This is a genomic window from Bacillus sp. H1a, from assembly GCF_000633475.1.
Lineage (GTDB): Bacteria > Bacillota > Bacilli > Bacillales > Bacillaceae_G > Bacillus_A > Bacillus_A paramycoides.
Window position 1 is genome coordinate 115,343 of the sequence record NZ_AYMH01000042.1, and the last position, 57,671, is coordinate 173,013.

Annotated in this window: 56 protein-coding genes and 1 pseudogene (2 of these 57 running past the window's edge); 34 read left to right on the top strand and 23 right to left on the bottom strand. The window is 35.6% G+C overall.

Annotation, left to right across the window (positions count from 1 at the left end):
- From U860_RS0119440 to U860_RS0119450, 3 genes are all read left to right on the top strand, one after another.
- Nucleotides 1-515, top strand: partial view of an amino acid ABC transporter permease gene (locus U860_RS0119440; RefSeq protein WP_025149806.1) — the 3' portion only. The gene continues 130 nt to the left of window position 1, outside the view; only the last 515 of its 645 coding nucleotides appear in the window; the start codon falls outside the window, past its left edge; the stop codon is at nt 513-515.
- Between the two features lie 202 nt (nt 516-717).
- Entirely contained in the window at nt 718-2,142 is a 1,425-nt protein-coding gene (locus tag U860_RS0119445) for an amino acid permease (RefSeq protein WP_025149807.1), read from the top strand.
- On the top strand, nt 2,120-2,497 hold the full coding sequence (locus U860_RS0119450) for an OsmC family protein (RefSeq protein ID WP_025149808.1): 378 nt from the start codon (nt 2,120-2,122) through the stop codon (nt 2,495-2,497). The genes U860_RS0119445 and U860_RS0119450 overlap by 23 nt, the downstream gene beginning before the upstream one ends.
- A 217-nt stretch (nt 2,498-2,714) precedes the next feature.
- Here U860_RS0119450 and U860_RS0119455 read toward each other — a convergent pair whose 3' ends face one another.
- Nucleotides 2,715-3,689, bottom strand: coding sequence for a YafY family protein (locus U860_RS0119455; RefSeq protein WP_205206345.1), 975 nt, complete (start codon nt 3,687-3,689; stop codon nt 2,715-2,717).
- A gap of 75 nt (nt 3,690-3,764) precedes the next feature.
- Here U860_RS0119455 and U860_RS0119460 point away from each other — a divergent pair, with 75 nt between their 5' ends.
- Nucleotides 3,765-4,289 (top strand): dihydrofolate reductase family protein, encoded by a 525-nt coding sequence (locus U860_RS0119460; protein ID WP_025149810.1) that lies wholly within the window; start codon nt 3,765-3,767, stop codon nt 4,287-4,289.
- A 41-nt stretch (nt 4,290-4,330) separates the two neighbouring features.
- Here U860_RS0119460 and U860_RS31795 read toward each other — a convergent pair whose 3' ends face one another.
- Nucleotides 4,331-5,701, bottom strand: coding sequence for an ATP-binding protein (locus tag U860_RS31795; RefSeq protein ID WP_033795460.1), 1,371 nt, complete (start codon nt 5,699-5,701; stop codon nt 4,331-4,333).
- 11 nt (nt 5,702-5,712) lie between these two features.
- Entirely contained in the window at nt 5,713-6,390 is a 678-nt protein-coding gene (locus U860_RS0119470; RefSeq protein WP_025149811.1) for a response regulator transcription factor, read from the bottom strand.
- Nucleotides 6,391-6,564: 174 nt separating this feature from the next.
- Here U860_RS0119470 and U860_RS0119475 point away from each other — a divergent pair, with 174 nt between their 5' ends.
- The 4 genes and pseudogenes from U860_RS0119475 to U860_RS31805 all read left to right on the top strand — a co-directional run bounded on the left by U860_RS0119475 (nt 6,565) and on the right by U860_RS31805 (nt 9,089).
- Complete coding sequence (locus U860_RS0119475) at nt 6,565-7,812, top strand: hypothetical protein (protein ID WP_025149812.1); 1,248 nt, start codon at nt 6,565-6,567, stop codon at nt 7,810-7,812.
- Nucleotides 7,813-7,959: 147 nt separating this feature from the next.
- Nucleotides 7,960-8,265, top strand: a pseudogene (locus U860_RS31800) (sodium-independent anion transporter); the annotation flags it as partial.
- 65 nt (nt 8,266-8,330) lie between these two features.
- Complete coding sequence (locus U860_RS0119485) at nt 8,331-8,753, top strand: universal stress protein (RefSeq protein ID WP_025149813.1); 423 nt, start codon at nt 8,331-8,333, stop codon at nt 8,751-8,753.
- Between the two features lie 219 nt (nt 8,754-8,972).
- Nucleotides 8,973-9,089, top strand: a complete 117-nt coding sequence (locus tag U860_RS31805) for a DUF4027 family protein (protein ID WP_033795461.1) — start codon at nt 8,973-8,975, stop codon at nt 9,087-9,089.
- 103 nt (nt 9,090-9,192) lie between these two features.
- On the opposite strand, the gene opp4A is transcribed toward U860_RS31805, so the two are convergent.
- From opp4A to glpT, 6 genes are all read right to left on the bottom strand, one after another.
- Nucleotides 9,193-10,974: an oligopeptide ABC transporter substrate-binding protein gene (gene opp4A, locus U860_RS0119495; RefSeq protein ID WP_025149814.1), complete on the bottom strand. Its 1,782-nt coding sequence runs from the start codon at nt 10,972-10,974 to the stop codon at nt 9,193-9,195.
- Between the two features lie 14 nt (nt 10,975-10,988).
- Complete coding sequence (locus tag U860_RS0119500; RefSeq protein ID WP_025149815.1) at nt 10,989-11,894, bottom strand: ABC transporter permease; 906 nt, start codon at nt 11,892-11,894, stop codon at nt 10,989-10,991.
- A gap of 18 nt (nt 11,895-11,912) precedes the next feature.
- Nucleotides 11,913-12,881 (bottom strand): oligopeptide ABC transporter permease, encoded by a 969-nt coding sequence (gene opp4B / locus U860_RS0119505; RefSeq protein WP_025149816.1) that lies wholly within the window; start codon nt 12,879-12,881, stop codon nt 11,913-11,915.
- Nucleotides 12,882-12,895: 14 nt separating this feature from the next.
- Nucleotides 12,896-13,822, bottom strand: a complete 927-nt coding sequence (locus tag U860_RS0119510; RefSeq protein ID WP_025149817.1) for an ATP-binding cassette domain-containing protein — start codon at nt 13,820-13,822, stop codon at nt 12,896-12,898.
- On the bottom strand, nt 13,809-14,828 hold the full coding sequence (locus U860_RS0119515) for an ABC transporter ATP-binding protein (RefSeq protein ID WP_025149818.1): 1,020 nt from the start codon (nt 14,826-14,828) through the stop codon (nt 13,809-13,811). The genes U860_RS0119510 and U860_RS0119515 overlap by 14 nt, the downstream gene beginning before the upstream one ends.
- Nucleotides 14,829-15,101: 273 nt before the next feature.
- The gene (gene glpT, locus U860_RS0119520) at nt 15,102-16,451 is read right to left on the bottom strand and encodes a glycerol-3-phosphate transporter (protein WP_025149819.1); all 1,350 of its coding nucleotides are present in this window, start codon (nt 16,449-16,451) and stop codon (nt 15,102-15,104) included.
- Between the two features lie 267 nt (nt 16,452-16,718).
- Between glpT and U860_RS0119525 the strand changes: the two genes are divergently transcribed.
- The 10 genes from U860_RS0119525 (at nt 16,719) to inhA2 (ending at nt 28,113) form a co-directional block, all read left to right on the top strand.
- Entirely contained in the window at nt 16,719-17,177 is a 459-nt protein-coding gene (locus U860_RS0119525; protein ID WP_025149820.1) for a MarR family transcriptional regulator, read from the top strand.
- A 19-nt stretch (nt 17,178-17,196) separates the two neighbouring features.
- Nucleotides 17,197-18,810 (top strand): MDR family MFS transporter, encoded by a 1,614-nt coding sequence (locus tag U860_RS0119530; protein ID WP_025149821.1) that lies wholly within the window; start codon nt 17,197-17,199, stop codon nt 18,808-18,810.
- 137 nt (nt 18,811-18,947) lie between these two features.
- On the top strand, nt 18,948-19,919 hold the full coding sequence (rbsR, locus tag U860_RS0119535; RefSeq protein ID WP_025149822.1) for a ribose operon transcriptional repressor RbsR: 972 nt from the start codon (nt 18,948-18,950) through the stop codon (nt 19,917-19,919).
- A gap of 13 nt (nt 19,920-19,932) precedes the next feature.
- Nucleotides 19,933-20,829 (top strand): ribokinase, encoded by an 897-nt coding sequence (rbsK, locus tag U860_RS0119540; protein ID WP_025149823.1) that lies wholly within the window; start codon nt 19,933-19,935, stop codon nt 20,827-20,829.
- A complete protein-coding gene (gene rbsD, locus U860_RS0119545) occupies nt 20,826-21,221 on the top strand; it encodes a D-ribose pyranase (protein ID WP_025149824.1) in 396 nt (131 codons plus the stop codon). Before rbsK ends, rbsD begins: the two co-directional genes overlap by 4 nt.
- Before the next feature lie 18 nt (nt 21,222-21,239).
- Nucleotides 21,240-22,724: a ribose ABC transporter ATP-binding protein RbsA gene (rbsA, locus tag U860_RS0119550; protein ID WP_025149825.1), complete on the top strand. Its 1,485-nt coding sequence runs from the start codon at nt 21,240-21,242 to the stop codon at nt 22,722-22,724.
- Nucleotides 22,725-22,727: 3 nt separating this feature from the next.
- Entirely contained in the window at nt 22,728-23,663 is a 936-nt protein-coding gene (rbsC, locus tag U860_RS0119555) for a ribose ABC transporter permease (RefSeq protein ID WP_001074641.1), read from the top strand.
- Nucleotides 23,664-23,677: 14 nt separating this feature from the next.
- The gene (gene rbsB, locus U860_RS0119560) at nt 23,678-24,601 is read left to right on the top strand and encodes a ribose ABC transporter substrate-binding protein RbsB (protein ID WP_025149826.1); all 924 of its coding nucleotides are present in this window, start codon (nt 23,678-23,680) and stop codon (nt 24,599-24,601) included.
- 38 nt (nt 24,602-24,639) lie between these two features.
- A complete protein-coding gene (gene fsa, locus U860_RS0119565; protein ID WP_025149827.1) occupies nt 24,640-25,287 on the top strand; it encodes a fructose-6-phosphate aldolase in 648 nt (215 codons plus the stop codon).
- Nucleotides 25,288-25,713: 426 nt separating this feature from the next.
- Nucleotides 25,714-28,113, top strand: a complete 2,400-nt coding sequence (gene inhA2 / locus U860_RS0119570) for a M6 family metalloprotease immune inhibitor InhA2 (RefSeq protein ID WP_025149828.1) — start codon at nt 25,714-25,716, stop codon at nt 28,111-28,113.
- Nucleotides 28,114-28,363: 250 nt separating this feature from the next.
- On the opposite strand, the gene U860_RS0119575 is transcribed toward inhA2, so the two are convergent.
- Nucleotides 28,364-29,518 carry an MFS transporter gene (locus tag U860_RS0119575; RefSeq protein ID WP_025149829.1) on the bottom strand — a complete coding sequence of 385 codons (1,155 nt, stop codon included), beginning with the start codon at nt 29,516-29,518 and terminating at the stop codon, nt 28,364-28,366.
- A 225-nt stretch (nt 29,519-29,743) separates the two neighbouring features.
- On the opposite strand from U860_RS0119575, the gene bdhA reads away from it, so the two are divergent.
- The 6 genes from bdhA (at nt 29,744) to U860_RS0119605 (ending at nt 36,041) form a co-directional block, all read left to right on the top strand.
- Nucleotides 29,744-30,796, top strand: a complete 1,053-nt coding sequence (bdhA, locus tag U860_RS0119580; RefSeq protein WP_025149830.1) for a (R,R)-butanediol dehydrogenase — start codon at nt 29,744-29,746, stop codon at nt 30,794-30,796.
- Nucleotides 30,797-30,915: 119 nt separating this feature from the next.
- The gene (locus tag U860_RS0119585) at nt 30,916-31,260 is read left to right on the top strand and encodes a potassium channel family protein (RefSeq protein ID WP_025149831.1); all 345 of its coding nucleotides are present in this window, start codon (nt 30,916-30,918) and stop codon (nt 31,258-31,260) included.
- Between the two features lie 264 nt (nt 31,261-31,524).
- Complete coding sequence (cerA, locus tag U860_RS0119590; protein WP_025149832.1) at nt 31,525-32,376, top strand: phospholipase CerA; 852 nt, start codon at nt 31,525-31,527, stop codon at nt 32,374-32,376.
- Nucleotides 32,377-32,453: 77 nt separating this feature from the next.
- The gene (sph, locus tag U860_RS0119595; protein WP_025149833.1) at nt 32,454-33,455 is read left to right on the top strand and encodes a sphingomyelin phosphodiesterase; all 1,002 of its coding nucleotides are present in this window, start codon (nt 32,454-32,456) and stop codon (nt 33,453-33,455) included.
- 106 nt (nt 33,456-33,561) lie between these two features.
- Nucleotides 33,562-34,734: an amino acid deaminase/aldolase gene (locus tag U860_RS0119600; RefSeq protein ID WP_025149834.1), complete on the top strand. Its 1,173-nt coding sequence runs from the start codon at nt 33,562-33,564 to the stop codon at nt 34,732-34,734.
- A complete protein-coding gene (locus U860_RS0119605; protein WP_025149835.1) occupies nt 34,722-36,041 on the top strand; it encodes a D-arabinono-1,4-lactone oxidase in 1,320 nt (439 codons plus the stop codon). The genes U860_RS0119600 and U860_RS0119605 overlap by 13 nt, the downstream gene beginning before the upstream one ends.
- On the opposite strand, the gene U860_RS0119610 is transcribed toward U860_RS0119605, so the two are convergent.
- Complete coding sequence (locus tag U860_RS0119610; protein ID WP_025149836.1) at nt 36,042-37,193, bottom strand: VanZ family protein; 1,152 nt, start codon at nt 37,191-37,193, stop codon at nt 36,042-36,044.
- A gap of 161 nt (nt 37,194-37,354) precedes the next feature.
- Between U860_RS0119610 and U860_RS33795 the strand changes: the two genes are divergently transcribed.
- The gene (locus U860_RS33795) at nt 37,355-37,558 is read left to right on the top strand and encodes a hypothetical protein (RefSeq protein WP_002174894.1); all 204 of its coding nucleotides are present in this window, start codon (nt 37,355-37,357) and stop codon (nt 37,556-37,558) included.
- 39 nt (nt 37,559-37,597) lie between these two features.
- Here the strand turns inward: U860_RS33795 and U860_RS0119615 are convergent, their stop codons facing one another.
- From U860_RS0119615 to U860_RS0119625, 3 genes are all read right to left on the bottom strand, one after another.
- Entirely contained in the window at nt 37,598-37,885 is a 288-nt protein-coding gene (locus U860_RS0119615) for a hypothetical protein (RefSeq protein WP_002174895.1), read from the bottom strand.
- A gap of 214 nt (nt 37,886-38,099) precedes the next feature.
- Complete coding sequence (locus tag U860_RS0119620) at nt 38,100-38,912, bottom strand: undecaprenyl-diphosphate phosphatase (protein WP_025149837.1); 813 nt, start codon at nt 38,910-38,912, stop codon at nt 38,100-38,102.
- A gap of 130 nt (nt 38,913-39,042) precedes the next feature.
- Entirely contained in the window at nt 39,043-39,987 is a 945-nt protein-coding gene (locus tag U860_RS0119625) for a methyl-accepting chemotaxis protein (RefSeq protein WP_025149838.1), read from the bottom strand.
- Between the two features lie 220 nt (nt 39,988-40,207).
- On the opposite strand from U860_RS0119625, the gene U860_RS0119630 reads away from it, so the two are divergent.
- The 4 genes from U860_RS0119630 to U860_RS0119645 all read left to right on the top strand — a co-directional run bounded on the left by U860_RS0119630 (nt 40,208) and on the right by U860_RS0119645 (nt 43,006).
- Nucleotides 40,208-41,458: a 3D domain-containing protein gene (locus U860_RS0119630; RefSeq protein ID WP_025149839.1), complete on the top strand. Its 1,251-nt coding sequence runs from the start codon at nt 40,208-40,210 to the stop codon at nt 41,456-41,458.
- 112 nt (nt 41,459-41,570) lie between these two features.
- Entirely contained in the window at nt 41,571-41,789 is a 219-nt protein-coding gene (locus U860_RS0119635) for a helix-turn-helix transcriptional regulator (RefSeq protein WP_002167109.1), read from the top strand.
- Complete coding sequence (locus tag U860_RS0119640) at nt 41,782-42,258, top strand: hypothetical protein (protein ID WP_025149840.1); 477 nt, start codon at nt 41,782-41,784, stop codon at nt 42,256-42,258. The genes U860_RS0119635 and U860_RS0119640 overlap by 8 nt, the downstream gene beginning before the upstream one ends.
- 115 nt (nt 42,259-42,373) lie before the next feature.
- Nucleotides 42,374-43,006, top strand: coding sequence for a class A sortase (locus U860_RS0119645; protein WP_025149841.1), 633 nt, complete (start codon nt 42,374-42,376; stop codon nt 43,004-43,006).
- Nucleotides 43,007-43,037: 31 nt separating this feature from the next.
- Here U860_RS0119645 and U860_RS0119650 read toward each other — a convergent pair whose 3' ends face one another.
- Nucleotides 43,038-44,423, bottom strand: coding sequence for a peptide MFS transporter (locus tag U860_RS0119650; RefSeq protein ID WP_025149842.1), 1,386 nt, complete (start codon nt 44,421-44,423; stop codon nt 43,038-43,040).
- A gap of 229 nt (nt 44,424-44,652) precedes the next feature.
- Between U860_RS0119650 and brnQ the strand changes: the two genes are divergently transcribed.
- Together brnQ and U860_RS0119660 are read left to right on the top strand one after the other, a co-directional pair.
- Nucleotides 44,653-45,987, top strand: coding sequence for a branched-chain amino acid transport system II carrier protein (gene brnQ / locus U860_RS0119655; protein WP_029953038.1), 1,335 nt, complete (start codon nt 44,653-44,655; stop codon nt 45,985-45,987).
- A gap of 192 nt (nt 45,988-46,179) precedes the next feature.
- On the top strand, nt 46,180-47,895 hold the full coding sequence (locus U860_RS0119660) for a DUF2339 domain-containing protein (RefSeq protein WP_029953039.1): 1,716 nt from the start codon (nt 46,180-46,182) through the stop codon (nt 47,893-47,895).
- 41 nt (nt 47,896-47,936) lie between these two features.
- Here the strand turns inward: U860_RS0119660 and U860_RS0119665 are convergent, their stop codons facing one another.
- Both U860_RS0119665 and U860_RS0119670 read right to left on the bottom strand, forming a co-directional pair.
- Nucleotides 47,937-49,484, bottom strand: a complete 1,548-nt coding sequence (locus U860_RS0119665; RefSeq protein ID WP_025149843.1) for a DNA-binding protein — start codon at nt 49,482-49,484, stop codon at nt 47,937-47,939.
- Between the two features lie 181 nt (nt 49,485-49,665).
- Nucleotides 49,666-51,057, bottom strand: a complete 1,392-nt coding sequence (locus U860_RS0119670; protein WP_002174905.1) for an amino acid permease — start codon at nt 51,055-51,057, stop codon at nt 49,666-49,668.
- Nucleotides 51,058-51,337: 280 nt separating this feature from the next.
- Between U860_RS0119670 and U860_RS0119675 the strand changes: the two genes are divergently transcribed.
- The 3 genes from U860_RS0119675 to U860_RS0119685 all read left to right on the top strand — a co-directional run bounded on the left by U860_RS0119675 (nt 51,338) and on the right by U860_RS0119685 (nt 53,550).
- On the top strand, nt 51,338-52,630 hold the full coding sequence (locus tag U860_RS0119675) for an NCS2 family permease (protein ID WP_025149844.1): 1,293 nt from the start codon (nt 51,338-51,340) through the stop codon (nt 52,628-52,630).
- 286 nt (nt 52,631-52,916) lie between these two features.
- On the top strand, nt 52,917-53,117 hold the full coding sequence (locus U860_RS0119680; protein ID WP_025149845.1) for a helix-turn-helix transcriptional regulator: 201 nt from the start codon (nt 52,917-52,919) through the stop codon (nt 53,115-53,117).
- 4 nt (nt 53,118-53,121) lie between these two features.
- Nucleotides 53,122-53,550: a hypothetical protein gene (locus U860_RS0119685; RefSeq protein ID WP_025149846.1), complete on the top strand. Its 429-nt coding sequence runs from the start codon at nt 53,122-53,124 to the stop codon at nt 53,548-53,550.
- Nucleotides 53,551-53,589: 39 nt separating this feature from the next.
- On the opposite strand, the gene U860_RS0119690 is transcribed toward U860_RS0119685, so the two are convergent.
- The 6 genes from U860_RS0119690 to qoxB all read right to left on the bottom strand — a co-directional run.
- Nucleotides 53,590-54,027 (bottom strand): GNAT family N-acetyltransferase, encoded by a 438-nt coding sequence (locus tag U860_RS0119690; RefSeq protein ID WP_025149847.1) that lies wholly within the window; start codon nt 54,025-54,027, stop codon nt 53,590-53,592.
- Between the two features lie 14 nt (nt 54,028-54,041).
- Nucleotides 54,042-54,299, bottom strand: a complete 258-nt coding sequence (locus U860_RS0119695) for a DUF4022 family protein (RefSeq protein WP_071717603.1) — start codon at nt 54,297-54,299, stop codon at nt 54,042-54,044.
- A 52-nt stretch (nt 54,300-54,351) separates the two neighbouring features.
- Entirely contained in the window at nt 54,352-56,181 is a 1,830-nt protein-coding gene (locus tag U860_RS0119700) for a monovalent cation:proton antiporter family protein (RefSeq protein WP_025149849.1), read from the bottom strand.
- Nucleotides 56,182-56,401: 220 nt separating this feature from the next.
- Nucleotides 56,402-56,713, bottom strand: a complete 312-nt coding sequence (qoxD, locus tag U860_RS0119705) for a cytochrome aa3 quinol oxidase subunit IV (protein WP_002174911.1) — start codon at nt 56,711-56,713, stop codon at nt 56,402-56,404.
- Nucleotides 56,714-57,316 (bottom strand): cytochrome aa3 quinol oxidase subunit III, encoded by a 603-nt coding sequence (qoxC, locus tag U860_RS0119710; RefSeq protein ID WP_025149850.1) that lies wholly within the window; start codon nt 57,314-57,316, stop codon nt 56,714-56,716. It abuts the gene before it with no gap.
- A gap of 13 nt (nt 57,317-57,329) precedes the next feature.
- On the bottom strand, nt 57,330-57,671 hold the end of the coding sequence (gene qoxB / locus U860_RS0119715; RefSeq protein ID WP_025149851.1) for a cytochrome aa3 quinol oxidase subunit I. 1,593 nt of this gene lie beyond the right edge of the window; only the last 342 of its 1,935 coding nucleotides appear in the window; the start codon falls outside the window, past its right edge; the stop codon is at nt 57,330-57,332.

Here is a 57,671-nt window from a genome sequence, read left to right on the forward strand (position 1 = left end):
GCTATACAAAAATACCTGTCGTCTCACAAATACTAGGCTTTATCGTTGAAGTCATTCGAAATTTACCCCTTCTTCTAATTATATTTTTTACGTATTTTGCACTTCCAGAGGCAGGTTTGAAATTAGAAATTATAACAGCCGCAATTGTTGCTTTAACGATATTTGAAGCGGCGATGATATCTGAAATTGTTCGAAGTGGTCTATTATCTATTGAAAAAGGACAAATTGAAGCGGCGCGCTCGTCAGGATTAACATATGTCCAAACGGTTTGGAACATTATTTTACCGCAAGCGTTGAGAAGAATGGTACCGCCGCTTGTCAGCCAATTTATTTCATTATTAAAGGATACGTCACTAGCAGTTGTTATATCATTGCCGGAGCTTATGCATAATGCTCAAATTATTAGCGGACAGAACGTAAATTATATGATTCCAACATTTATATTAGCAGCTTGTATGTATTTCATCGTAAATTACAGTTTATCAATTTTATCGAGAAGATTAGAACTTCGTTAACTCTTACAATAATACGTAAGAGTTTTTCCTTATAAATCCTTAATTACCTTAAAATAGAATCTGAATCTCTTAATAATTAAATTTTTATAATATTTTATCAGAAAAGTTTTAATTTTATATAGAAATTGTAACCGCTTTCGTGTATATTTTTATTATCAGAAAATTTTAAAAAGAGATAGAGGGTTTATAGGGGAGGATTACAATGCAGCAAACAACGAATGATAAATTACATCGTACGATGAAGAGTAGACATTTATTTATGATAGCACTAGGTGGTGTAATCGGGACAGGGTTTTTCCTAGGTTCAGGATACACTATTAATCAAGCTGGACCAGGGGGAGCAATTCTTTCTTATTTAGTGGGCGGATTTATTATGTATTTAACAATGCTTTGTCTTGGAGAGCTAACGGTAGCGATGCCAGTTTCAGGTTCTTTCCAAAAGTATGCGACGAAGTTTATCGGACCTGGAACTGGATTTATGATCGGCTGGCTATACTGGCTTGGATGGGCAGTAACAGTAGGATTAGAATTAACGTCGATCGGTTTAATGATGAAAAGATGGTTTCCAAATGTTGATGTTTGGGTATGGTGTCTCGTATTCGGGGTTATTTTATATGCTTCAAACGCTATCTCAGCGAAAAGTTATGCTGAATTAGAGTTTTGGTTCTCTAGTATTAAGGTAGTTACAATTATTGCATTTGTTGTTCTTGGTGGTAGTGCATTACTAGGATTTTTACCATACGACGGAAAAGAAGCAGCGCCTCTTTTCTCTAACTTTGTAAGTGATGGCGGACTATTCCCAAATGGACTAGCTGCAGTACTTCTTACGATGATTACAGTTAACTTTTCATTCCAAGGAACAGAGTTAATCGGGATTGCAGCAGGAGAGAGTCAGGAGCCTGAAAAAACAATTCCACGCGCAATTCGTAATACAGTATGGCGCATTATGTTATTCTTCATTTTAACAATGACAATTTTAGTAGGATTAATTTCTTGGAAAGAAGCAGGAGTAATTGAAAGTCCATTCGTAGTTGTATTTGATAAAATTGGTATTCCATATGCAGCGGATATTATGAACTTCGTTATTATTACTGCTTTATTATCTGTAGCGAACTCAGGATTATATGCAGCAACACGTATACTATGGTCACTTGCAAATGAAGGAATGGCACCAACTTCCTTTAAAAAGGTAAATAAACGAGGTATTCCAATTACAGCGCTAGTCGTAACAATTGCTGTTGCTGCTCTTTCTTTATTAACAAGCTTCCTTGCAGAAGATACAGTATATATGTACTTATTATCTATAGCTGGTTTATCCGCTGTTTCAAGTTGGATCATTATTGCTTTATCACAACTTCGCTTTAGAAGTCAGTATATAAAAGGCGGAGGAAAGTTAGAGGACTTAAAGTATAGAACACCACTATATCCAATTGTCCCAATTTTAGCTTTAATTACAAATAGTATCGTTGTTATTAGTTTAGCGTTTATTCCTGAGCAACGAATGGCGTTATATTGTGGTATTCCATTTATCATTTTCTGTTACATATATTATTATATGAGTAAGAAACGGCAGAAACCGATGAAAGTGGAGATGGAAGCGAAGTATGAAAATAAAAATCAAGCATGATAATATTCGAGCAGATTTATCGTATGACAAATTAGCAATCGGAAAAGAAGATGGGTATTCACCGTTAGAATTACTCGTTTCTTCTATTGCGGGATGCAGTGCAATTGTTTTTCGAACGATTTTAGAAAAGAAACGTATTACATACGATACGTTTACAATTGAAACTGAAATTGGGAGAAGTGAAGCTTTATCAAAACCAGTTGAAAGTGTTCATTTGCACTATAAAATTAAAGCGAAAAACATTACAGAGGAGCAATTAGACAAGGCACTGCAACTTGCAGTGAAGAATTGTACGATTGTTCAATCTGTAAAAGATAGTATAAAGGTTACAGAAACAATTGAATTAATAAAGTGAAACTTTAATCAGTGGGTGTTTATCCCCACTGATTATTAGTTGAACCAATCGGGCTTTTACGGGCAGTTGTTCTCCTATCTAACTCCTTTGCTTTACAGTAGAATTTTGCGATAAGAGTCTTACTGCCCGTTAATGCGGGATAAAGTAAGATGTAAAAACGTGAGAATAGGGCGCTCACGTTTTTATGTTTTTGAAAGAGGAATTCTCTTACGTCTTTTTAGTCTCCATACATATTTAAAACTTCTTTCGCACGTATGCGTAAACCATCTATTAATTCTTTCGGTTCTAAAACTTTTGCATCTTTTCCAAGCCGATAAAATAAAGGGGTAATAAAATTAATTTCTCCTTTATCAATTGTTGAATTTATATACCCTGTCCCATCTTCGTTTACTTCAACGAACTCTTCAAGGTAAGGAACGCTTTTACATTGGCGCACGCCTTCTGTCGTTAATAAAACATGTAACTGAGTAGGAATGATTATTACGTTAGAGTTAGAGGCAAACCATTCTTCTAAATTCATGAATGTATCTTCGTTTTCTTCCATTGATAATATGGAAAGAATACGATCGACACGATACAGTAATACTTTTTTTCTACTAAAGTCATAGGATGGCAAATACCATAAACCATCGTGAGCATATACACCGATAGGATGAACATGTTTTGTTTTTATTCCAGATTTAGATTCGTATTGAAAATGTAAATTTTTATTTTCAATAGCTGCTGTTAACACTTCTTTTAAAAGTGGTGTATCAATTGTCCTCTTCGGATTCCAAAAAGCGATATAAGAACGTATTTTATCAACTTTAGCTTTCGCATCATTTTGTAGAGAGCCATATAGTTTATGTGTAACGGAATTGATTTCCGTATTAAAAGGCAAGTTACGATAGTAGCTTAAAGATTGAAAAGCAAAAAAGATGGAGACAGCTTCTTCTTCAGTGAATAAAATAGGTGGAATTACTCTATTCGTTAATACTTTATATCCTCCATTGCGACCTTGTTCAGCGTAAATGGGTAACCCCATATCATTCAAATCTAAAATGTATCTATGAACGGTACGAATAGATATATTGAACTCATCAGCTATTTCTTGAGCTGTAAATTTCCTTTTTGCAGAAGCGAATATAAGAATGTCTAATAAACGTTTTGCTTTTGACAAGGATATCACCTTTTTCTTTTTAAAACATGACATTAATTGTCATGTTTTATTGTTAGTATATTGCTTACATCATAATCTTATCAATATGAGACGCGAGGAGGAAAAAATATGTCACGTGAAGTTGTTTTATTTATTGCAGCTAGTTTGGATGGATTTATCGCGAAAGAAGATGATGATTTACAGTGGTTAATGGAAACTGAAGGAGAGGGCGATAACGGTTATACAGAAATGTATGAATCGATTGATACAATAATCATGGGGAAGAGAACGTATGATTATGTGATAGAGCATACGGAAACATTCCCATACCTGGATAAAAAATGTTATGTTTTTTCTAATTCAAAAAAAGGTTCAAACGAACATGTAGAGTTTGTAAATGAAGATGTAGTGGAGTTTACAAAAAGTTTAAAAGAGGAGGAGGGATCTAAAATATGGATGGTCGGTGGAGGGAGTCTACTGAGAGAATTTTTTAAGAGTAATTTAATTGATGAATATATTGTTACGATTACACCTCATATATTAGGTTCTGGTATTCCGTTATTTAAAGAAAAGAATCCGCAAATTGATTTAACTTTAACGGATACAAAGCGTTTTGGACAGTTTGTAAACTTATATTATAAAAGAAAAGCCTAAATGATAATAGAACACGACTATGAATGTATAGTCGTGTTTTATTATAAGGATGGTAATGAAATCACAAAGCAAGATCCATGACCAACTTCACTTGTTACGGTAATATTCCCGCCGTGTAGTTCTACAATTTCTTTCACAATGGATAGTCCTAAGCCAGTTCCTCCTGTTGCACGTGATCTTGCTTTGTCAACGCGATAAAAGCGATCGAAGATGTGAGGGAGGTCTTCTTGCGGAATACCTTCGCCTTCGTCTTGAATGAGAAATATAATATGTGTTTGCTCCTTGGTAATAGAGATTTTTATTTGAGAATGCTCTTTCGAATGCCTATAAGCATTATTTAAGATGTTCATCATCACTTGTTCAAATCGTTGTTCATCAAGGTTTGCTGAGAGTGAAGAAGGACATGTGAAAGAAACTGCAATATGTTTTTTCTCATACATAGCGTTTACTTTTTCTGTTATACGAGTAAGAAAAGAATGTAAATACACTTCTTTTACTTCAATAGAAAAGCTATGCTTTTCCATTTGAGCAAGTACAAATAAATCTTGGACTAGGTTCGTAATGTAATCAGATTCGTCTTTTATAATGGATAAATATCGTAAACGTTGCTCAGGAGCTGTACTTTCTTTTAATGCAATGTCAGCATAACCTCTTACGTACGTTAAAGGTGTTCGTAATTCATGAGCAACACTTGCTAAAAATTCGCTACGTTCGGTTTTCATATAATGTAAATCATTTGCGAGAGTTTGAATGGATTCTGCAAGTTCACCAATTTCGTCATTTCGAGTAGTAGTTAAAGAAACGGATAAATCGCCCTTACTCATTTTTTCAGTGGCGTGTTTCATGTGTAACAATGGTTTTGTTAATAAGCGAGATAATAGAAAAATTGTGCCAGCTGTTAATAGGAAAGTCACGATACCAGCAATAATAAATTGATTTGTTAAGCCATTAATCATTTCTTCAATTGACGTTGTTCCGAGAAACATATAAACATAACCTTCTATTTTGCCATCTATTACAATGGGACTCACTGTACATATATAATTAGATGTTTTCCAATGATTTTCTATAATAGCCCCGTTATGATCTGTACTCGTATTCATCTCTGTAATATGTTTTTTTATAGTAGTATCTAATTCGTTCGACTTTGCTAGTACTTTCTTATTTGCATTTGTAATAACAACGGTTGTTTCAGCTTCGGATTCCATTAAAGCGACATGAGAGATTGTTTGCCTGTCAAAATACTTTTCAAGGACATCTCGGTGACTATTTCCGCGCTTTAATAAAGCGGTCATTTCTTCATTTACTCTATTGTTTACAAGGCTATAATAGAGCAAGACAAATAGAACACTTTCAATTAAAAGTGTAACAATTAGAAAATAAAATCCGAGTTGAATAGAAATTCGCTTCATTGTTTTGCTCCTTAATTTTCGCTATCAATCCATCGATAACCAACCCCGTATACAGTCTTTAAATGATGATCAATAGGGAAATTTACTTTTCGTAATTTATCACGCAAATTACGAATATGTGAATCAACTGTACGATCTTCTGTATTTGTATTGAATCCCCAAACTCGTTCAATAAGCTGATCACGGCTCAATACGTAATTCACATGATGTAAAAATAATCCGAGTAAAGAGAATTCGATTGGTGTGAGAAGAAGTTCTTCATTATGTACAGACACGAAATGCTTTGCCTCATCCCATAAAATGCCGTGATATTTGATTTGCCCGTGTTGATTCGTGCGCCGTAAAACAGCTTCAATTCTCGCGAAAAGCTCCTCTTCATGGAAAGGCTTCGTCACGTAATCATCTGCTCCAAGTTTTAATCCTTGAATGACATCTACCGTTTGATCACGAGCAGTTACCATAATGATTGGAACGTTACTAAATGAGCGAATTCTTTTGCAAGTTTCCCACCCATCCATCTTTGGCATCATAATATCGAGTAAAATAAATTTGAAGTTCCGATTTTCTATATGTGAAATAGCCTCTTCTCCAGATACTGCACATATGCAGTTATATCCGATTGGAGTAAGATAAAGCGTTAATAATTCAAGCATTCTCGGTTCATCGTCTACGAGTAGTATATCGACCATAGAGTACCTCCGCATTTGTAGTTATTACTTAAATTGTAAGTCAAAATCATGAAGAAATGGTGCAGATTATAATGCATCTGCATAATTTCTTCAGAATTGCTTGTTATCGTAAAGATGAAATTCCATTTTAGGTAATAATATTGGCTCGAAAACGATTAATACGGGGGCGATATAGTGAAAAAAAAGACCCGAATCCTTGGGATAACAATAATTACGGCAGCCGGTCTTGCGGCATGTGGGCAAACAAACACAGATCATAAAAATCATGAATCTACAAAAGAGAAGAAAACAGAGCAAAAGGAAATGAAAATGAATCAAGAGGTGACTGCGCCGAAAGAAATGAATAAAGGAGCATCGAATGATTTATTAACGACAAGTTTAAAAAATGTAACGAGATTAAATACAAATGATCCTCTACAAATGGCAGTGTTAACTTCGCAAACAATATGGCCAGCAACTCATAAAGAGAATCAGCCGGGTGCTGTTATTTTAGTGCCAATGAACGAGTGGCAATTAGGTATTGCAAGTGCGGATCTTATTCATCATCCGAATAACGGGCCGATTTTATTTATAGAAAAAGAAGCGGTGCCTGAAATGACGTTAAAAGAAATAAAACGATTAAATCCACTTGGAACAAAAGATGGAACGCAAATTATGGTGATGGGGGATGTAGGGGCAACTACGCTGGAGCAATTAAAAGAATATAAAGTAAAACAAATAAAAGAAACAGATCCAGCTAGATTTGCTAAAGATGTTGATAAAGAATATGCCGATATAACAGGAGATTATCCAAATAGCGTTATTATCGGTTCGTCTGAAGAAGAGGGGCGCTTATATACAACACCAGCTGTAAATTGGATTTCTCATATGCCAGAACCTCTTCTATATGTAGAAAAAGAAACGGTGCCAGAAGCGACAATCGAGGCGTTAAAAATGAGAAAAGATAAAGCGAATATATATGTGTTAGGACCAGAAAAAATCATTTCGAAAGAAGTAGAAAAAGAGTTAAGTAAATACGGAAAAGTAACACGTATTAGTGGGGAGACTCCAACAGAAAATTCTGTTGCGTTTGCGAAATTTAAAGATGAAAAAACGAAATTTGGCTGGGGATTTACAAAACCAGGTCACGGTTTGTCATTTGTTTCAAGCAAAACACCAGACTTAGCAATTGCGGGAGCACCGTTTTCACATATGGGTAAACATGCTCCGGTATTGTTTTTAGAAGAAGGTAAGGCTTCACAACCTGTATATGATTTTCTTGCTACTATTCAGCCGAAGTTCAAGGATGATCCAACACTTGGTCCGTATAACCATGGTTTCCTGTTAGGAAACATTAGTGATATTTCATTTGAAACGCAAGGTATATTGGATGAGAGGTTAGAGATTGTTCAAGAAAATGGTGAGGGATACGGTGGACATTAAATAGGAAAAGACGCTGCGGAGGTAGCGTCTTTTTTTAGGGAACTTTTACATAGCAAAAAATCTTCTACTCGTTATATAATAGCCTTCGTGCAGTCGGCTCTGATTTTCTTATGGAGAAAATCAAAGAATTAAAGAGTAGAGGAGTACATGGCAAAGATTCACGTGAAACATTTGTATATTGAAAATAAGAAAATATACGAAATTCACGGCTAACTATTCTTCGCATCTGCGAAAAATTTTATAAATACATTTCCATACAATGAAGAAGCGAAAGAAATTGAGATGAACTTTACTCATGCGCACGTATGGGATGATTCAGCAGTAGCATCAATTGATAAAGTTATAATGAAGTATGAACAAAGTGGTGTGAAAGTAAGGATCACAGGTTTAAATGAACGTAGCTCGAAGATTGTTTCAAATTTAGCTACTTATAATAAGAGAATTGCTAGTTAGAAGCCTCCTTTTTAGGAGGCTTTATTATATAATACGAGTAGGATAACGAAAAGGGGATTCAGCATATGTACAAACAAATTATATTAGCATGTGACGGTTCTGAGCATGCACTTCGGGCAGCCGAGCATGCAACATATATTGCGAAATTTAACGAAGAAACAAATGTTGAAGTTGTGTACGTAGTAGATAATAGAACGGCAAAATCAGATATTATACAGGGACAAACAGATTTAGAGACAATTTCAGCAAGTCGAAAAGATAAATTAAAAGAGATTGAGACGTTATTAAAGAAAGAGAAAATTGCCTACAAAATTACGATTCTACACGGTGATCCTGGAGATACGATCGTTCAATATGTAAATACAGGAGATATTGACCTTGTTGTTGTAGGAAGTAGAGGGTTAAATACACTGCAAGAGATGGTGCTTGGTAGTGTAAGTCATAAAATAGCAAAGCGTGTGAAATGCCCGGTGATGATTATAAAATAAATTGAGTGAGATATTCTGTAGTGTAAGTAGGACCTTGATATAATTCAAGGTTTTTTTTGATGTATAAAAGAGGGAAGCGTGGACATACTAGATATATAAGTTTAGAGGGAAATTGTTAACTTACAAATTTGTAAGTTAGTTGTCAGCGAAATCGATGTTATGAAATTTTTCCCACTGGTAAAATTAGAGTATCAAAGGGGAATAGGGAGGATGAAAGAAGTGAAATCATTTCAAAATTTATCATATAGTCAAGGGGTAAGTCTTATTTGTTTAGGAGGATTTGCGGGATCTGTTATGTTAGCTGTTTTAGTAAAGATGTTTCAACAAATGTTTTAATCGTATGAATAGAAGGGAATTGATTAATATAAACAGCAAGAGAAGGACGGTAAATAAAAAATAGCTCTTAGCATGTAAGTAAATGCTAAGAGCTATTTTATGCTTATTTTTCTACTTCTGGTTTTTCACTTGTTACAGTAACGTCTTTCCATTGTGAAGTTATTTGGTTCACTTGAGTGTTGACATTATAATTTTTTACTCGCTTATTAACACCTGTTAAATCGAATGTGTAATGAATTGGAATCATCGGTGCTTCGTCATGAATTAATTTTTGCCATTTATCGTATACTTCTTTACGATATTTTTCGTCAGTAGCTTTTTCTGATAATCCTGCGTCTAATAACTTCGTATTTTCATCATTTACCCAGCGCTGATAGTTAAATCCAGCATTTTTGCCCCATAGGCCAGAAAGGTCAGGATCAGAACCAGTGTTCCAAGCACCAGAGAAAATATCAACCTTCGGATCATCTTTTTTAATCATGTCACGCATAGCATTAAATTCGTGTAAGCGTCCGTCAACAAGTTCTACTTTTAAACCGATATCTTTCCAAGATTGAATATAGAATTTTGCAAGTGGTTCACTTGTTTCACTACCGTTACTAGCTAGGAAGTTAATTTTAAATTCATTACCTTTTGGGTCCTCACGGAATCCATCACCGTTTTTATCTTTATATCCAGCTTCATCTAATAATTTTTTCGCTTTATCTACATCTAAGTTATATGCACCAACATCGTTATTATGATACTTTGGCATAGATGGTGGAATTGGAGAGTTAGCTGGAACGCGAAGTCCGTGATATACTTTCTCTGCTAATTTTTCTCTATCAATTGCATGTGCCATCGCTTGACGTAAACGAACGTCTTTGAACTTATCGTTATCCATTACAGCTTCGTTCTTTGCTTTGTCCATATGTCCGAATTTAAATCCGATATAAGTATAAGCAAGGTCAGTTTTACCAATTAGTTGTGTATTTTTTAATTTACTTACGTTCGGATATTGATCAGCAGTAATTGATGCAATATCAATATCACCTTTTTTCAGAGATGCACTAACAATAGATGGATTTACAACTTTTAATGTTACATTTTTTAGTTTAGGTTTGCCACCCCAGTAATCATCGAAGCGTTCATATTCAACTGATTCACCAGGAACGATTTTTTTCACTTTAAATGGGCCGAATCCAATTGGATTTTGACGGATTTTATCAGATTCTGCTAGTTTTTCAATTGGTACATCGCCTAAATATTTTTTAGGTGTAGGGTATGTCCAAATACCAGTTTTCAGTGAAGGGTTTACTTCTTTATAAGTAATTGAAATTGTTTTTGGATCGACTACTTTAATACCAGAGATTTTGTCAGCTTTTCCAGCGTGATATTCTTCCATACCTTCAATCATTTGCATTTGTGTATCGTAACGAATACCTGTGTATTTACTATTACCAATAATTAAGTAAGAATATTCTAAATCTTCAGCTGTTACAGAGTTACCATCGTGCCATTTTACATTATCTTTAATCTTAATTGTAATTGTTTTTTTATCTTCAGAAATTGTATACGTTGCAGCACCGTCATTTGTAATTTCCCAGTTTTTGTCTGTAGCTAATAATTGTTCATCAAAGAAATCCATAATTTCTGAATCTGGAGCAACTTCATACAATACTCTACTTAAAACACCAGCGAAAGGTGAATTTGAAACGAGTCCATATGTTAATGATCCATCTTTAATTTCTTTACCATCATTTTTTACAGCAGAACTAAATTTATTTGTTTCTACTTTTTTCGTATTTGCTTTTTTGCTACCGCTATCGGCACCCCCACATGCAGATAGTAATAATGTTGAAGCAGCAAGAGTACTTAATACTTTGTACAGTTTTGGTTTGTTCATAACTTCTCCACCCCTTATCCTTTTCTCTGTCTCGCATCAGCCGCACGCTTTAACGCTTGACCAATAAAATTTATACACAGCATCAACACTAAAATCATGATTGATGCGGGTAACCAAATCCACCATTTTTCTTGCAATACATCTGGGTTTGTTGCGTAACTTACAAGTGTACCAAGACTTGGTGTGCTTTCTGGTAGACCGAAGCCTAAGTAAGTTAAACTAGATTCAATCCCGATGTTACCAGCAAGATTTAATGTAATATTTACGATAATAATAGAACTTAAATTAGGTAATATTTGCTGGAAAATAATTTTCCAGTTTGGTGTTCCTAACGTTTTTGATGCCGATACGTAATCAAGTTCTTTCTCAGTTAACACTTTAGAACGTATAAGTCTTGCTTTTCCGACCCATAAGAAAGCGGTCATTATGAGAATAAATGTCGTAATATTGAAAGTTGGAACGAGTGAGATAAACACGATAACAATCATTAAGAATGGTAAAATCATCATGAAGTCAATAAAACGCATAATGAGGTTATCTACAACTCCTCCAAAATAGCCAGCAATTAGTCCCATCGTAAGACCGATAAGGGTTGCTAAAAGAGTGATGGCTAAACCAACTGTAAAGGAGTTACGTGTACCAATAATTAATTGTCCGAAAATATCCCGGCCTCCATAATCAGTTCCTAACCAATGTTCAGCAGAAGGAGGGTCGTAAATAGCAAACAGATCGACTCGGACGATATCTTCTTGCTTCATAATAAATGAAGTTGCATAAACGGCTATTAATATTAAAGCTAAAAAGAATAGGGAAAACATTGCTAGTTTATCTTTACGAAATTCTCGCCACATAATGGAGAAACCAGAAGGGCTCTTTTCGTAATGAATGACTTCAGTTTGTTTTTCAGGATTTGCTAACATAACGTTTATTCACCTCCATTAATCAATACGAATACGTGGATCAACGATGCTTAGAATAATATCGGAAAGAAGAGTTCCGAGTAGCGTTGCGAATCCAGTAAATAATACAAGAGCAGTTACGACACTGAAATCACGTTGAGTGATAGATTGGAAAAATAGTTGTCCAATTCCAGGGTAGCCGAAAATATTTTCTAGAATAATAGAGCCCCCAACTAAACCTGTAATTTCATAGCCTAGGAATGCTGCGATTGGTAAAAATGAATTTCGTAAAATATGTCTTGAATATACTTTAGATTCTGGTACACCTTTTGCTTTTACCGTACGTACAAAATCTTTATGTTTCGTATCAATAATTTCACTTCGTAAATATTGTACAGTTCCTACTGTTCCAATTAATGCCCCAGATAAAGCTGGTAAAATCATATGATTGAATTTACTTACATAGTAATCAAATGATCCGGCTGCAACTTGTGGATCAACGCTACCACTCGTAGGGAAAATTGGATATAAAAAGCCGAATAAGAATAACATTACTAATCCGAAAATAAAGAGTGGTGTACCGAATCCTAAAAAGTTATAGAGTGTAATGATTCGATCAGCCCAAGTGTCATTCCAACGTCCACTTATAACACCAAGTGGAATAGCAATTAAGTAAGTAAGAATTAAAATAAGCAGTGCTAATAATACTGTATTGCCAAGACGTTCTCCGATAATATCGGTTACTTTTATTTTATGTGCGTAAGAAATACCGAAATCTCCTTGCACGGCATTGGAAATCCAGTGTACATATTGAGTAGGAAGAGGGTCATTTAAACCTAATTTCTCACGTTGTTCTTCAATTATTTTTGGATCTGCTTTCGGGTTTGCTAGTTCAGCGCCACTTAATGCATCACCTGGCATTGCTTTAGCAAGTGTAAAGACGAGTACACTTAATATGAATAATTGCGGTATCATAACTAAAACCCGGCGTAATATAAATTTCCACATGTTTTATCACTCCCTTATGGTAATGCCACCCGGTGCGTTGGCGAGATTGGTTTTAAATCGTAAGCACGACCGTTTTCATTGAAATAATTTTCATATGATTTCTCGTATTCAGCGCTTACTTCACGACGTAATTTACGTTGTTGTTCTCGGTTTTCTGGACGAATATCAGGAATTGCTGATATTAGGCGTTTCGTATAGATGTGCTGCGGATTTTTATAAATCTCGGAGCTGGTTGCCTCTTCAACAAGTCGTCCACGATACATAACACCGATACGGTCGCACATATGGCGGATTACACCTAAATCGTGACTAATGAATAAGTATGTTAGTCCGAGTTCAGCTTGTAAATCTTGCAAGAAGTTTAATACTTGTGCCTGTACAGATACGTCAAGTGCAGATACTGGCTCATCTGCAATAATAAGCTTCGGTTTTAGTGTAAGTGCGCGTGCAATACCAATCCGCTGTCTTTGTCCACCGGAGAATTCATGTGGATATTTATAAATAGACTCTGGATTTAACCCAACTTTATCAAGATAATCTTGAACAGCTCTACGCTCTTCATCAGGTGAGAGCTTCTCAAAATTCCGAAGTGGTTCTGCAATAATATCCATAACGCGTTTCTTTGGATTTAAGGATGAATATGGATCTTGGAAAATCATCTGAATATCTTTTCGTTGTTCTCTTAGTTCAGAGCGACTTAACTTTGTTAAATCTCTATTATTAAAATGAATGCTACCGCCTGTCGCTTTCGTTAAGTGCATAATTGCTTTTCCAGTTGTTGATTTGCCACTCCCAGATTCCCCAACGATTCCATACGTTTCACCAGGTTGTAATTCAAAGCTGACACCATCAACGGCCCGTACGTAGTCTAATGTGCGACCGAAAATACCACCTTTAATTGGAAAGTGTACTTTTAAATCTTCTACTTTAAGCAGTGCCATGAGTTACGTCATCTCCTTTCTTATGTTGGAAGTTGAAGTGCTTATAGCAAGTACAACGTACCCAATGGTCTGGTTTTACTTCATGTAAAACTGGGTTTTCTTCATGTTGGTCTGGTCTAACCCACGGGACTCTGGCTTGGAAGCGACAACCTGTGCGAGGCATCTTCGCTAATGAAGGAACAACCCCTTGAATAACATGTAATTTTTCCTTTTCAGCATATGCAGATGGAATAGAATTTAATAAAGAGCGTGTATATGGATGAAGAGGGTTATTAAATATCTCTTCTACAGTTCCTGTTTCTACAATTTGTCCTGCATACATAACGATAATGCGATCAGCTGTTTCAGCAACAACACTTAAATCATGTGTAATTAAAATGATGCCCATCTTCGTTTGTTCTTGAATGGATCGTAATAAATCTAAAATTTGTGCTTGAATTGTTACATCTAGAGCGGTTGTCGGCTCATCTGCAATGATGAGTCCTGGCTTACAAGCAATTGCAATTGCGATAACAATTCTTTGTCTCATTCCGCCAGATAATTCGTGTGGGTATTGCTTATATGTAAGTTCTGGTTTTGGAATACCAACTTGATGGAGTAGTTCTAAGGTGCGTTCTTTCTTTTCTGCTTTCGAAAAGTTTGTGTGGTAGTCTAAGTTTTCTTCGATTTGTTTTCCAACTGTCATAAGAGGGTCGAGTGCTGTAAGAGGTTCTTGGAAAATCATTCCGATATTTGAACCACGTACTTTATTTATTTCAGCAGTTGACATGCTAAGTAAATCTTTATCTCTATAATAAATTTGCCCTTGTAATTTTGTATTTGCTTCATTATGCAAGCGCATAATGGAAAGGGCAAGTGCACTTTTTCCGCATCCTGACTCACCAACGATCGCGACAATTTCATTTTCATGGACAGTTAAGGACACATCATCAACTGCTGCATGATATTGATCTTGTATGCGAAAGGAAGTCTGTAAGTTTTCAATACGAAGAAGTGGATTCTTCATGGCTATCCCTCCATCTTTCTGAAAAGACTAAATATTTTGTATGTTGTTGTTATTTTAATATAAATTGACATTGTTTGACAAGAGTAAATATTCGAAAATCTTTTTATATAGAGATGAAGTGCAGTGATATAAAGAAAAAAACCTTTTGAAAGCGCTAACAATATCGATGTGGATTTATGAATTATTTGTAATAAAAAAGTAGTATATGTAGAAAAAAGAGAGGCGTCCTGGAAAGAACTGTCTCTCTTTTTTTTGTAAGTATAATAATAGTACTTAAGCTTGTTTTTGCTTTGCAGATCCTGTATTTAAAGTAAGAGCAAGGAAGAACATTGCAAGCACACAAGAAGCAAGTAGCAAAATGAAGCCGCCATCCCATCCGAATGCATCTACAATAAAGCCCATAGCTGCACTAGCAAAAGTAGCTCCGCCTAGGTAACCGAAGAAGCCAGTTAAACCAGCGGCAGTTCCAGCAGCTTTCTTTGGTGCTAAGTCAAGAGCGTGTAGGCCAATTAGCATAACAGGTCCGTAAATTAAAAATCCAATGGAAACAAGTGCGATACTATCAATGATTGGGTGACCAGCAGGGTTTAGCCAGTAAACGAGAACGGCAATGAATACACCAACCATAAATAAAATACCAGCAGGTGCGCGGCGCCCTTTAAATAGTTTATCACTCATCCATCCGCAAAGAAGTGTACCTGGAATACCAGCCCATTCATATAGAGCATAAGCTGTACGTGAGCTACTATGAGTAAAGCTTTTTTCCTCTACTAAATAAGTAGGAGCCCAGTCTACAACACCGTAACGGACGAAATAAACAAAAACGTTAGCGATAGCGATGTACCATAAAAATTTATTGTTTAATACATATGTAAATAAAATTTCCTTTACCGAAAGTTCGCGTTCGCGATCTTTTACTTTTTCATCTGATGGATATTCCCCAGTATGTTCCTCAATAGAAGGTAATCCGCAAGATTGAGGTGTATCTCTCATCGTAATTAATACATAAATCCCAACTAAAATTGAAAGAATACCTGGGAAGTAAAATATACTTTTCCAGTCATTTGCAAAGAAATATAACCCTAATGTAACGAGAGAAGGCATAAGTGCGCCGCCGACATTATGAGCGACGTTCCAAATAGACATTTTTGTACCGCGTTCACTAATAGAGAACCAGTGAACCATTGTACGTCCACAAGGAGGCCACCCCATACCTTGTACCCATCCGTTTAAAAACTGAAGTACAAACATGAGCATAATACTCGTTGTAATGAAAGAAAATGAACCAAAAATAATATTAATGATACCTGATAAAAATAGCCCAGCTGCTAAGAAATAGCGAGGGTTACAACGATCGGATACGATACCCATAAGAAATTTACTTAATCCGTAAGAGATAGATACCGCTGAAAGGATAACACCGAGTTCTCCTTTACTAAAACCTTGCTCGATAAGATATGGCATTGCCAGTGAAAAATTCTTTCGAACAAAGTAGTAACCTGCATAACCGATAAAAATGCCTAAAAAGACTTGTAAACGCAACTTACGATATTCACTATCGATGCGATCAGCCGGTAGGCGTTCTGTATGCGGTGCAGGTTTAAATAATTGTGTTAAAAACATAACCTGAAAATCCCCCTTTATTATTGAAGCATTTATGACAGTGAGAATACAAAAAGGCCATGAAATATAAAAAAGTTTCCTCTTTTATGATTCATAGCCGTATACTCTGATTCTCCGTGACTGTCAATATTAACTTCGACAAAAATTATACAACTTTGTGACGAAATTGTAAACGTTTTTATGAATAAATGTGTTGACGGATTTTGTTTGCGGGATTAATATTTAAATACGTTAAATATTTTATTGTTTAAATAAGAGGTGGATAACATGCCAAATGATATGACTCATATTGATAAAATTCAAGCTCTTACATTTGCTATAGGAAAGAAAATGCAAACAGAGCTACTGGAACAAATGCAAGCATCAGGACTTACACCACCACAGTTTTATATCTTGAAGATTTTAGATCATTACGGAGCCTCAAGAGCGACACAATTAGCGGAGAAAATGTACGTAAAACCAAGCGCAATTACAGTAATGATTGATCGTTTAATTGATCATGGGTTAGTAGAGCGCTATCACGACAATAATGATCGCCGCGTTGTTGTCATTGAGCTAACGAAAAAGGGGAAAGCTACAGTAGAAGAGGCTATGGCGGCTCGTAATGAGCATATCGCAAAATATTTCTCACAATTAGAATTACAAGAACGAGAAGATTTGTTACGCCTCTTTGAAAAGCTAGAAACAATTATTTGCGGGTCACCAGAGAAAAAAGAGAAAAACTAAGAGGAATTGAGGAGATTACATGGAGCAACAAGAAAATCAAAATAGAAAGTTGTTGTTAATCGGTTTAGTAATCGCGATGCTATTTGCTGCGTTAGACGGAACAATCGTTGGTACAGCAATGCCACGTATTGTCGGTGAACTTGGCGGATTAAGCTTAATGACATGGCTAACAACGGCTTACATGTTAACATCAACGACAGTCGTACCAATTGCAGGTAAATTAGCGGACTTACTTGGGCGTCGTAACGTATATATAACAGGGCTAGTTATTTTCATGATTGGTTCAGCGTTATGTGGTATGGCAAATGGTATGACAGAATTAATTATTTTCCGTGGTATTCAAGGTCTTGGTGGCGGTATTATGATGCCAATGGCTATGATTATTATCGGAGATATGTTCACGGGAAAAGAACGTGCTAAATGGCAAGGTATTTTTGGAGCTCTATACGGTCTTGCTTCTGTAATTGGACCACAAGTTGGTGGTTGGATTGTAGACGCAGTGAACTGGAGATGGGTGTTCTACATTAACTTACCGGTTGGTATTTTAGCGACAATCTTTATCGCAATGGGACTAAAATCACATAAACAAACGGGACCAATTAAAATTGATATCGCTGGAATCTTTACGATGATTCTCGGTGTTGTAAGTTTATTACTTGCGTTAACGTTTGGCGGGAAAGATTATGCGTGGGATTCTTGGCAAATTATCGGGTTATTTGCATTAGCTCTAATTGGTATCGTTAGCTTTATTATCGTTGAAACAAAAGCAGCAGAACCAATCTTACCGATGCATTTCTTTAAAAATCGTACATTTACATTACTAAATGCGATTGGATTCTTTATGAGTATCGGAATGTTTGGCGCTATTATGTTCGTACCGTTCTTCATGCAAGGAATTGTAGGCGTTAGTGCTGCTGAATCAGGAACTATTATGACACCGATGATGATTACAATGATCGTTATGAGTATTATCGGTGGTCAACTTGTATTAAAAGTTGGTGTGAAACCACAAATTATTACAGGAATGCTTGTTATGGCTGGTGGATTCTGGTTATTAACAACGATGGATATGCACACAACTAAGCTTACCGCTACTTCTTATATGATGGTTATCGGTTTAGGAATGGGTCTTGTTATGCCAACACTAACATTGGCGTTACAAGAAAGCTTCCCGAAAAAAGATCTTGGTGTAGTAACATCATCAAGTCAGTTCTTCCGTCAAATCGGTGGAACATTCGGTATTACAATTTTAGGATCAATTATGAATAACACTTCAGGTACAACATTAACAAATAAATTAGTACCTGTATTAGATACGTTCCCTAAAGAAGCGGGACAAATGGTAACAAAATTTAAAGATATGATTCATACAGACCCACAAGGCTTATATTCGATGCTCTTTAATCCAGAAGCATTAAAACAAATGCCAGAAGCATTTTCTAATAGCATCGTACCAATTTTGAAAAGTTCTTTAGTAGACTCACTTCATACTGTATTCTTAACAGGATTAGTATTTATCGTAGTAGGTGCCATCTTCACGATTTTCTTACAGAAGATTAAACTGTCTGATCGTAAAAAAGGTGCTGAAGAGCCTGCTGTGGAAGAGAAAGAACGAACTGCATCATATTCGTAATGAAAAAGCATCGCCTTATGGCGGTGCTTTTTTGAGTATAACCTTAAAAGCTTTTTTATGAGAAATGATTGACGTATTTTTATAAATACGTTATATTATTTTCTGTAAACGGTTACATGAAATGAGGAGAAAAGAGAATGAGTACGATTAAAGACGTTGCAAAATTAGCAGGGGTATCTGTTGCGACCGTTTCCAGAGTGTTAAATAAAAATGGATATGTTCATGAGGATACATTGAAGAAAGTAGAGCGAGCAATTAAAATGCTAGATTATAAGCCTAGTACAGTAGCACGTTCTTTATATAATAAAAAATCTCGTTTAATTGGCCTAGTTGTTCCAAATATCGTGAATCCATTTTTTCCAGAAGTTGCACGTGCCGTAGAAGATGTAGCACATAAGCAAGGGTACACAGTTGTCCTTTGTAATTCTGATGAAAGTTTAGAAAAAGAGAAACAATATATCGATGTACTTAGACAAAATAATGTGGATGGGTTTATTGTGGCAACGAATCCACAAAATAGTGTTAATTACATGAATTTGTCTGTTCCAGTTGTTGCGATTGACCGTATGTTTAATGAGCGCATTCCTACTGTATATGCAGACAACTACGCAGGGAGTCAGGCTGCGACAAAGTTATTAATAGATAAAGGATGTAAACATATTGCACATATTCGCGGACCGCGCGATGTGAGTACAGCTAATGAACGTTTTGAAGGTTTTGTAGACGTTATTACGCAAAATAATCTTTCTTATATGATTGCAGAGAGTACATTCGATCCAGCTAATAGTGAACGGGTAGCGATGGAATTATTAGAAGAATGCCCGCATATTGATGGAATTGTTGCTGGGAATGATTTAATTGCAATTGGCATCGTAAAGGCTGCACTTCAAAAGGGGATTTCTATTCCAGACGATTTACAAATTATCGGATTCGATGGGATTTCTTTAACAGAAATGATGTATCCATCTATTACGACTGTTGCCCAACCAATTTATGAAATGGGGAAAATGGCAACAGAGTTGTTGTTAGAGCAGATGGAAGGGAATTTATTAGAAGAGAAACACTATCGTTTACCGATTGAAATTATAGAACGAAATACAACAAAGTAAGGAGACGAAACAAATGCCAAATATTGCAGTAGTAGGTAGTATCTCAATGGACTTAGTGGCTGTTTCAAAAATACGTCCGAAAGCAGGAGAAACAGTAATTGGTGAAGCGTTTCATACTATCCCAGGAGGAAAAGGGGCTAACCAAGCAGTTGCTGCAGCTAGATTAGGAGCAAATGTAGCAATGGTTGGCGCAGTAGGAAATGATGATTACGGAACAGTAGTTAGAAAAAACTTAGAGAACGAACGAGTTTTTATCGACTATGTGGTACCGGTTACAGATAGAACGACAGGAATCGCTCATATCGTTTTAGCAGAAGAGGATAACAGTATTGTGGTCGTACAAGGAGCAAATGCTCTTGTAGATGAGTCAATTGTAGATCGTTCAAAAGACCTTCTTGTCAAAGCTGATATGGTTGTTCTTCAACTAGAGATTCCACTTGAAACAGTAAAATATGTTCTGGCTATTTGTGAGGAGCATAAAATTCCAGTTTTGTTGAATCCGGCTCCAGCACAAGTTTTATCAGAAGATATTTTAGAAAAAGCAACTTATATTACGCCGAATGAACATGAATGTCGCATCGTATTAAATGATTTCACATCACCAATTGAAGAGTTACTTGCGAAATATCCAAATAAGTTATTGATGACTGAAGGGGCTAACGGTGTTCGATTCCATAACGGAACGGAAGTTGTTCAAGTTCCAAGTATTGCTGTAGATGTAGTAGATACGACTGGAGCTGGTGATACATTTAACGGTGCGTTAGCAGTTGCGCTTTCTGAAGGAGAAACACTTCAAAAGGCTATTCGTTTTGCAAATATTGCTGGTGGTCTTTCTGTAACGAAACTTGGGGCACAGGGCGGTATGCCAACGAGAGCTAGAGTACGTGAAGTGCAGGTGATTGTCGGATGAAAAAGCATGGTGTATTAAATAGTGAAATCGCGGCAGTCCTTGCTACACTTGGGCATACAGATACGATTGTAATTGCTGATTGTGGGTTACCTATTCCTGATGGAGTAAAACGAATTGATTTAGCAGTCGAAATTGGAAAGCCTAGCTTTTTAGACGTAGTACAAGTTGTTGCTGATGATATGGTAATTGAAAAAGTGACGTTAGCAGAAGAAGTCATTATGAATAATGCAGAGGTAAATAAAGAAGTTGAAATGCGATTAACAGAGCCAGCATTTGAATATGTGTCTCATAAGGAATTTAAAGAGCATACAAAGAGAGCGAAGGCGATTATTCGTACAGGAGAAGCAACGCCTTATGCGAATGTTATTTTACATGCAGGAGTGATTTTTTAATAAAGGGATGTGATGAGAATGCATATTGAAATGAAAAATATTTCAAAAGCGTTCAATGGTAATCCTGTTTTAAAAAACGCACAGTTTATGATTGAAACAGGAGAAGTCCATGCATTGATGGGGGAAAACGGAGCGGGGAAATCGACGCTCATGAAGATTTTAACAGGTGTATATAAAAAAGACAGTGGAACCGTCACGATTGATGGGAAAGAACGAACTTTTAAAAATGCAAAAGAAGCAGAAGAGTACGGTATTGCATTTATCCATCAAGAGTTGAACATATTACCGAACTTGACGGTAGCTGAAAATATGTTTCTTGGAAAAGAGTTAATGTATGGGAGAACAGGAATATTACGTACGCGTCAAATGAATGCGATTGCCCAGCAGCAATTAGCAAATCTTGGTCTACATGTGAGAGGCGCTATGCTAGCAGGTGAATTATCAGTTGGACAACAGCAAATTATTGAAATTGCTAAAGCATTAATGACAAATGCAAGCGTTATTATTATGGATGAACCTACAGCTGCATTAACAGATCGCGAAATTGAAACGCTGTTTACTGTTATTAATAAATTACGTAAAGAGGGCGTTTCATTCGTTTATATCTCACACCGGATGGAAGAAATTTTTTCAATATGTGATGCCATTACGATTTTGCGTGATGGAGAATATGTAGGGAAGAGATTAATTTCAGAAACGTCATTTGATGAAGTAGTTAGCATGATGGTAGGCCGCAGTATTGGTGAACGTTATCCAGAGCGAAATAGCCAAATTGGTGAAGTGATTTTTGAAATGCGTAACGGAACGAAAAAGGGGAAATTTGAAAATGTTTCGTTTCAAGTTAGAAAAGGTGAAATCCTTGGTGTTGCTGGCTTGATGGGAGCTGGCCGTACGGATATTATGAAAGCGATATTTGGATATGAACCGCTTGATTCAGGACAAATTTTTATGAATGGACAAGAAGTGAAAATTGATAGCCCAATAGATGCGATTAGGCAACGAATTGCTTTTATTACAGAGGATAGAAAATCCGAAGGGCTTGTGTTAGATTTTTCGATTCGTGAAAATTTAGCTTTACCAAATTTAGAGAGTCTTTCAAAGGGAAGCGTTGTTAATAAAGGTTTAGAACAGCAATTTACAGAGGATATGATGAAGCTTCTTAAGGTGAAAGCAGCAAACGGAGGGCAAGCTGTAAAATCTCTTTCTGGTGGAAATCAGCAAAAGATTGTAATTGCAAAATGGCTAGGTATTCATCCGCAGTTACTCATTTTAGATGAACCAACGAGAGGTGTAGATGTTGGGGCTAAAAAAGAAATTTACTCTATTATGAATAAGCTTACCGAGCAGGGAGATGCCGTTATTATGGTATCGTCTGAGCTTCCAGAAGTTTTAGGAATGAGTGATCGTGTTCTTGTCATTCATGAAGGAAAAATCGGTGGTATTTTAGAGAAAGATCAGGCATCACAAGAGTCTATTATGTCACTAGCTACAGGGGGAGAGTAAGATATGGCTAAGAAGGGGAATGTATTACAACAACTCGGTTCTTTAATCGGTTTAGTGTTGATTATCGTAGTAATTACAGCTTTAAATCCAGCATTTATTGAAATTCCAAATTTATTTAATATACTGCGCCAAGTATCGATTAATGCACTCATTGCATTTGGAATGACCTTCGTTATTTTAACAGGGGGTATTGACTTATCGGTAGGTTCTATTTTAGCATTATCAAGTGCACTTGTTGCCGGAATGATGGCAAGTGGCATGGATCCGTTCCTTGCAATGGCAGTTGGATTATTAGCAGGTCTTGTAATGGGGATTGTAAACGGTATCATTATTGCGAAGGGAAAAGTAGCTCCTTTTATTGCAACTTTAGCAACAATGACCATTTTTCGCGGGTTGACGCTTGTTTACATGGACGGACGTCCGATCACTGGGCTTGGTGATCATTTAATGTTCCAAATGTTTGGCCGTGGTTATTTCCTTGGTATTCCTGTGCCAGCCGTTACAATGATGATCGCTTTTGCAGTACTGTACTTTATTTTAAAGAAAACAACGTTTGGTCGCCGTACGTTTGCGATTGGCGGAAATGAAGAAGCGGCAGCTTTATCAGGTATTAATGTTACGAGAATTAAAGTAATGATTTACGGTCTTTCCGGAATTTTGGCAGCGCTTGCAGGTATTGTCTTAACATCAAGACTAGATTCTGCACAGCCGACTGCTGGTACTTCTTACGAATTAGATGCAATTGCAGCAGTTGTGTTAGGAGGAACGAGTCTTTCAGGTGGAAGAGGATGGATTGTTGGTACATTCATCGGTGTACTTATTATTGGTGTACTAAATAACGGTTTAAATTTATTAGGTGTATCTTCTTTCTTCCAACAAGTTGTAAAAGGACTTGTAATCTTACTAGCTGTACTAATTGATCGTCGAAAAGAAGCGTAATGGAGGGGCAATTCATGAAAAAATGGTTACTGATACTCGTTGCATGCATCATGGTAGTTACTGCTGGTTGTTCAATGGAACCACCAGAATGGGCAAAGGATTCTAGCGATAAAGGTCGAAATAAAACTATTAAAGTTGGATTTTCTGTTTCAACTTTAAATAATCCATTTTTCGTCACGTTGAAAAAAGGGGCAGAAAAGAAAGCGAAAGATAGCGGCATTGAATTAATCGCTGTTGATGCACAAAATGATGCAGCGAAGCAAACAAACGATGTTGAAGATTTAATTCAAAAAGGTGTCGATGTAGTTGTTATTAATCCAACTGATTCAGATGCCGTTGCTTCAGCGGTAAGTGCAGCCAATGCAGCGAATGTTCCTGTTATTACAGTAGACCGAGTTGCGAATTCAGGTAAAGTTGTTTCTCACATTGCTTCCAACAATATAGAAGGTGGTCAAATGGCTAGTGATTACATTCGGGAATTAGTTGGTGAAGGAACAAACGTCGCTGAGTTAGAAGGAATCCCTGGATCGTCTGCAGCTCGTGAGAGAGGGAAAGGATTCCATAACGTAGCTGATAAGTCTTTAAAAGTAGTAGCAAAACAAGCAGCTGATTTCGATCGTGCAAAAGGATTATCTGTTATGGAAAATATTTTGCAAGCAAATAGCGATATAAAAGCAGTATTTGCTCATAACGATGAGATGGCATTAGGTGCACTTGAGGCATTAAAATCTGCTGGTAAAACGGACGTAGTCGTTGTTGGATTTGATGCAACAGACGATGCTGTGAAAGCGGTTAAAGATGGACGCATGGCAGCAACAGTCGCTCAAAAACCGGAATTAATCGGAGAGAAGGCGATGGAAACAGCAAAAGAGATAACACAAGGGAAAAAGGTGGACAAATTTATTCCGATTGAATTAGAGCTTATTAAGAAAAAATAAATAAATATAAAATGAAAATTAGGAAGGAAGAATAACAAATGAAATTCTTTATTGATACAGCAAACGTTAACGAAATTAAAGAGGCAAATGCATTAGGCGTAGTAGCTGGAGTAACGACAAACCCATCACTTGTAGCAAAAGAGGGCGTAGATTTCCATGAGCGTATTCGTGAAATTTGCAGCTTTATAGAAGGTCCTGTAAGTGCAGAAGTAATTAGCTTAGAAGCTGATAAAATGATCGAAGAAGGAAAAGAATTAGCGAAAATTGCTCCAAACGTTGTTGTAAAAGTTCCAATGACAACAGAAGGTTTAAAAGCAGTAAAAGCATTCTCTGATTTAGGAATTCGTACAAACGTTACATTAGTATTCTCAGCAGTTCAAGCATTACTTGCAGCTCGTGCTGGTGCGACATACGTTTCACCGTTCTTAGGTCGTTTAGATGATATCGGTCATAACGGTATGGACTTAATTCGCCAAATCGCAGAAATCTTTGCAATTCACGGTATTGAAACAGAAATCATTGCAGCATCTGTACGTCACAGCGTTCACGTAACTGACGCAGCATTAAATGGTGCACATATTGCAACAATCCCAGCAAACGTAATTGCTTCATTAGTGAAGCACCCATTAACAGATCAAGGAATTGAGAAATTCTTAGCTGATTGGGAGAAAACACAAGGGCAATAATAAGAAATGGAGAACCCAAGTTTAAATAACTTGGGTTTTTTTTTTATTTAAAAGAATTTTCATGCAATTGTGCATATTGCCTTTTAAATTTGTTATATAAGCTATTTAATATATAACAAATCACTCTTTATTTTTCATATTTCGATATAAAGTGAAACTTTAATCAGTGGGGGTTTTACGGGCAGTTATCTCCCACCTAACTTCCTCGCATTCGCCGAATTTTGAGGTGGGAGTCTTACTGCCCGCAAATAGCGGGATAAAAGGATAGAGAGTCTGACCAGAAAACTGGAGGGCATGATTCTATAACAGAAGGTTTAACGTTTATAGAATTATGCCTTTTTATATAGGGAGGGCAGAAAGTAGGGATTTCGATTTAAATGCACTTATTTATCTGAATTTTAAGTTTTATAAAAGGAGAGATATAGGATGAAAAGAAAAGCTCCATTTAAAGTGTTGTCATCATTAGCAATTGCGGCAATCATCGGATGCACAGCTGTAATGAGTGCGCCATTAGCATACGCAGAAACACCAGCTAAATCAAAAGAAAATGTGTCTACAACACCAATTGATTACAATTTAATTCAAGAAGATCGTTTAGCGGAAGCGCTGAAAGAAAGAGGAACAATTAATCCAGCATCTTCTAAAGAAGAGACGAAAAAAGCTGTAGAGCAATATATTGAAAAGAAACAAGGGGATCAGGCCAATAAAGAAATTCTTCCAGAGGATACTGCTAAAGAAGCATCGGATTTCGTAAAAAAGGTAAAAGAGAAAAAGATGGAAGAAAAGGAGAAGGTAAAGAAAGCTGAAAAAAATATTAGCCCTGAGCAAAAGCCAGAGCCAAATAAAAAACAATTAGATGGGAAAGTTCCAACTTCTAAGGCGAAACAAGCCCCATATAATGGACCTATTCGTACGGATAAAGTGCTAGTGTTACTCGTTGAGTTTAGTGATTATAAACATAATAATATTGAGCAAACGCCGGGTTATATGTATTCGAAAGATTTTAGTAGAGAACATTATCAAAAAATGTTATTTGGTAATGAGCCTTACACATTATTTGATGGTTCGAAAGTAAAAACATTTAAGCAATATTATGAAGAACAGTCTGGTGGTAGTTATAAGACAGATGGATATGTAACAGAGTGGTTAACTGTTCCAGGTAAAGCTGCTGATTACGGTGCTGATGGTAGTAGTGGTCACGATAATAAAGGACCAAAAGGTGCGCGTGATTTAGTGAAAGAAGCATTAAAAGCTGCAGCGGATAAAGGATTAGATTTATCACAATTTGATCAGTTCGACCGTTATGATACAAATGGCGATGGCAATCTTAATGAACCGGACGGTGTAATTGATCATTTAATGGTAATTCATGCTGGTGTTGGTCAAGAAGCTGGCGGTGGTAAATTAGGCGATGATGCAATTTGGTCACATCGTTCAAAATTAGCAAGAGATCCAGTAGCGATTGAAGGAACAACATCTAAAGTACCTTATTGGGGTGGAAAAGTAGCGGCTCATGATTACACAATCGAACCAGAAGATGGTGCAGTAGGTGTGTTTGCACATGAATTTGGACATGACCTTGGTTTACCAGATGAGTATGATACGAAGTATACTGGAACTGGATCACCTGTCGAAGCTTGGTCATTAATGAGTGGAGGTAGTTGGACAGGGAAAATCGCAGGGACAGAGCCAACTAGTTTTTCACCACAAAATAAAGACTTCTTACAAAAGAATATGGGTGGAAACTGGGCAAAAATTTTAGAAGTAGATTACGATAAAATTAAGAGTGGTGTAGGAGTTCCTACATATATTGATCAAAGTGTTACTAAATCAAATCGTCCGGGGGTCGTACGTGTCAACTTACCAGGTAAGAGTATTGAAACAATTAAGCCTGGATTTGGAAAGCATGCATACTATAGTACAAGAGGCGATGATATTCATACAACGTTAGAAACACCATTCTTTGATTTAACGAAGGGAATAAATGCGAAATTTGATTATAAAGCAAATTATGAACTGGAAGCAGAGTGTGATTTCATTGAAGTACATGCTGTAACTGAAGATGGAACGAAAACATTAATTGATAGATTGGGAGAAAAGGTAGTCCAAGAAGATAAAGATACAACAGATGGCAAATGGATTGATAAATCATACGATTTAAGTCAATTTAAAGGGAAGAAAGTTAAACTACAATTCGACTATATTACAGATCCAGCTTTAACATATAAAGGTTTCGCAATGGATAATGTAAATGTAACAGTTGATGGACAAGTAGTATTTTCAGATGACGCAGAAGGACAGTCTAAAATGAAGTTAAATGGATTCGTTGTTTCTGATGGGACAGAACAGAAGCCACATTATTATTATCTAGAGTGGAGAAACTATGCTGGATCAGATAATGGATTAAAAGCGGGAAGAGGTCCGGTGTATAATACAGGTCTTGTCGTTTGGTATGCAGATGATAGTTTCAAAGATAACTGGGTTGGGATACATCCAGGTGAAGGGTTCCTTGGTGTTGTAGATTCTCATCCAGAAGCGATTGTTGGAAATTTAAGCGGGAAACCAGCATACGGTAATACTGGAATTCAAATTGCAGATGCTGCATTTTCATTTGATCAAACGCCGGCATGGAATGTAAATTCATTAACACGCGGGCAGTTTAATTATGCCGGATTACAAGGTGTTACAACTTTTGATGATTCTAAAGTGTATAGTAACAAACAAATTGCTGATGCAGGACGCAAAGTTCCAAACCTTGGACTTAAATTCCAAGTTGTTGGACAAGCAGAGGATAAATCAGCAGGGGCTGTTTGGATTAGACGTTAATAAAATAAAAGCACATTCTTCATATGAAGAGTGTGCTTTTATTTTTGTACATTAAGTTATTATTTTAGTTTATGTAATACAACTGTTTATCCATGTGCAGTGTATCAAATTATGTGGGGAAAGGAAATATTTCCGAGGAAATTGTCGAAGTATCGTTGCCTTTTGTATTTAAATTAATTGGCATTATCCCAACTCTTCTGTTATATTACGGGTCATATCAATATGCATTAAAAAAAAGACAATGATGGAGTTATCCCATCATTGTCTTTTTTACTTTGCTTCTTACATAAATCATTCCGGCAAATGTTAATAAGAATGCCGTCCCGATAACGAAGCTTGCACTAGGGGATGCGCCGATTGCTCCGACTGTAAAGGAGCCAGCAACAACTCCTAACGAGAAGAATGCATAAAACAATCCGAATGCTTTCCCGCGATTATCATCTGTTGTATTTTCAACAAGTAAAGCATTAATAGATGGGAAGAGGATAGCGAATCCAATTCCATAGATCATCATAACGATAAAGAGCATGCCTTTTGTTGTAAATAATCCGAGTAAAGATAATGCTAATGCCATTACTGTAATCCCAATTAACATTAGTTTTGAACGATTGAATCGATCGTAAATCCGATTTGTTGGAAGTAAGAAGAAGAGGATAGCAGTAATTCCGAATACACTTAACATCATGCCTGTTGTAGATGCTTTAAGTGCTAATGCCTCAACTTTTACTGGTAACATATACGTGACAATTCCTTGTGAAAACATTAGTGTGAAAGCACCAATATATGCTTGTAATAATGGTTCTGATTTCAATAGTTCGATCATATCTTCTTTGTTCATCATTTGAGTTCTTGATGTATCTTTTCTTGATACGTTATTTGGTAAGAAGAATAGAGATACGATTGTACCAAGGGCCATTAAAATAGAAATGGTAATGAAAACCCATTCTATGCCAGCAGTTGCTTTCATAATGCCACTGAAAGCAGGTCCTACGATTGCCGCTGTTCCAACAGCAGCACCAGACAGAGCCATAGCTTTTCCTTGTCGTGCTGAATTCGTTTGTTTTGACAAAAATGTAAAGGCAGCAGGAATTAAAAATCCGTCACTAAAACCGTGCATAAAGCGCACAACTAATAGTTGTTCACCACTTTGAACAACGGTGTATAACAAGACTATGAAACTCGTAAATCCCATGCTTATATAAAGTATTTTTTTTGCACCAAATTTATCGACGGCAGCTCCAGCAATAATATTACCAATCATATTAGCGAATGAGTACATACCGACAACTAGTCCGATAATAAGAGGGGTTCCTCCAAGACTTTGAGCGAAAGTACTCATAATAGGTAATTGTGAAAATGTATCTAAAAACGCTACGATAACAATAAAGTAAATAAAATATTTCAAGCGATATTCACCTCTCCTATGCTATTATGGCATAATGCTAATTTCAACTGCAATGAAATTGAATTGACAGATGTGGAAAAAAGTACAAAGTGACAAAATATTGAACGTTATTTGTTAAAAATTAGTGGAAATGAGATTGTTTTTTTGAAATATATGGATGGAAGTATTATAATAGATTTGTAAACTTCACTAGGTTAAGTATATACATAGAGAGGGATGTATAAAATGAAAGCATTACTTTGGCATAATCAACGTGATGTACGAGTAGAAGAAGTACCAGAACCAACTATAAGACCAGGAGCAGTTAAAATTAAAGTTAAATGGTGTGGTATTTGTGGAACAGACTTGCATGAATATTTAGCAGGACCTATTTTTATTCCAACAGAAGAACATCCATTAACACATGTGAAAGCACCGGTTATTTTAGGTCATGAGTTTAGTGGTGAGGTAGTAGAAATTGGTGAAGGAGTTACATCTCATAAAGTGGGAGACCGCGTTGTTGTAGAACCAATTTATTCTTGTGGTAAATGTGAAGCTTGTAAACATGGACATTACAATGTTTGTGAACAACTTGTTTTCCACGGTCTTGGTGGAGACGGCGGTGGTTTCTCTGAATATACAGTAGTACCAGAAGATATGGTTCATCATATTCCAGATGAAATGACGTATGAACAAGGTGCGCTTGTAGAACCAGCAGCAGTAGCAGTTCATGCAGTACGTCAAAGTAAATTAAAAGAAGGAGAAGCTGTAGCGGTATTTGGTTGTGGTCCAATCGGGCTTCTTGTAATCCAAGCAGCAAAAGCAGCAGGGGCAACTCCTGTTATCGCAGTGGAACTTTCTAAAGAACGTCAAGAGCTAGCTAAATTAGCAGGTGCTGATTACGTATTAAACCCAGCAACTCAAGATGTACTAGCAGAAATTCGTAACTTAACAAATGGTTTAGGTGTTAATGTTAGCTTTGAAGTAACAGGTGTTGAAGTTGTACTTCGTCAAGCAATTGAAAGTACAAGCTTTGAAGGTCAAACTGTAATTGTTAGTGTGTGGGAAAAAGATGCGACAATTACTCCGAACAACCTTGTGTTAAAAGAAAAAGAAGTTATTGGTATTCTTGGATATCGTCATATTTTCCCATCTGTTATTAAATTAATTAGCTCTGGCCAAGTTCAAGCAGAGAAATTAATTACGAAAAAAATTACAGTGGACCAAGTTGTTGAAGAAGGATTTGAAGCACTTGTAAAAGATAAAACACAAGTGAAAATTCTTGTTTCACCTAAATAATATATAAAAGAAGAAAGTAGCCCTTTTCTAGAAATAGAAAAGGGCTACTTTTTTTATACACTGAAAGGTGATAGACTTTCCTTTAACTAAAGGTATTCTTGTTTGGAAGGGGGAGTCCAATGCTTTCATTTGTGTTAACATTGAAACGGATGCTAAGAGCCTGCTTACGAGCGTGGAAAGATAAAGAATTTCAAGTGTTATTCGTATTAACAATTTTGACTTTAATATCGGGTACAATCTTTTATAGCACGGTTGAAGGATTACGTCCTCTTGATGCTTTATATTTTAGTGTTGTGACATTGACAACTGTCGGTGATGGGAATTTTAGTCCTCAAACTGATTTTGGAAAGATATTTACGATACTATACATATTTATAGGAATCGGATTAGTATTTGGATTTATTCATAAGTTGGCAGTTAATGTGCAACTACCAAGTATATTATCGAATAGAAAAAAAGAGTAAAGCATGTAATTGCTTTACTCTTTTTTTACATTAGTTTAGACAAGTATTTGCAATAGCTTAACAATACTTTATTACAATGTAAGTGCATTCATTCATTATATTCACTATGTATAAAGTTATAACGATATGAACATTTGCATATTTTAATTTAGTAATAGAATTTTTGTGAAAGGTGGGATATTCTAGTCATAGGTTAACCGGACGACATCATAGGATCCTAACAAAATATTTAAAATATCTTAATTATAAAATGGAGGATTTTATATGAAAAAGAAAGTACTTGCTTTAGCAGCAGCTATTACATTAGTAGCTCCGTTACAAAGTGTTGCGTTTGCTCATGAAAACGATGGAGGGCAGAGAGTAGGGGTTATTCCGCGCTGGTCTGCTGAAGATAAACATAAAGAAGGCGTAAACTCTCATTTATGGATTGTAAACCGTGCAATTGATATTATGTCTCGTAATACAACACTTGTAAAACAAGATCGAGTTGCACTATTAAATGAATGGCGTACGGAGTTAGAGAACGGTATTTATGCTGCTGACTATGAAAATCCTTATTATGATAATAGCACATTTGCTTCACACTTCTATGATCCTGACAATGGGAAAACGTATATTCCATTTGCAAAGCAGGCAAAGGAAACTGGAGCTAAATATTTTAAACTAGCTGGTGATTCATACAAAAATAAAGATATGAAACAAGCATTCTTCTATTTAGGGTTATCTCTTCATTATTTAGGAGATGTAAATCAACCGATGCACGCGGCAAACTTTACAAATCTTTCGTATCCACAAGGGTTCCATTCTAAATATGAAAACTTTGTAGATACGATAAAAGATAATTATAAAGTAACGGATGGAAATGGATATTGGAATTGGAAAGGTACGAATCCAGAAGATTGGATTCATGGAGCGGCAGTAGTTGCGAAACAAGATTACGCTGGCATTGTAAATGATAATACGAAAGATTGGTTCGTGAAAGCAGCTGTATCACAAGAGTATGCAGATAAATGGCGCGCTGAAGTTACACCAATGACAGGTAAGCGATTAATGGATGCACAACGTGTTACTGCTGGATACATCCAGCTTTGGTTTGATACGTACGGAAATCGTTAAGTATTTGAAAAAGGTCAAATCTCCGAATAGAGTATTTGGCCTTTTTATCAATATACAGTACATGGAGGTTATGAGGCGTGAAAAGTAAGTTGCTAAAAGGTGTACTTAGCTTTGGGATTGGCCTAGGAGCTTTATATAGCGGATCTTCTGCTCAAGCGGAAATGTCTACAAATCAAAATGATACATTAAAAGTGATGACTCATAATGTATACATGTTATCAACGAATTTATATCCGAACTGGGGACAAAGCCAGCGTGCTGATTTAATTGGGGCAGCGGATTATATGAAAAATCAAGATGTTGTTATATTAAATGAAGTATTTGATAATAGCGCTTCAGATCGTTTGTTAGGGAATTTAAAGAAAGAATATCCAAACCAAACAGCGGTATTAGGTCGTAGTAATGGAAACGAATGGGATAAAACGTTAGGAAACTATTCATCTTCGACCCCTGAAGATGGCGGTGTAGCTATTGTAAGTAAATGGCCGATCGTTGAAAAGATTCAATATGTGTTTGAAAAAGGATGCGGACCAGATAACTTATCAAATAAAGGATTCGTATACACAAAAGTTAAGAAAAATGATCGTTTCGTTCATGTAATTGGGACGCATTTACAAGCTGAAGATAGTATGTGTGGAAAAACTTCGCCAGCATCTGTACGTACAAAACAGCTACAAGAAGTTCAAGAGTTTATTAAGAATAAAAATATACCGAATAATGAGTATGTGTTAATTGGTGGCGATATGAATGTGAATAAAATAAATGCTGAGAATAATAGCAATTCAGAGTATGCATCTATGTTTAAAACATTACATGCGTCTGTACCATCTTATGCAGGACATACAGCAACTTGGGATGCAACGACAAATAGTATTGCAAAGTATAATTTCCCAGATGCTCCAGCAGAATATTTAGATTACATTGTTTCTAGTAAAGACCATGCAAATCCAGTACGTATAGAAAATAAAGTGTTGCAGCCAAAGTCTCCAGAATGGTCTGTTACATCATGGTTCCAAAAATATACGTATAATGATTACTCTGATCATTATCCAGTAGAGGCGACTATTTCTATGAAGTAGTCAAAAAAGTTTCTTCGTGAAGAAGAAACTTTTTTTATTTGAAAACAGGAAAATCAATCTTTCTTTCCAATATGTATAAGACATATATAGAAGAGGAGAGAAAGATGTGGATAGGAGTATTTTTAAAGAGCTTCCATTACCGTGTGCATTTTTAGATGAAGTGGCTTTAGAGAGAAATATTCAATCTATTATTAAGTTAAGTGGTTATAAAAAGATTCGTATAGCGAGTAAATCATTACGTTCTATTTCAATTATGAAAAAGATTTTAGCTACAAATGATTGTTTTCAAGGTATTATGTGCTTTTCACCTAGAGAAGCTTTATTTTTAATTGAACAAGGATTTAATGATTTATTGCTAGGGTATCCTGCTTATAATGAAAGGGCTTTATATGAAATTAGTCTACTTACAAAGCAAGGCTTTATTATTACTTGTATGGTGGATTGCGAAGAACATATTGTTTATTTAGAAAAAATTGCTGAGAAGTCTAGTGGGTGTTTTCGAGTTTGTTTAGATATTGATATGAGTAGTCGTTTTTTTCGACTTCATTTTGGTGTAAGAAGATCTCCGGTAAAAGATGTCCAGAATGCTTTGAAAATAGTAGAAAAGGTGAAGGCATCACCATATTTAATATTAGATGGTGTAATGGGCTATGAAGCTCAAATCGCTGGGGTCGGAGATGATATGCCAAAACAATGGCTTCAAAATCAACTTATTTCGTATTTAAAGAGGAAATCAGTACTAGAAATTAATAAAAGAAGAGGAAATATCGTAAAAGAAATACAAAATCTTGGTGTTGAACTAAGGTTTGTAAATGGAGGAGGAACCGGAAGTATAAAATCAACCGAGCAAGATAACTCAGTTACGGAGATTACTGTAGGCTCTGCTTTTTATTCGCCCAAACTGTTTGATTATTATAAAGAAGTAAAATTTCAGCCAGCCGTTGGATTTGCTTTACAAGTTGTACGTAAACCTGATCGGTATATTTATACTTGCCTAGGTGGAGGGTATATTGCTTCAGGTGTAGTTGGTAAGGATAAAGAGCCTGAGGTTTGGAAACCAGATGGTGCAAAGTTATTAGCGTTAGAAGGTGCTGGTGAAGTGCAAACGCCGGTTTATTACAACGGTGACGAACAATTGTATATAGGAGATACTATATTGCTTCGCCATAGTAAGGCTGGGGAATTATGTGAGCGCTTTCCTGTTTTGTATCGTATTAAACAAGGGGAAATTGTTGGAGAGTATTCAACATATCGGGGGGATAACCAATGCTTTCTGTAAAGGGACAAAAATGGAAAAATTGGACAGGTAATGTAGAAGGAACTCCGCATTATACGATGTATCCTGAAAGTATACAAGATGTAGTAGAAGTGGTGAGATTTGCACAAGAAAAGGGGAAGAAAATCCGGGTTGTTGGTTCAGGACATTCTTTTACACCCCTCGTTCAAACAGAAGAAATTTTAATTTCTTTAGATGAATTGAGTGGGATTACGAATGTGGATTCGGAGAAGATGACAGTAGAAGTGTGGGCGGGAACAAAACTACATGATTTAGGAAAATTACTTGAGGAGAAAGGTTATGGGCAAGAGAACTTAGGGGACATTGATTCGCAATCTATTGCAGGGGCAATTAGTACAGGAACTCATGGGACCGGTGCTACATTTGGAAGTTTATCAACACAAGTGTTAGAAATTACAGCAGTTTTGTCTACAGGGGAGAGTATTGTTTGCTCTGAAGGAGAGAACTATGAATATTGGAAAGCGTTCCAGTTATCACTTGGAATGCTCGGTATCATTGTGAAGGTTAAATTGAAAGTTATTCCAGCGTACTCACTTGTTTACAAAAGTGAAAAACAGTCTTTTTCTGTAGTAATGGATAAACTGGAAGAATATAAACGAAATCGTCATTTTGAATTTTTCGTTTTTCCTTATTCAGATGAAGTTCAAGTGAAACTTACAAATGAAACAACGAGTAAAGGAACTGATTTGAAGTGGCATAAACTTAAGGTGGAACTACTTGAGAATAGGATCTTTTCTTTACTATCTAAAGGGTGTAAGTGGTTTCCTTCTATTAGTAAAGGAGTAAGTCAATTATCAGCCAAGGCTGTACCTAATACAAAAATAATTGGACCAAGCTATGAAGTGTTTGCTACATCGCGTACAGTTCCTTTTTATGAAATGGAGTATAGTGTCCCTTCAAAGTATATGAGGGCTGCTGTCGAAGAGATTTCAAATCTTATTGAAAAGAAAAAGTATAAAGTGCATTTCCCAATTGAATGTCGCTATGTGCATGGTGATGATATATGGCTCAGCCCAGCGTACGGAAGGGATTCAGCATATATTGCTGTTCATATGTATAAAGGTATGAAGTATGCCGCTTATTTTGGTGAGATGGAGCAAATCTTTCGAAAGTATGAAGGGCGCCCACATTGGGGGAAAATGCATACATTAACGTATGAACAATTACAGTATATATATCCAGAATTTCATTCGTTTTTAAAGGTGAGAAAGTCAGTAGACGAAACGGGAATGTTTTTAAATCCTTATGCAGAAAAGTTATTCACGATTATGAAAAAAGCTGACAAATAATTATTTGTCAGCTTTTTCAGGTGTAATTGCATTTCTTGTATGACTAATACGCTCGTAAAATAGTAATTTATCACGGCTAAATACATGCAATAAAACATGAATAATAAATAGACCGTTAATTACGAATAAGAATAGTAATATAACCATTAATATTAAAGGTTCTGTGCGGTTTAAAATAGAGCTGCTAGAAAGAACATAATTAATCCCACCTAAAACAAAGTAGAAAATACCGTAACGAATGAATAGTTCTTTCATTGTAATACGCTCCGTTTTTCCTTTAATGTAAATACGAAGCAAAGCTTTTCCAATCGTTTTTCCGTTCGTAAAGTATGGAATGATAATAAAGTAAATAAAGATCGAACATGTAATGAAAATAAGTTCGTATATATTTGTGTAAGATTGAATACTAGAAATAAAGAGAGAGTTTCCTTTGTTTTTAATGACAGGCACAACGATAGATAAGAAAATCCAATCAATTTGCATAGCGATGAGACGACGAACGAATCCGACTGGTTTCGTTTCCAGATTAATATAACTATCTAATTCACTTGCTTTAGGAAGGTAGTAAGTAAATATTGGTGCAATAATAAAACCAATTAATCCTCCTAATGTGTTTAAAAACAGGTCGTCGATATCGAATAAGCGATATGCACAATTATATATACCATATAATCCAGTTACTTGTGTTATTTCAAAAAATAGTGAAAGACAAAAAGAGATGCAAATTGTCTGTAGGAAACTACGGCGGAAATAATAACGTAAGTAAATACCGAATGGAACTGTTAGTAGAACATTAAAAGCTACTTGCAAGAATGCAGATTCTTTTAATAAATAGAAATAAGTAGTTGGTTTCGTTAAAATTACCGACGTATGATTACGAATCTCTTGTACGAAATAAAATGGTGAGAGCTGCATATGTTGTGTATTGGCCGGTTGTAGGCTACAAGTATCATACGTTTGTGGTAATGGTAAAATAACAAGAAAATAGGCATTTAATAAATAGAGTAATAAAGAGTATAAAATAAATGAGCGCCATTTATTTAAGTAACCGTATTTTCGATAATTAAATATTAAAAAAGGGATTAAGAGAAACATTGCTAAAATAGGAAATAAAATAAATGCTGTTTTGATTGGGAATAAATATGTCGTCAAAATGAAACTCCTTTCAATTAAAATCCGTCTATCATTATAGCGCTAAAAGGAGTTTGTAACAAAGTTAAAATAGAAAAAATTACAAATTAAACTCATATTAAGTTATAATTAAATTTAATATAATATATTATGATAATATAAGTTGAGAGAGGGTACATGATATACAATATGAGCTTTTTTCTATAAGTGGGGATCATATTACGACTTTTGAAAGCGCATGGCGTTTTCAGGAGGGGGAACAGATTTTTGTCCATGATGATAATACAAAACGAAACTTTATTATTATTCGCTTAACACATGATTTATTTCAAAAAAATACACATGTTATTCGCTTGTATTGTCAGGAAAAGAAAGTTTATGCATAAGGAGAAACCTCTTACTGTATGGGGGCAGTAAGAGGTTTTCTATTTCATATAGGAAGCATTGGATTTTGAAGAAAGGATATAATTTTGCACTTGGTGCTTCCACGTTTCACCGCTCTTTCTTTGAGGCAGCCACTCATGATAATCTTGTTGTGTTTTCCATAACATACGAACCATATATTCAGCGCCAGCATCTGTACGATGCACGTGCGAAAATTCTATGTTAATAAAACCTTGTGTGCCAGACGATGGATAATGCTGTCTAAGCGAATGAAATATTTCATTTTCATAGCCATATTTAATATGAATAAGTTTAGTAACAATAAACATACGAACACCTCTTTTTCGATAATAATAAAAAACAAGATAGAAGAGAGAACTTTAATTTTCTTTATACATGTAAGGGAAAGTAGTGAGGATAATTAAAATTATACTATTCAGAAAATTCAAAGTAAATAATGAAAGTAATTTTAGATTGGAATATAAAAAGCAAGTCATCCTATTTTAGTAGAATGACCTGCTTTAAAGAGTATTATGTTTCACTTTATAAGAAAATGATAGTGAGTACACCTACGATAATACAGTAGAAAGAGAAATATTTTAAATTGCCTTTTGCCATAATGTTCATAAACCATTTTAATGAAATATATGTCATGATAAATGTCGCGATGAACGCAACAAGATAAGGTACAAATAATGTATCTAAATTTGGATCTTTTGCAATATCTGTAATACTTAGCAATAAACCACCTAAGCTAACAGGAATATATAGTAAGAATGAGAAGCGAAGAGCGGTTTCTTGCTTCATACCAAGTAACATTGCTGCTACGATTGTAGCACCAGAGCGGCTTATGCCAGGAATTAGTGCGCAAGCTTGTGCTAGACCGACAATGATTGCATCTTTCATAGAAAGATCGCCATCATTTTTACGTCCACGCAAGTTTCTAATAATCCAAAGGCCGATAGCAGTAATGAGGAGAGAAATCCCAACCATTTTAACGCCTTTTAAGTACTGATCGATATAATCTTTGAATAAAACGCCAATTACACCTGCTGGAATGGTTGCAATAATAAGGTAAATAATAAAGAAGAAATCTGATTTTGCATCTTCTACTCTTGTAAATATATAAGATAGACCATTTTTTGTTAGACGAACTAAGTCATTTCTATAAATAAGTAATACAGCTAATAATGAAGCTGAATTAACAAGTAGCTCAAAGCTAAACCCTTCTATTTCTAGTCCTAGCAAATTTTGTGCTAAAACGAGGTGACCGCTTGAAGAAATCGGAATTGGTTCTGTTAGTCCTTGGAACAGACCAAGAATTAAATATTTCAAAATGTAATAAAATTGTTCCATAACATCCTCCTTGTTTATTAGTCGAAAGAAACAACTGTTTTATTATAACAAAAGAGAGGACGAATATTGAGAAGAAAATAATATTCAAAATATAATAGAAATCCCCTTACGTTATAGGAGATTTTTAACATTACTGAGAAACTACTATTTCTTGAATACTTTTCGATAATTGGACATCGACTTTTTCGGCATCATGAATGTGGTTCATAATAGTAGTATTTAACTTTTGGAACATTTGTTGTGTATTTGCAAATTCTCGTAATATATCATCATTACAAGATTTTTGGTTCTCGATAGCTTTAATAACATTTGTAGCGCCACTTTGTAATGTTTGAATCATCATTAAAATATTTTCAATTCTAGCGTTAGTATCGGCGCTCATTTCCACACCTTCATCAACTAAATGTAAATTATCTTTTGTATTTTCGTACGCTTTTTCAATTTCTTCTTGAATTTTTTTCGTTAAGTTGCCAATATTTTTTGTACTCTCCGCTGTGCTTTCTGCTAGTTTTCTTACTTCATTGGCAACAACAGCGAATCCTTTCCCATGCTCTCCAGCACGTGCAGCTTCAATACTTGCATTTAACGCTAATAAATTTGTTTGTGCTGCAATGTTTTGAATTACTTCTACTATTTGTTCAATTTCTTTAGAGCGTTCGCTTAAATGATTCATACTATTAGAAGTGCGTTGAGATTGTTCACCTAATTTATTAATTACAATGAGTAAGCGATGAACGGATTCCTTTCCCTCATTAGAGCAATCAATAATTTCTTCAATAGATTGAATTAAGTTTTGTTCTTTTTGTAGCATTTCATTGTTTAATTCATTGGAATGTGTAGTACGAGTCGAAACATTCTCAAAGCATGCATTTAATTGTTGAATTAAGTTTTGGAGTGTATGGTGTTGGTTATTTACAAGTTCATGCTCTTGCATAACGCTTTGTACACGATTATGGATAGAAGATATAATTTCTTGTTTTTCCACATCTTTTTGTTTTAATTCTGTTTCTAGTTCATGTATACGAGTTTCTAGTTGATCGATTTTATGTTGGAGTGATTTCTTTTGAGTAAACATTTTATTTCATTCAACCGCCTTTAAGATTTTTAATTTCTCTATATTTGGATTTTAGCATTTTTTATAATTTTTAAATATAGTAATTGTTAAATATTTAAGAATCTATTACATTTTATTCGCAATTCCCTTTTTTTGTCATGAAAAATAAACTGTATTTAATGGTTTTGTAAACAAACTGTAAAATAAATCATGTATAACTGTATAAGAAGGGAGTCGGATTATGAACTATTTTAAGCGAATCAGTAGTCTTGTATTAGCAGGAATTATCGGTCTTTCTAGTACAGTCGCTGTAAAAGCAGAGTCAAACGACGAGAAACTTAACAACATGCAACAGCAATTGCAGCAAAACGATGCAGATATGCAGAAGAAAGAGCAAGAGAAGCAAGCTGTTAGTAAAGAAATTCAAGGTATCGAAAATGAACTACATAATTTAAATAATACAATTGCAGAAAATAAAGAGGATCAAGCTGCTATTCAACGTAAAATCGATGAAACACATAAGCAGATTGAACAAAAAAAAGCAGATATTGTCGTTTTAGAAGATAAAGTCCTTGCTCGTAAGGATATTATGAAAAAACGTATGGTTTCTGTTCAAAATAGCTCAAATACGAGTTTAGTAGTAGAAGTTGTTGTGGAATCAAAAAACTTTGCTGATTTCATACAACGTATGAATGCAGTATCTACCATTTTAGATGCAGATAAAGAAATTTTACGTCTACAAGAACAAGATCTTCGTCAAATTGAAGAAGATAAAAAAGCAATCGACGAAAAAGAAGCATCTTTAGTAGTAGATAAGCAAAAATTAGCAAAAGCACAAGCTGATTTGCAAGATAACTTGAAAAAGCGTCAAGATAACTTGCAAACAGTTCAAGCTAAATATAATGAGATTGCAAATCAAATTAATTTAGCAGCAGAAGAAAAAGCAAAAGTTGAAGCAAATATGAAAGCAGTACAAGAAACAATTGCTCGTGAACAAGAAGCAGCAAGAATTGCAGCAGAAGAGCGTGCAAAAGCTGAAGCAGCTGCAAAGGCTGAGCAAGAAGAGTTAGCAAAAGCGAAGGCAGCAGCTAAGCAAAAAGAGGAACAGACAGCTAAGCCGGCAGAGCCTGTAGCAAAAAATACAGCACCAGAATCTAAGCCAGACACTAAACCAGCTCAAGGTGGAAAAGAATTTTATGTAACAGCAACTGCGTATACAGCTGATCCATCTGAAAATGGCTATAAATCGGGTGAAACTGTAAAATCTAAGTTAGGACATGATTTAACTGCAAATCCAAACATGAAATTAATTGCTGTAGATCCAGCTGTTATACCGTTAGGTTCTACTGTATATGTAGAAGGATATGGAACAGCGATTGCTGGAGATACTGGTAGTGCGATTAAAGGTCATATTATCGATTTATTAATGCCAGATTCAGCAACAGCTAATAATTGGGGCAGAAGAACGGTTAAAGTTACAATTTTAAACTAAACCAAAATCCAACTTTACAATAAGTGAAGTTGGATTTTTTTGTGAAAATAATGTTAAGTTGAGTTTACATTTTGTTAAGGGTAGCATACAATGATGGTGAGAGGTGGTAAATTTGACCATTTTAAATAGAGTAAAGGAATTAAGAGCTCGCTTTAATTTCACACAAAGTGTATTAGCAGAAAAGGTTGGAGTGACGAGGCAAACAATCGCGGCAATTGAAAAAGGGGATTACGTTCCTTCATTGTTACTAGCACTGACAATTTGTGATGTGTTTGAGTTAAAGATGGAAGATGTGTTTGTTTTAAATAAGGAGGGGGAAGAGGATGAATAGACTTGTTGCTTCATACGTTATAAATTTATTTTATAGTGCATTAGCATGCTGGGCGTTTGTAGAGTTTTACAGTTTTTATATACAGTTTGCTGATATTATTAAAGATGAAAAGTTCCCATCTGAAATAACAATTAGTTTGACACCGTTCGTCTTAATATTTACTGTAGCTATCGTATTCGCATTTTTTTATAGATCACATAAGAAAAAGTATAAAGGATTCTCATATTTTTGGATGTACCCTTTATTATTTCCGCAAGAGGATGAACGTGAAAAGGTAATTACTGATAAGGCATGTCGAACAACATTTGTTTCATTATGGTTTGTATTGCCTTGCGCACTTGGATTATTAATATTTACTCCTGTAGCGAATCTATATATTTCGGCATATCCTTTATATGTTGTATATTTAATTTATTTCATTCAAATGACAGTCTTCCACGTATCACTATACAGAAATAAATTAGCTTAAAAAGAAACCTTCTTGCATCAGCAAGAAGGTTTCTTTTAGCTTATACTTGTACATATGGCAATATTATTTTATCATTTTATATAGAGTAAGATTTTGTAAGGGAAAGGAATTGTATATGAATAAGCAAAGAATTTATAGTATAGTAGCAATCCTTCTATTTGTTGTAGGTGGCGTGTTAATCGGAAAACCATTCTATGATGGGTATAAGGCAGAGAAGACACAGACAGCGAATGTACAAGCTGTTCAAAAGATGGCATATGAAAAGCATGAAACAGAATTTGTAGATGCTTCAAAAATTAATCAACCAGACTTGGCAGAAGTAGCGAATGCATCGTTAGATAAAAAACAAGTAATCGGTCGAATCTCTATTCCGAGTCTTTCGTTAGAGCTACCGGTTTTAAAATCATCTACTGAGAAGAATTTATTGTCAGGTGCGGCAACTGTAAAAGAGAATCAAGTGATGGGAAAAGGAAACTATGCATTAGCAGGACATAATATGTCAAAAAAAGGTGTTTTATTTAGTGATGTATCAACTTTAAAGAAGAATGATAAAATTTATTTATATGACAATGAAAATGAGTATGAGTATGCTGTTACAGGTGTATCTGAAGTAACTCCTGATAAGTGGGAAGTTGTAGAGGATCACGGAAAAGATGAGATAACGCTTATTACATGTGTATCTGTTAAGGATAATTCTAAGCGTTTTGTTGTTACAGGCGATTTGGTCGGAACAAAGGCGAAGAAATAAAAAAAGATGAGGGGAAATCCCTCATCTTTTTTTAATCCATCCATTTTACTAATTTTTTAGAAATCGATAATAAAACACAACCTAAAACGATCGCCACAGCGCCGATAACTGTGAATACTTCAGCATATCCAAGTGAAGTTGTAAAGCTTGCAAGCTGTCCACCTAAAATGTTGGCGATTCCTGAGCTTGCTAGCCATACGCCCATTAGTAGAGAAGCAAGTTTTACTGGAGCGAGAGCACTAACCATTGATAGCCCGACAGGTGATAAGAATAGCTCACCTAACGTATGGAAAAGATACGTAAAGACGATAAATAGTAAGTTTGCTTTTTCTGTAATGTTATGCTCATCACTACCTGTTTTTAATGTAGCCATAACGAGAATGATATAACCGATACCGAGTAAGATCATACCAAGTCCCATTTTTGTTGGGATTTTTAAATCACCACTTTTTCGAGTTGCAAGTTTTGCCCATAATGCTGAAATGGCTGGTGCAAGTAAAATAATAAATAATGGATTGACCGATTGGAACCAAGACGTTGGTACTTCCCATCCGAATATGGAGCGGTCAACGAACTTATTTGTATATAATGTTAACGAACTACCAGCTTGTTCAAAACCAGCCCAGAAGAAGACAACGAAGCACGTTAAAATGACGATAACTGCTGTATGTTGTTTTTCTTTTTTTGTTAATGGTGTATTTCCTACTGTTGGTTGCCCATCTGTTGTTTGTAAATCGCGAGTTGGTTTTTTACCGATATCACCAAGGAAGCGATTAGATAGTGTTGTAAATAAGATTTGTCCAATAATCATTCCGATTGAAGCTGCTAAGAAACCGTAACGGAATCCGTAATGAACAACACCATCAACTGTTGTTTTGAATAAATTTTCTGACAAAAATCCACAAACGAGTGGAGCTAAAAACGAACCGACGTTAATACCCATATAGAAAATTGTAAATGCACTATCACGTTTCGGATCGTGCTCTTCGTATAATTCTCCAACAAGTGTAGAGATATTCGGTTTGAAGAATCCATTACCGATAATAATAAGCGCTAATCCGAGGTATAGGCCGACTTGGTTTTGCAGGGCAAATAGTGTAAGGTTACCGATTGCCATTGTTATACCACCAATTGTGATGGCTTTTCGTCTACCTAGAAAACGGTCCGTTAAGTATCCACCGATTAATGGAGTGAAATAACAAGCTCCAGTATAAAATCCGTAAATAGAGAGTGCCCACGCTGGACTAAACCCAAGACCACCACTTACTAAAGCTGTTGTTAAATATAATGTTAATAATCCTCGTAATCCATAGTAACTAAATCTTTCCCACATTTCTGTAAAGAAGAGTAAATATAAACCGGGAGGATGTTTCTTTTTTCTTTGTTGTTCTTTTTCTAGTTGTATCGCTGATTCCATGTTATTTTCCTCCTGACACAAACAAAAACAAAGTTAATAGTTTTATTTGTTTAATATTTTACTTTATTAACTATTGAAAGTCAATTAAGGTTGATTTTTCAGAAGAAATTGGAAAAGGGAAGTAGCTATAGAATGGGTGTTTCTTTTGTGGTAGACTATGGACTATGTTTTCTTTGTAAGGAAGCGGATTATCGCGTTTTTCTTATGTGTGAAATTGATTCCGTTTGAGATGAAATTGAAGAAGGAGAAAGAAATGAAATTGTTACAGAAAAAAGAAGTTTTACTTATTAGTCTTATGTTATTCTCTATGTTCTTTGGAGCGGGTAATCTTATATTTCCACCTTTCCTTGGATACGAAGCGGGAGAACATGTGTGGATTGCGTTGTTAGGCTTTATTATATCAGCAACAGGTCTTCCGATATTAGGTGTTATTGCTATTGCGAAAGCAGGAAGCTTTCAAACGTTAGCAGGTAGAGTTCATTCCTCATTTGCAATTATTTTTCCGTGTATTGTGTATTTATTTATTGGACCTGGGCTTGGTATACCACGTGCAGGAAGTTTAGCTTTTGAAATGGGACCAGGTCAGTTGTTCCCAGAAATGGGTAGCGTAGCTTTATTATTTTACACGGTTATTTTCTTTAGTATTGTTTACTGGTTAAGTTTATCACCATCTAAATTAATGGGCTTGTTTGGAAAGGTGTTAACGCCACTATTATTATGTATGATTGCTCTTATATTTATAAAGAGTATGTTTACACCGGTAGGTAGTGTGAAAGAGCCTGCTGGAAATTATGGACAAGCTCCTATGTTCCAAGGGTTTTTAGATGGATATTTAACGATGGATGCGTTAGCGGCTTTAATCTTTGGGATTGTTATTGCAAATGCTTTGCGTGCAAAAGGTGTAGAAGATGATAAAGGTATAGCGAAATACATGAGTATTGCTGGTATTGGAGCAGGCCTTTTATTATCTATTATTTATGTCATCCTTGGATATGTTGGTTCAATAAGTGGTTCATTAGGTACATTTGATAACGGTGCGAAAGTGTTAGCACAAGTCATGACGACGTTATTTGGACAGAGCGGGGTAGTTTTATTAGGTCTTATTTTTACTGTCGCTTGTCTTTCTGTTTCAATTGGACTTGTTACGTCTTGTAGTCAGTTTTTCGCTAGTGTATTTCCGAAAGTATCTTATAAAGTTTGGGCATTTATATTAAGTTTTGTTAGTATGGTTTTAGCTAATTTAGGATTAACACAAATTTTAAAAGTATCGGTACCGATTCTTGGATTCATATATCCGATCGCATTAACGCTCATTATTTTAGGGTTGTTTCATAAATATATTGGGAAGTATGTCTACGTATATTCGGTAACAATTGGGATTGTAGCGTTATTTAGTGCAATGGATATTTTAAATAAAAGTGTATTGATGAATAAGTGGACACCGTTACTAGAAAATCTTCCGTTTTATACAGAAGGTGTAGGTTGGATTATTCCAGCGTTTGTAGGTGTTTGCCTCGGTATAATCGTTAGTATTGCTATAAATAAGAATAAAGTGAAACTTTAATCAGTGGGGGGTGTCCATCCCCCACTGATTATTATCCCTCACCAATCGGGATAAATAAGTGACAAGGTGTTTTCCTATTTCGGAAAACACCTTTCTTTTTTGGAAAAATAGTATTGAAAATGAATAGACTAGGAGTATGATAAAGATAATTGGAAATATATAGGTTTAAAATGAATGATGAGGTGGGAGTGTATGAAGGAGGATTTAAATAAGAAAATAGAAGCACTTGAAATAGCAATTGAAACAATTCAAGAGACACTTTCTGAATTGAAAGCGCAGCAAAGAAAAATAGAAGTAGATAAAGTTCAACAAAATGTTAGTGAGGAAAAGCAAGAATATATTGAAACGGTAACGGATGAAAAGCTACAAGTGGATGCAGTTACGATAAGGGAGCCAGTACAAGAACTTGAGGTAAAACAAGTAGATATATCTGCATTTAAACCAGAACCATTTAATATTATAAAGTTTTGCCAAACATGGTTACCACGCATATTTGTCGGTATTATGTTACTTGGGGTTATTTGGTTGTTTAAAGCGGGAGTAGATGCTGGGTTGTTAACACCAGCGATACGGATTGTGTTTGGTATAGCACTATCTATCGGTTTGTATTATGTAGGAGATATACAAATTAAAAAAGAGCGGCAAGCATTAGGGTTAGTATTAGCTGGTGGAAGTATTACAGGTATTGTTTTAACGACGTTTGCAGCACATTATTTATATGAGTTTATTCCCGCAAGTATTGCGTTTATCTGCAACATTATATGGGTCATTTTAGGGATTTATTTAGCGAAAAGATATAAATCGGAATACCTTGCTATTTTCGTAGCGGTAGGGGCATTTTTCGTTCCTTTCTTGTTAAATAGTACGACTCCTAATACGTATGTTTTCTTTAGCTATGAGACGATATTAACAATCAGTTTATTATGGTACGCATTGAGAAACCGTTATAAGTACTTATATATGATTTCTTATGTTGTTGCTGCAATTGTCCTATTTGTTTTCTTTGCTGTTATGTCAATGTTAGTAGGGAATTTGCAAGTGCAGTTAACGGTTGTATACGGAATAATTCATTTACTATTATTTTGGCATACGTTTACGGAGAGAAGCTTTATACAAGAACCACGCTTGGCAATATTTGGTACTAACGCAGTTTTCTTTATATTAGCCATTTCAAAAATACCTGAATTTACAACGTGGGGGCTAGTTATTAGTGCATTTGTGCATACCGCTATGTTCGTACTTGAATATAGGAAGAATAGACATTCTGTATTTACAAATCTTTTATTTGGTTTTGCAATGGGATCATTTAGTTTAGCGATTTTATACGAGTACAGTTTAGTGAATGCAGCAATCGTATTATTGTTACAAGGTTTCCTAGGAGTGGCTACTTCTATTAAAGTAAAACAGAACATGAAATTGTATATAAGTGCAACAATTTATGCAATCGGGATGATACAGACAATCTTTAGTCCGTTTGATCAGTTCATTTCAGCAGGTTTTGTAGCTCATATTATTTTAATAGTGACATTTTATTATGGCATGATAAAAGCGAAACATATGTTAGCGAGTTTTGGAAAATATATTTATTCTATAGCGCTCTATTGGCTAATGGTAATTGTATTTATTACAATTACTAGAATCGGTGAAGTTCTTTCTACCGATGGAAGTATAATTAGCGTATATGTATCATTATTATGGATGGTATATGCATTATTTGCAGTTTGGTTTGGCCGGAATAGACATATGAATGAAATATTATATGCTGGTTTAGTCGTATTAGTAGTAACAGTAGGGAAGTTGTTCCTTCTCGACTTACCAGAGGTGTCTATGATGATCAGAGCGGTGTTATTCTTAATAGTTGGTAGTATAGGTATTGTTATTTCAAGAATGTTTTTCTCAAAAGAATAGAAGTGAAAAGAAGGCAATCCGTATACGGATTGCCTTTTCTTTTACTTCTTATTAATCGTTACAGTTTCATTATATTTCGCTGTTGTATTTTGACGTAGACGAAGTGTTGCTTGTCCAGTTGTATTTGAATCAAGTTGTACATTTACAATTTTTTCAGCAGAACCTAAGCTATTTGTTGTGAAAGAGAATGCACTGCTATATCCGAAAGTAGATGGCCAAGTGCCGTTTGTATTTTGAACTTTTGCCACTTGTGTCCCGCCAGAAGTGAATATGCCTAAAGAATAATTATTATATGTTGTATTTGGTAATAAGTTATTTACTTGAATTTTTATTTGAAATACTTCATTATTCGGTAGAATAGTAGGATGCGTAATTACGTAATCACTCGCTGTCACTGCGCCGTTGTATCCGTATGAACCTGGTTTAAAAGTATTGGTGTTGAACCATTGGTAACCTTGATTTGGCGCGCTCCAAGGTTCTGGTTGTGGTTCTGTTGATAAACTTGGTTGTTCAAATGTTTGTAAAGCTGTAGGTGCATCAAGCTGTAAACCATTCACTTGATCTAAGCTTGTAAATGTTTCTTTCTTCGCTAACCAATTCACGATGTTTTCTAATAGAACAGCATCGTTTTCTTCTTTATAACCATCATAAGTTTTCTTTGATTGGCCTGAATCTTCACGAACATATTTTGGCGATGCATCTTCAACAGGAGAAGAGTCGCCAATAAAGGCTGCTTTTCCAAGACCAACTTTTGCAATGGCAGCATAAGGCCCCTCTGCAACACCACCACCGTTATAAACACCGCTATCAACAGCATTATTCCATTTTGATGGGTTTTCTGGAAGGTATACGAGTCCTTTTGCTAGTTTTGGATTTGTAATCGCAAGAGTAGAACCGGCATGCATTGCTACAGATGAAACTCCATTTGTAATTCCAAATGATTGCTCAGGAGAGACAATATTTTTAGCAGAAACATCACCAAGTGCATTGTAACGGAAACGAATACCGAAATTATCGGATAGCCAATCAGAGCTTTCTACTCCTTGCATAGCTAGTGAATTTGTTTCGTCACTAGACATTCCCTTTGCTGGATTATCCCATGCCCCGCGTCTATATCCATTAAATACTTCTGAAGAGTCCCAGCGGTTTTTATTACGATCTGCATTATAATGATCGGCAATGAAGAAAATACTGCCGCCATTTTTTACGTATTGTAACATCGCGTCTTGTTCAGATTTTTTATAAGGAATATTTGCTTCAGGGATGATAAATACATTGTAATTTTTTAAATCGTCGTATGTAATAGGTGTTGATTTACGAAGTTCTTTTACATGATATCCGTTTTGGGCAATGCCGTTTCCGAAATCAGAAAAACCGCCATCAATAACCCAGTCAGCTGTCCCAGCCGTTTGACCGTGAGTATTATCGAATAATACTTTCTTCCCATTGTTTTGATTTACAACTTTTGCAGCAATTTCAGGAGCAGGATCTACTGAGCTTTCGGCATAAGTAGATGGAACATAGGCGCTTCCTAAACTGATTGTGATTGCTGTTGCTAAAGAAAATTGAATCCATTTTTTATTCTTCATAGAAGAATCCCCCTAATAATAAATATATGTGCTTTAATAATGTAATTTATTTTTCTGTAAAAATAAAGACGGAAAACATAAAATATATTAAAAAATTGTAAAAATACCGTGAATTTTGTTGAGAAATATTTGTATAGACAATAAAAAATCCCTTCCAATCAATAAGGAAGGGATTTCGTAGTTAACTAATTTTTGAATTAGATGATTCATCAATCTTATGAAAACCTTTCATATAATACACGATAGCTAAGCCGATAAGCCAAATTGGACCGACGATTAATGCGATTCGTGTATCTTCTGAATAGGCCATGATACCTAGTACAAGCACAAGGAAGCCGAGTGAGAAATATGAACTTAATGGGTATAGGGGCATTTTATACGTTAACTTTTGTTTGCTTTGTGCTGGTAATCCTTTACGGAATTTAATTTGAGCGACTAATATAATGCCCCAAGTCCAAATTGCACCGAAAGTTGAAATACTAGTTAACCAAGTAAATACTTTTGCAGGAACGAGATAGTTTAATATAACGCCAACAAGTAAAACGATTGCAGTTGCTACAATTCCTTGACTCGGAATACCGTTCTTATTTAAACGACCGAATCTTTCAGGTGCTTTCTTTTGTTGTGCTAATGTAAATAGCATACGGCCTGTACTAAACAAACCACCGTTACAAGATGAAAGGGCTGCTGTTAACACAACGAAGTTAATAATACCTGCTGCCTTTGCGATACCGATTTGTTGGAACGTTAAGACAAACGGACTTCCTTTCTCGCCAAGTTCGTTCCACGGGAAAATTGCCATCATAACGAATAGAGCTCCAACGTAGAACAGTAAAATTCTCCAAAATACGTTATCAATTGCTTTTGCGAGTGTCTTTTTTGGATTTTGAGCTTCACCAGCTGTGACACCGATAAGTTCGACTCCTAAATAAGCGAATAATACCATTTGTAAGGAAAGTAGTAATCCAGAGAATCCATTTGGGAACCAGCCACCATGTTCCCAAAGATTTGAAATACCAGTTGCAACGCCACCATTTCCAAATCCGAATAGAATAATACCAGCGCCGACTACTATCATACAGATAATTGTGACAATTTTAATGAGAGCAAACCAAAACTCAAGTTCTCCAAATACTTTTACAGATAAGAAGTTGAAAGCACTCATTAATAAAAGAGCTAGTAATGCCCAAATCCAGCGTGGGATATCTGGGAACCAATACTGCATGTAAATTCCTGCAGCTGTAATTTCCGCCATACAAGTAACAACCCATAAAAACCAGTAATTCCAGCCTGTAATATACCCAGCTAGTGGGCTGATGTAATCATTTGCATATTTACTAAAAGAGCCAGCAACCGGTTGTTCAATTGCCATTTCTCCGAGTGCACGCATAATGAAAAAAATAACGAGCCCGGCGATCATATAGCCTAGTAAAATGGATGGGCCAGCTAGTTTAATAGCGGAAGCTGATCCTAAAAATAGTCCAACGCCAATAGCTGAACCGAGAGACATTAAAGTAATATGTCGTTCTTTTAAGCCGCGGTTTAAAGATCCAGATTTGTTTGTTTGCTGCATAAGAAGAATCCCCCCTGTAGAGTGAACAATAATTGAATGCGTTTGCTAAATATTTAACTATTTAAAATTATAAAACATTTCTATCTGTTATGCTACAAAAATAATCATAATACACTGTACTACATCTGAATTTGTCAGACTTAAACTTAAAATTCTAACTATTAGGGAATATATTGACTCTTCTTTTTATTGATTGTTAAGATTAAGTGTTACATTTTCTCACATACTAATAAGAAAAGAATGTGTGATAATAATTCAGGTGTAGGAAGGGTACATAAGTATGTTTCAATTACAAAAGTATAACACTTCTGTGAAGCAAGAAATTTTAGCAGGCATCACAACTTTTTTTACATTTGCGTATATTCTTGTCATCAATCCGAAAATATTATCTGATGCAGGTGTACCATTTGATCAAGCATTTACGGCAACTATTATTGCGACAGTTGTTGGGACGCTATGTATGGCGTTTTTAGCTAACTATCCAATTGTTATTGCTCCAGCTATGGGAATGAATGCATATTTTGCTTATTCTGTGGTTCAACAGGCAGAGGGGATTACATATGTCATTGCGTTTTCGGCAGTATTTGTGACAGGTATTATTTTTCTTTTATTATCTTTCACCTCGTTTAGACAAAAGCTAATTGTCGCAATTCCTGACAGTTTAAAACATGCAATTGCAGGTGGAATCGGATTATTTATTGCTTTTATCGGATTGCGACTTTCAGGTATTATCGTTGATCATCCATCTAACTTAGTTACAATCGGAGACTTTCATTCACCGGCTGTTATCTTAACATTAGTTGGTTTAGTGTTAGCAGCGGTATTAATGGTATTACGCGTTAGTGGTGCGTTGTTTATTAGTATGATTGTGACAGGGATTATTGCTTTTTTTACGGGGCAATTGAAGTTTGAGGATAGGATTGTGGCAATGCCACATTTACCAGAAGGAATTATTGTTTCAAACCCTATCAATGCATTTTCAGATGTAATTCAATACGGGTTATATGGAGTTATTTTTTCATTCTTACTTGTACTTTTATTTGATACAACAGGGGCTTTGCTTGGTTTAATTAAACAAGCAGGTTTAAATACAGATAACACTGAAAAGCGCTTTGGTAAGGCGTTCATTGCAGATGCAATTGGCGGAACGACAGGCTCCATCTTTGGGACAAGCCCTACAGCAGCGACAATTGAATCATCAGCCGGAATTGCGGCAGGTGGTAAAACTGGATTGACAGGTATTGTAGTCGTTTGTTTAACGATTATAACGGCATTCTTTAGCCCTGTTATTGCCTCTTTATCAAGTGTAGCAGCTATTACAGCACCTTCATTAATTATAGTAGGTAGCTTAATGGCACAAAGCATTCGTGATATTAATTGGAATGAATTTGAAGATGCATTACCAGCATTTTTAATTTTCGTAGGTATTCCGTTAACATCTAGTATTGCGAATGGAATTGCAATCGGATTTTTAGTGTATCCAATCTTAAAAATCGTGAAGGGGAAAGGGATGGAAGTACATCCGTTACTATACTTATTTACAATTTTATTTGGATGTCATTTATTCTTATAATATAGAGATAGGAAAGGGGGCTTCTTATGAGAGGCTCCTTTTTTGTGTATAATAAAGTGAAACTATAATAAGTGGGGGGGTTCATCCCCCGCTTATTATTAGTTGAACCAATCGGGCGTTTACGGGCAGTTGATCTCCCACCTAACTTCTTTGCTTCAGCCGAATTTTGAGGTGGGAGTTTTACTGCCCGTTAATGCGGGATAAGGTAAAATTCAAATGCGTTTTGTAAATTATAAATTACTAAATGGAATATATATGTTACAATAAGGGCGGAGGAGGAACATGAATGGCTGTAAGTAAAATAAAAGTCGCGCGTGTTCAGTTAGATTTAACACAGCAACAATTAGCAGAAAAAGTAGGCGTTACAAGGCAAACGATTAGTTTAATTGAGAAGGGGAAGTATAATCCGTCTCTAGATTTATGTTTAAAAATTTGTTATGCGGTAAATAAAACATTGAATGATTTGTTTTGGGAGGAAAAGGAGTGATAGGGTGAAAATCGTGAAAGATGAACGTTTAATGATTGAAGGGTTAAAACATGTTAGATTGGCTTTCATCTTACAGAATATCGTCATACTAGGTATTGTTTTTTATCGCTACGTTTTGCAAGGGGCAGGATATGAAAGTATTTCGGATTTATTAATGATATTTATCAGCGGGATAGTAGTTATTAACTTTTTAAACTTAAAAAATTCAGTGGAAGTGTATGAGCATACAGGGGGAGTATCTCGTAGTTATTTCATGAAATTATTATTCATTCCAGTTGGGATTGTTATTGGGATTTTAGCTATTTGTATCATTGTAACACCAGATATTTCGATAAAGGAAATTAGTATAACAGGACTTATTATGTTTGCTTGTTTTTTAGTTCCTAGCTTGTTTATATACATATATATGAAAAAGATAAAAAATGAAGATTGAAATATAAGAAAAGCTTTCCCGTATTGAGGAAAGCTTTTCTTATATCTTTTTATACAGAACTTTATGAAGGCCAATCGGTTCAATTTCAAAGATTTCACCATGTTCGTGGAAACCTAATCGTTTGTAATAGTCAGCTACAGTAATTCGGCCATTACACCATAAAATGTTTGCGTTACGCTCTTGTAAGATTTGCTCGGCTTTATGGATTAAGGAGCTTCCAGCGTGTTTGTTTCGAAAGTTTGGTAATGTTGCCATTCCACGTAGTCGATAATGAACACCTGTTGGTAAGTCAGGATATATTTCTTTTGAGAAGGAAGCGATACTAATCAGTTCATCGTTTACAAAGGCACCCAAGTGGAAGGTGTCTACTTCGTAGTCGGAAGAATATTTACAATCTGCTAATAGCTGATTAGGGCGCAAAATTTTTTGACGTAATACGTAAGTTTCAGATCCATCAATATTTTTCACGGTAATCATATTAACATCCTTTCTTATAAGCCTTTTTCTGTTAGCTGTATAAAGAAATAGGCAGGTGCAGCGAAAAGTCCGAGTATGCTAGCGGTTCCAAGAAGGAGTGAAAGCAAGAGACAAGTGTATTTGACTCCATTTGATTTTTTCCATCCGTAACTACAAATTTCAATGCTAATACCGATGAGAATAATGGCGACGAGTACTTCCGCTAATAATAAGAGAGCTAAAGTTGAAATAGACATAATGTGATTCATCCCCATAATATGTGATAGTAACATTTTACCATATGAAATTGGAAAAATGCCCCTCAATTATGTGAGGGGCATTTTTCTACTCTAGTATGTTTTTCATTGTATCAATATGCTCTTTTGAACCTGTTACAAGTAAAATGTCACCGTGTTGTAATTTCGTATCACCATGTGGTATTAATGCTTTATTACCACGGTAAATTTGAATGACAAGTACATCACCTAAAAACGGAAGGCGACGAAGTGCTAAGCCATTATATTTATTGCTACGTAGTTCAACCTCACGCACTGTTTCATTCGCTGTTGTAATTAAGCGGACGAGACTTGGTTTATCAATAAGTGCACGTAATAAAATACGTGTAGAGTTAATAGTTGAGAATACAGCGATATGTTCTTGCGTTGCTTTTTCGTGTAGAAGGGGATCTTCTACACTTGCGATGACGTGTTCAACACCTAATTCTTTTGCGTGTTCTGCTAATAATAAGTTTTGGTCATCATCACTTGTCGCAACAACAACACGGTCTGCATCAAATGCTGTTTGTTCAGTTAATGATTCGATTGTGATTTCATCTAGTTTCACGATAGGGAAGTCATGAGATTTTACTTCCTCATCATTTATTTTATTCTGGCGTATCATATATAGCGTTACGTCATAATCTTCGCGCTTCAAATCAAGTGATAACGGAAGGGTAATTCTGCTCGCGCCAATAATAGATACTTTCGGTTTTGGTGTTTCCACTTTTGGAAACATCTTTTTAAATAATATAGGTGCAAAAATACAAGTAATAACTGCACTTAAAATAAGGGATGCTGATAAACTTGGGCTAATGATACCTAGCTTTTCACCGATTTGTGCAGCCGCAATAACTAAAGAAAGTGTTGATGTTAACAAAATAGCACTTCCGAGTACGATATTGCGTGGGTACCATTTTCGTAAGACGAGTGATGGCAATAGTTTTGAAATAAAGAGTCCCACAATTAAAATTGGAATCATTAGCATACTAGAAGGCTCTTTAAAAATAGACCATACTTCTAAATTTACACCAACCATTACGAAGAAAATAGGGATGAAGAAACCATATCCGATGGAATCGAGTTTTTCAACCATATCGTCATTTGGTGATAATAAAGATACGAGTACACCTGCTAAGAAGGCTCCTAAAATGTTTTCTGCTCCAACGGATTCAGATAATCCAACTAATATTAAGATGAGTGCAAAAACAGCTCGTGTATCAATTTGTACACTACCGGCTTTTAAGCTTTCTAGGTATGGAATATTTTTAAAGCGTCTTGCGATAAAGTAAATTATAATACCAGCGCCGAATAGAAGAAGTAGAAGCCACATACTTTGGCCACTTTCGGAATTTAATCCGACGAATACAGCGAGTAAAATCATTGTAACTAAGTCTGCAATAACAGCGACTAATAAAATGATTTGCCCGATTGCGGTTTTTCCTAAGTTATTTTCTTTTAATGTTGGTACGACAACACCTAAGGAAATAGTTGAGATAATTAAAGTCATGAACATTGCATTGTCTACGAATCCTAGCCATACGAATATTAACGATAGGGCATAAGATAAAATGAAAATAAATAAGAAGATAATGCTTGCTGCTTGGAATGTGTTCGGTTCGTTTGTCGTATTCTTTTTCCCTTTTTGTTTAAAGATAGAAAAGTCAATTTCTAAACCACTTAAAAACATTAGGAAGATAAAACCTAGTGTTGATAAGACTTGAAGCCACATATCTGGCTCAATGATGTTAAATCCACTTTTACCTACAAAGATTCCTGCGATAATTTCTGCGACAACGACAGGAAGTGCTTTTAATTTAAAGCGTTGTAACAAAAGGGGAACGAAAAACGCGATTGCAACGACAACCATAAGTGATAGAACAGAAGAATGATGTTCCATTGCGTTCTCTCCCTTCAAATAAATATAGTACCTATTTAGCCATATTATAGGTAGAAAATCAACGCATATGGGTTCGATTTCATAAAGAAAGAGTTTTCTTAACATTTGTCATAATAAGTATATTTTTCATGATTCTGTTGTTAATTCCGTAATGTGGATGCAATAGGGGAGGGAATAAAAAAAGACTGCTGAGATTCCTCAGCAGTCTTTTTCATGCAAATTACATTGAGAAGAAAATCCATACAGTAAGACCAACTGTTGCTGTTGCAACGAAGAAACTGTATATCATTGTAAGAATTTGAACTCTTCCTTCTCCTTCTTTTAAGTGCATGAACATAATTAATTGTAATAATGCTTGCGCAACTGCCATTATGATGATAGTTGTTAATATCGTTGAAAGAGGCAGGCTTGTGTAAAGTGCCACGTATAACGCTAGAAACGTTAGTGCAAGCGATAAAATAAATCCGAAAACGTGTGACCATGGGAATCCGCTATGCGCATGCCCGTTTGCTTGATTGTTATTTTGAGCCATTTACGCCACCATCCCGTTCAAGTAAACTAGTGTGTAAATAAAGACCCAAACAAGATCAAGGAAATGCCAGTATAAGCTGATAATGAACACTTTACGAGCTGTAACTGGTGTTAAACCTCGTTTTAAAATTTGGATGATAACACAAGTTGCCCAAATGATACCACCTGTTACGTGGGCTCCGTGCGTTCCAAGAAGAACGAAGAATCCAGATAAGAAAGCACTTGTTTGAATTGTTGCGCCTTCACCAACGTACATAATGAACTCTTCGATCTCGAAGAATAGGAAACCTGCACCTAAAAGTAATGTAAAGATGAACCATCCAAGCATTGCTTTTTGGTTGTGTTTACGCATTTCATGAATTGCGATACCACATGTGAAACTACTTGTTAAAAGTAGTAGTGTTTGAATTAAAAGTGTTTTAAGTTCAAACAATTGCGCTGGTGTTGGGCCATCTGCCGTACGACCAGCAAGTACTAGATAAGAGGCGAAAAGTGTTGCGAACAGCATAATTTCAGCCCCAAGAAAAATCCAGAATCCTAGGATGTTCAATCTGCTTTGCTCGGATTGATATTCCAAAGGTAAGCTTTTATCTAAAGCCGCCATATCATTTCACCTCTCATGCTACATGTTCTGTTTTTTTGATTTCATCAACACTGATATAGTAACCGTCATCGTAATCGAATGAACGATAGATTAAGCAAGCTAAAATACCAACGCCGCCGATTGCTGCAAGCCAGAACCAGCTAAATACTAATGCAAAACCTGCAAGACCGAAGAATGCAGACGCAATAATAGGCACACCAGAGTTACTTGGCATGTGAATTGGTTTTAATTCTTCTGCAGCTGGTGTAACTGTTTCTCCGCGTTGTTTCATGTACCAGAAAGCATCAGCTTCTTTAATTTCAGGAAGTTTCGCGAAGTTGTAATGTTGTACAGGAGAATGAGTTGCCCATTCAAG

Coding starts and splice junctions, on each gene's coding strand:
- U860_RS0119445 (WP_025149807.1), top strand. CDS start 718: ATGCAGCAAACAACGAATGATAAATTACATCGTACGATGAAGAGTAGA.
- U860_RS0119450 (WP_025149808.1), top strand. CDS start 2,120: ATGAAAATAAAAATCAAGCATGATAATATTCGAGCAGATTTATCGTAT.
- U860_RS0119455 (WP_205206345.1), bottom strand. CDS start 3,689: ATGTCATGTTTTAAAAAGAAAAAGGTGATATCCTTGTCAAAAGCAAAA.
- U860_RS0119460 (WP_025149810.1), top strand. CDS start 3,765: ATGTCACGTGAAGTTGTTTTATTTATTGCAGCTAGTTTGGATGGATTT.
- U860_RS31795 (WP_033795460.1), bottom strand. CDS start 5,701: ATGAAGCGAATTTCTATTCAACTCGGATTTTATTTTCTAATTGTTACA.
- U860_RS0119470 (WP_025149811.1), bottom strand. CDS start 6,390: ATGGTCGATATACTACTCGTAGACGATGAACCGAGAATGCTTGAATTA.
- U860_RS0119485 (WP_025149813.1), top strand. CDS start 8,331: ATGTACAAACAAATTATATTAGCATGTGACGGTTCTGAGCATGCACTT.
- opp4A (WP_025149814.1), bottom strand. CDS start 10,974: ATGAACAAACCAAAACTGTACAAAGTATTAAGTACTCTTGCTGCTTCA.
- U860_RS0119500 (WP_025149815.1), bottom strand. CDS start 11,894: ATGTTAGCAAATCCTGAAAAACAAACTGAAGTCATTCATTACGAAAAG.
- opp4B (WP_025149816.1), bottom strand. CDS start 12,881: ATGTGGAAATTTATATTACGCCGGGTTTTAGTTATGATACCGCAATTA.
- U860_RS0119510 (WP_025149817.1), bottom strand. CDS start 13,822: ATGGCACTGCTTAAAGTAGAAGATTTAAAAGTACACTTTCCAATTAAA.
- U860_RS0119515 (WP_025149818.1), bottom strand. CDS start 14,828: ATGAAGAATCCACTTCTTCGTATTGAAAACTTACAGACTTCCTTTCGC.
- glpT (WP_025149819.1), bottom strand. CDS start 16,451: ATGTTTTTAACACAATTATTTAAACCTGCACCGCATACAGAACGCCTA.
- U860_RS0119525 (WP_025149820.1), top strand. CDS start 16,719: ATGCCAAATGATATGACTCATATTGATAAAATTCAAGCTCTTACATTT.
- U860_RS0119530 (WP_025149821.1), top strand. CDS start 17,197: ATGGAGCAACAAGAAAATCAAAATAGAAAGTTGTTGTTAATCGGTTTA.
- rbsR (WP_025149822.1), top strand. CDS start 18,948: ATGAGTACGATTAAAGACGTTGCAAAATTAGCAGGGGTATCTGTTGCG.
- rbsK (WP_025149823.1), top strand. CDS start 19,933: ATGCCAAATATTGCAGTAGTAGGTAGTATCTCAATGGACTTAGTGGCT.
- rbsD (WP_025149824.1), top strand. CDS start 20,826: ATGAAAAAGCATGGTGTATTAAATAGTGAAATCGCGGCAGTCCTTGCT.
- rbsA (WP_025149825.1), top strand. CDS start 21,240: ATGCATATTGAAATGAAAAATATTTCAAAAGCGTTCAATGGTAATCCT.
- rbsC (WP_001074641.1), top strand. CDS start 22,728: ATGGCTAAGAAGGGGAATGTATTACAACAACTCGGTTCTTTAATCGGT.
- rbsB (WP_025149826.1), top strand. CDS start 23,678: ATGAAAAAATGGTTACTGATACTCGTTGCATGCATCATGGTAGTTACT.
- fsa (WP_025149827.1), top strand. CDS start 24,640: ATGAAATTCTTTATTGATACAGCAAACGTTAACGAAATTAAAGAGGCA.
- inhA2 (WP_025149828.1), top strand. CDS start 25,714: ATGAAAAGAAAAGCTCCATTTAAAGTGTTGTCATCATTAGCAATTGCG.
- bdhA (WP_025149830.1), top strand. CDS start 29,744: ATGAAAGCATTACTTTGGCATAATCAACGTGATGTACGAGTAGAAGAA.
- U860_RS0119585 (WP_025149831.1), top strand. CDS start 30,916: ATGCTTTCATTTGTGTTAACATTGAAACGGATGCTAAGAGCCTGCTTA.
- cerA (WP_025149832.1), top strand. CDS start 31,525: ATGAAAAAGAAAGTACTTGCTTTAGCAGCAGCTATTACATTAGTAGCT.
- U860_RS0119605 (WP_025149835.1), top strand. CDS start 34,722: ATGCTTTCTGTAAAGGGACAAAAATGGAAAAATTGGACAGGTAATGTA.
- U860_RS0119615 (WP_002174895.1), bottom strand. CDS start 37,885: ATGTTTATTGTTACTAAACTTATTCATATTAAATATGGCTATGAAAAT.
- U860_RS0119620 (WP_025149837.1), bottom strand. CDS start 38,912: ATGGAACAATTTTATTACATTTTGAAATATTTAATTCTTGGTCTGTTC.
- U860_RS0119625 (WP_025149838.1), bottom strand. CDS start 39,987: ATGTTTACTCAAAAGAAATCACTCCAACATAAAATCGATCAACTAGAA.
- U860_RS0119630 (WP_025149839.1), top strand. CDS start 40,208: ATGAACTATTTTAAGCGAATCAGTAGTCTTGTATTAGCAGGAATTATC.
- U860_RS0119640 (WP_025149840.1), top strand. CDS start 41,782: ATGAATAGACTTGTTGCTTCATACGTTATAAATTTATTTTATAGTGCA.
- U860_RS0119645 (WP_025149841.1), top strand. CDS start 42,374: ATGAATAAGCAAAGAATTTATAGTATAGTAGCAATCCTTCTATTTGTT.
- U860_RS0119650 (WP_025149842.1), bottom strand. CDS start 44,423: ATGGAATCAGCGATACAACTAGAAAAAGAACAACAAAGAAAAAAGAAA.
- brnQ (WP_029953038.1), top strand. CDS start 44,653: ATGAAATTGAAGAAGGAGAAAGAAATGAAATTGTTACAGAAAAAAGAA.
- U860_RS0119660 (WP_029953039.1), top strand. CDS start 46,180: ATGAAGGAGGATTTAAATAAGAAAATAGAAGCACTTGAAATAGCAATT.
- U860_RS0119665 (WP_025149843.1), bottom strand. CDS start 49,484: ATGAAGAATAAAAAATGGATTCAATTTTCTTTAGCAACAGCAATCACA.
- U860_RS0119670 (WP_002174905.1), bottom strand. CDS start 51,057: ATGCAGCAAACAAACAAATCTGGATCTTTAAACCGCGGCTTAAAAGAA.
- U860_RS0119675 (WP_025149844.1), top strand. CDS start 51,338: ATGTTTCAATTACAAAAGTATAACACTTCTGTGAAGCAAGAAATTTTA.
- U860_RS0119680 (WP_025149845.1), top strand. CDS start 52,917: ATGGCTGTAAGTAAAATAAAAGTCGCGCGTGTTCAGTTAGATTTAACA.
- U860_RS0119690 (WP_025149847.1), bottom strand. CDS start 54,027: ATGATTACCGTGAAAAATATTGATGGATCTGAAACTTACGTATTACGT.
- U860_RS0119695 (WP_071717603.1), bottom strand. CDS start 54,299: ATGTTACTATCACATATTATGGGGATGAATCACATTATGTCTATTTCA.
- U860_RS0119700 (WP_025149849.1), bottom strand. CDS start 56,181: ATGGAACATCATTCTTCTGTTCTATCACTTATGGTTGTCGTTGCAATC.
- qoxD (WP_002174911.1), bottom strand. CDS start 56,713: ATGGCTCAAAATAACAATCAAGCAAACGGGCATGCGCATAGCGGATTC.
- qoxC (WP_025149850.1), bottom strand. CDS start 57,316: ATGGCGGCTTTAGATAAAAGCTTACCTTTGGAATATCAATCCGAGCAA.